Here is a 57,671-nt window from a genome sequence, read left to right on the forward strand (position 1 = left end):
AGGAAAGGAGGAACGAGCCATGCCAGGAAAAAAGGGATTCATATTGTGCGTCTGTCAGGGAACCTGCCCCAGCTTTGGCAAGATGGACATCTTCGGTGTTTTGTCAGATGTGCGCCGGGAGAAAATCTTTGATTATGTCTGTTTACACCCGCAGCTCTGCGTTGCCGACGGCGAGGAGTTTCTGAAGGTGCTCCTCTCCGGCGGCGAAACGGAGAAAATCTATATCGCGGCCTGTGACCCACAGATGCAGTGCAAGATGTACCGCGATGCCTTTGAGGCGATTGGATTTGACAAGGCAAACCACGTCGCGCTAGACATCCGCAACAAGACAACCGAGGAAGCCGTGGCCGCCATCAAGGAAATGGTCACCAACACACTCTGACAGGAGGCCCATCATGAGCGAATGGCGGGGTATCCCACGAGAGGAAATTCCCTGGTTTCCAACGGTTGATGCTGAGAAGTGCATCGGCTGTCGGGAGTGTATCACCATCTGTAAAAACGGCGTACTTGCATTCGATGAAGAAACTCAAAAATCGATGGTAGTGAATCCTTATAACTGCGTGGTTGAATGCCGGACCTGCGCTAAGCTTTGTCCGGCTGAGGCCATCAGCTTCCCGGATGTGGCCGCCTTCAGTGCCTTTATCAAGGAGAAATTGGCTGCGAAGGAACCTCGTTAGTTGAAAATACCCTTGAAGGAGGGGACCGATGAAAATCGAAGTGCTGGGAACCGGCTGTGCAAAATGCAAGACCCTTTACGAGAACACGAAGAAGGCCCTGGAGGAAAGCGGCACGGTTGCTGAGGTCATTAAAATTGAGGACATCTCTTCCATTATGAAGTACGGCGTCATGAGTACTCCGGCGCTGGTCATTGACGGCCAGGTCAAGTTTTCTGGGAAGGTAGCTTCAATCGGAGAAATTATGGGTATGTTGCCGTGAGGGGGCTTATAGTCGCAGTTATTCTGCTGATAACCGCCGCTGCCCAGGCGGAACTTCCCTCCGCCACAGACTCCGCAGTACGCAATGCCCTCCGTTCAGGCAAACCTACTGTCATCGACCTGGGTGCCCGGACCTGTATTCCCTGCAAAAAGATGGCCCCCATCCTTGAAGGGGTGGCATCTGAATGTCGCGGCAAGGCATCGGTTCTTTTTATTGACGTGCATGAGGACAATGCTGCTGCCGAGCGATTCAAAGTCCAGATGATTCCGACCCAGATTTTTTTTGACGCGAAGGGCCGCGAGGTGAAGAGGCATGTGGGGGCGATGGAGAAAACGGATATCGTCAAGGAACTGAAGGCGGCGGGCCTTCGGTGACATTCCTCGATAATACAGAGCATATTATTGCGGCCTACCCTGTAATTGCATTCGGGGCGGTGTTCTTGGCAGGAGTTTTGTCCTCTGCCTCTCCTTGCGTTCTGGCAACTATTCCGTTGGTTGTAGGATTTGTCGGTGGCTATGCCGATGGAGACCGCCGTTGGGCCTTTAGGTACTCTTTGGCTTTCGTGCTGGGACTGTCACTGACGTTCACGGCCTTTGGCGCGGCGGCAGGGTTGTTCGGCACCATGTTCGGCACATTGGGAGGGCGATGGTACATAGCAGCCGGGATAGTCGCCCTGGTCATGGGTGGGCAGCTGATGGGTTTATATGCATTGCGGCTCCCAATACATTTAGAATACAGGCCAAAGCAGGGAGGAATCATTGGTTCCTTCCTCCTTGGCCTTTTCTTCGGTGTCGTGTCCTCCCCTTGCGCCACGCCGGTTCTGGTAGTCCTGTTGACGGTGGTGGCTACCAAGGGTGAGGTCCTGTACGGAGTGGCGCTGCTATTCACCTATGCCATCGGTCATTGTTTGCTGATGTTGGTGGCTGGAACGTTCACAGGTTTCGTGGAGTCGTTGGCAAGGGCAAGGGGAATTCTTAGCTTCTCTACCTGGACGAAACGGGCCGGAGGGTTGCTTGTCGCCGTTGTAGGATTCTACCTGCTTTTGCAGGCATTCTGAAATGTACTCAAATATGGATGACCAACGCATCATTGCACTTATCAATGATGGCGATACCCGCCACTTCCAGAATCTGTTCAACAGATATCAAGACAGAATCTACAACCTGTGCCGGTATATGCTGGAAAACCCGCAGGATGCCGAGGATGCCGCTCAGGATACCTTCATAAAGGCGTTCCAAGGGCTTAAAAGCTATACTCCAACCTCGAATTTTTATACCTGGCTCTACCGAATCGCCGTCAACACCTGCCTCGACTACAAACGAAAGTTCTCTATTTATTCTCTTTTCTTTTCAACCGATAACGAAGACCTGATACATAATTTCCCCTCGCCGAGCCCCTCTCCTGAAACCTCCTATGCCACCAGGCAGTCGATGCAAACCCTACAGTCAGCGCTTAACCTCCTTTCCAAAAAATTGCGGGTGATAATCATCCTGAAAGAACTGGAAAGACTGTCTTATGAAGAAATTGCAGAGGTACTTGACGTATCTGTGGGCACCGTGAAATCAAGGATTTCCAGGGCACGGGAAGAGCTGCAGAAAAAAATGAAAAAAATTACGGAACAAAAATGAGCGTGGACCGTTTAAGTCATAGGAGACCAGATATGAAATGCTCCGAAGCTGTAAAATACCTGTCGCCTTATGTTGATGGGGAACTGCAGGCGAAAGACCGGGCACGGATGGAAAACCATTTGGCCCAATGCCCTCATTGTACGGCAGAGTTTGCACAAATAAGAGCGTTGAGCCGCATGTTTGCCCAGGCCGAGCGATTTGGGGCTCCAGTTGCCTTAAACGCAAAGGTCATGGAGAAAATCGAGAGTAGAACGTCAGTCGGCTTTGCATTCTGGCCGGTGCTCACTCGTTTTGCGGGAGTTGCCGTGATACTGCTGGCAATCACCGGTGGCGTAATCTCTGGCGGCGTTCTGTTTAACCCCGTGTCAGCACACCGAAAGGGTGTCACTGTTGCATCAGCTCTTTCTCTGGAAAGCCTCGATGTCCTGCCGCCCGACTCGTTGGGACGAGCATATTTGACTGTCGCGGAGGAGAGGCGATGAAAATCAGCTTTCTGAAGATTGCGTTGGTTGTATCGCTGATATTTAACCTTTCTGTCCTCGGTACCGCAGGTTATTTCTACTACAAGAAAGACAGCTATTGGGTATCTCCTCTCGGAATCAGGATGCAAAAAGGCAAATTCTTGTTCGAGGAGCTATCCTTGCGTCCCGAACAGATAAAGAGCATGCGAGAGGAAGCCATTCCTTGCCGTGCCGAAATTGACAAAAGAAGGCAGGAAGTAGCGGCCAAAAGGGACCATCTCTTCAGCTTGATGCGTGCCGAAACACCTGACGGCGATGCCATTAAAAAAACCGTAGCTGAAATCACCGGAATCCAGGGTGAAGTGGAAAGCATGGTGGCGATGCATATTCTGAAAATTAAAGCGACACTGAATAAAGAGCAACAGAAGAAATTCCTCGATTTGATTGAGAATGCCATGTTGAAAGGAAGGCAACCCGGATGTCCGCCGATAATGCAGAATCAGTAGAACTGCACCAGCAATCCCGAACGATTGGATACCGGGTACTTGCGAGTAAGGTCGCAGTAATAGCGGTTTTTTTGGTGTCAAGCAGGGGCTATGCCTCTGAACTGCTCACCCTTGATGAGGCTGTGACGACCTCATTAAAGAATCACCCTCAAGTGGTCGAAGCCAAGGCAAACCTTCAAGGTGCCGAAGCAAGAACCGGCCAAGCGCTCGCCAGCTATTATCCCCAAATCAATATCTCTTCAGACTGGAGCAAAGGTCGTTCCTTTTTCACAGTGAAAGAAAGCGTCATGAATGCCGACGTGACGACCGACGCCTTGTACCTGAAGCAGACCATCTACGATTTCGGCAGGACCGCCGGTGCCGTGGAAGCAGCACGGTGGAATCGCTCAGCTGCTGCCGATTCCCTTGCCATAACCCGGCAGGATATCGCCTTCAGGGTAAGGAACGACTTTTATCTGCTGCTGGCCGCTGAGAAAGAGGTTCTTGCCGTCAAGGAGACGGTACAGGCCAGGGAAGCGGTATTTCGTCAGGCCCAAGAGTTTTTTAAGGAGGGAATCAGGGCAAAGGTAGATGTGGCTAGGGCTGAATCTAACCTCTACGCCGCCAGGACAGCTCTGATTCGAGCAGAAAATAACAGGGACATCGCAAGGGTGGAACTTGCCAATGCCTTGGGTATCCCTTCTTTGGGGGACCGTACTCTTGCGGAACCATCTTCCCCGTCTGTAACGCTACCAGAACGACTTCAGGTACAGAAAGATGCCATTGCCAACAGGGCAGAACTGAAACGTCTCGCTGCCTTGGAAAGCTCTGCTGCCGCTTCCCTGAAAACCGCCAAAAGCGGGTATCTTCCCATTCTGTCAGGCACAGCGAGTGTTGGCTATGCGGACAAAGACTTTCCTCCTGGAAGCAACGTGTGGGCAGTGGGTTTGAATCTGACGGTACCGCTGTTCTCAGGCTTTTCTACTGTTGAGCAGGTAAAGGAGGCCGTTGCACTCCAGAGTGTCGTTGAGGCACAGCAAAACAATCAGCGACTGCAAATCGTCAAAGAAGTGGAGTCGGCTTGGTTGGGAGTCGGGGAGGCAAGCGCCCGCATGTTATCGACAGAAAAGGAAGTTGTCGCCGCCGATGAGAACAGGACTTTGGCTGAGGGGCGCTATCATGAGGGTGTAGGCAGCATCATTGAAGTAACGGATGCTCAGTCCCAGTCCCTCGACGCCAAGACGGCTCACATTCAGGCAGTCTATGATTACCGTACCGCTTTGGCGCGGTTGGATAGAGCTGTAGGTAAAGATTAAGAGGTATTCCGGAAGGAGTGATACATGGAGCTGTTTAAATCCCTGGCTAGAAAGAAAAAATACGGCATTTGGCTCTTAGTCCTTGTGGCCGCTGTCGCATTGGTAAAGCTGACTCTTCTAGCGCCGCAGAAAGTGAAGGCCGTGACACTGGAAAAGCGTGACTTGACCGCACAGGTCTATGGCAACGGCACGGTTGAGGCTAAGGTGGTCGTGGGGGTGTCCAGCAAGATAACCGGCAAGATAGTCGAGCTTTATGCCGACCAAGGGGACCATGTTAAACGTGGGCAACTCCTCGCCAAACTGGAAAACGACGACTTTATCCAGCAGCAGCACCAGTCAGAGGCAGGTGTGAAAAGGTCGATAGCAAGCTTTGATGTGGAACAGGCCAACCTGCAGAAGGCCAAAGCGAACTTTGTACTGGCCGAGCGGAATGCTCAGCGGTATAGGACGCTTGCAGACAAGAATCTGGTATCAAAGCTGGAGGCCGAACAGTACGAGAATACGTACCAGGTTGCCAAGGAGGAGGTTGCCCGAAGCAACGCCGCCCTAGAATCTATCCGGATGGAACAGTCAGCAAACCGGGCCGGACTTGGCTTCGCCAAGAGCAAGGTTGCCGACACCCTCATTTACGCTCCGCAAGATGGTGTCATCATCACGAGGGATTTGGAGAAAGGAGCCACGGTAACGCCGGGCATGTCAATCTTCACTATGGCTGACCCTCGTATTGTCTGGGTGAAAGCCAATGTTGATGAATCCCTGTTGAAAGGGGTCGCGGTAGGCAAGAAAGCTCTTATCACTCTCCGTTCCACGGCTAATGAGCAGTACCCCGGCCAAGTGGCCCGCCTTGGCCGCGAAAGCGACCGTGTAACCGAAGAACTTGAAGTGGATGTGGCTTTTAACGAGCCGCTGAAAAACTTCCGTCTGGGAGAACAGTCCGATGTGTATATCATCACCGGGACGAAAAAGGATTCTCCATCGCTACCCTCAGCAGCCATCGTATCCAAGGATAAAAAGCGTGGCGTATGGGTTGTGGTAAATGGAAGACTCACATTCAAGCCGGTTACTGTCGGTATCGAGGACCGTAAAGGTTTCACTGAAATCACGACCGGCCTTGACGGTGGGGAGCGGATTGCTATAGCACCGCCACCTGACATGGCAAAATTCAGCAACGGCATGAAGGTGGCGGTGCAATGAATCTTGCTATCCGGGATATACGCTATCATCGGGGGCGTTTCATTCTCACCTCAATTGGTCTCGGTCTCCTTCTTGGGGTGGTCATGAGCATGGGGGGGATCTATCGTGGATTGTTTGCCGATGCCCTGGCAGTGCTCAACTCCACAAAAGCCGATATCTGGGTAGTGCAACAGGATACCAACGGCCCTTTCGCCGAAAACTCCCGTATACCTGAAGACATCAAGTACCGTATCAAGGCCGTCCCTGGAGTGGCCGATGCTTCGCCGCTTTCATTCCAGACAATTCAAATTGAGCGCCAAGGGAAACCATTCCGATTCTTTCTGATTGGATACGATTTAAATGGTTTCGGCGGCCCACCTGCCATCCTTGCAGGGCGGAATATCCGCCAGAAACACTATGAAATGGTGGTCGCCAAGGCCATGAAGATGGACGTTGGAGAAAAAATTCATCTGGGGCTTCATGACTATACGGTCGTCGGAATCACCGGAAAAGTCGTCTCGTCAAGTGGCGACCCGGCTGCATATGTGAGCCTTGCAGACGCTCAGGATATTCAGTTCAAGAAAGACAATGATGCCATCAGGAACGACCGGGAAAGAGTAGGGGCGAATATAGGCAAAATTCAAACTCTCTCGCAAACACAGGCAAAGTTTTTGACGAAGAATATCGCAGATATCACGGAATCTACCCATATCGTGAATACGGTTGTGGCTAAACTAGCTCCTGGCGCAAGTTTGCATGAGGTGCAGGAACGGATTAAGCGCTGGAATCACTTCCTCGCCATCTCCGGTGAAGAACAGACAAAAATCCTGACCAAGGGGATGATAGAAAAGGCTCGGATGCAGTTGGGGCTGTTTCGCATCATCCTGTTGGTCATTTCTGCGGTCATCATCTCCCTTATCATCTACACATCAACGCTTGACAAGATTAAAGTTATTGCCACCTTAAAGCTGATTGGGTCACAGAATCGGGTTATCGTCGGCATGATTCTTCAGCAGTCGCTCCTCATGGGGGTTATTGCCTATGCAATTGGGTACATCCTGATTTTATTAACTTATGAAAAATTCCCCCGTCGAATCGTCCTGGAGCCTTTTGACCTACAAGCGCTTTTTGCCATTGTCATGGCAATCTGCATGATTTCCAGCTTTGTGGGGATTCGGAAGGCTCTCAAGGTCGAACCTGCGGAAGCGTTGGGTGGGTAAGCATGTACGCTATTGAAGTTGATAATCTCACTAAAATTTATGGCAGAGGTGAAACGGCGGTTACGGCAATCTCGGACGCCACATTCCAGGTTAAGCCGGGAGAACTTGTCGCTATCCTCGGGCCATCTGGGTCCGGGAAGACTACTCTTCTTACCGCAATTGGTCTGATTAACGAACCGACACATGGTAAGGTAATCATCGATGGTGCGACGGTAGCAGATGAAGGATGGGTGCCTGGCCTCGACCTGAAAAGGCTGCGGCGTGAAAAGCTGGGATTCATCTTCCAGGCGCACAACCTTATTCCATTCCTGACGGCGCTCGAAAATGTTATGGTTGCGCTGGAGATTAACAATCTCACTAGTAGCGAGGCCAGAATCAGGGCCACAGAACTACTGAAATCGCTTAATCTAGGGCATCGACTGAATAACTACCCAACGGCACTTTCGGGAGGCGAGGCACAGAGAGTTGCGATTGCCAGGGCCTTAGCCAACAAGCCGAAGGTTATCCTTGCCGATGAACCAACAGCTGCGCTTGATACCGAGAACGGAAAAAATGTCATGTCCCTGCTGAAGTCTCTCGCCGTTGAAAACCACTCTGCCATCCTGGTGGTCACTCATGACCATCGCATGGTGGAAGGATTTGACCGAATTTTTGATGTTCGTGACGGCAAGATTGTTGGTGAACATAGTAATGGCAAGTAAAGGCTCAAATTCAATCCTAAACAAGGGCTGTCCACATCCACTTCTGCGCTTATAGTAAAGGCAAGTGCCGCTATTCTTCCAACCCGATAAACTTAAGCAACCGCGGGTAGTCGGCGTTGATCACCTGCTCCTCCCTGATCCCCGCCGACTGCGCCAGCGCCAGCGCGTCGTCGAAGATCCCGACCGCCTGGGCGATATGGGCGTCGCTCCCGATCATGATGGGGGCTCCGATGGCGGCGCAGAGCCTGGCGATCTCGAGGCAGTTCTCGCAGCTCCCCTTCCGGCTGAGGCCGAGCGAGGAGTTGTTGATCTCCAGCGCGGTCCCGGTTTCCAGGGCCGCCTTGGCGATGACCTCGTAATGGAGGGGATAGACGGGATTACCCGGGTGGGAAATGCAGCGTACACGCGGGTTGGCCATGACCTTCAGGAGCGTTCCCGTGTTACGGTCCCGGTCCTTGCCGCAGTAGCCGCAGTTTTCGTGCAGCCCGGCCAGCACGAAATCGAGCTCCTCCAGGACCGGCTGTTCCAGGTCGAGGGTTCCCTGGTCGTCGAGCACGTTGGCCTCGATGCCGCGGAGGATCCTGACCCCGGCGATGGTGCGGGGGATGAAGCGCAGGGCGCTGAAGTGGTAGCGGTGGGGGCCGCCCGGCATGGAGGGGCCGTGGTCGGTGATGGCGAGCGCCTGGAGGCCTGCCTGGCTGGCGGCGGTGGCGAGTTCGTTGACGGTCGAGTAGGCGTGCCCGGAGGCGATGGTGTGGGTGTGCAGGTCGGCGATAATTTTCATGGCCGGACTATTTCATATGGTCTACAAAATGTCAACAGAGGGACAAAGTCAAAAGCCTCGAACGCGGATGACGCGGATTTAACGGATCTACGCGGATAAGTCCTAAGGCCAAACCAAACTCTTCTGGGTAAACCAAAAGCAATGCTGCAAATGGATGCCGATCCTTGTTTCACGTCATTTGCTTTGGTCATTACACCGGCTTTTGTTTTGTGTGATCCGCCTTTATCCGTTTAATCCGCGTCATCCGCGTTCATAGATTGAGGTTTCGAAATAAAAAAGGGGCGCACCTTTCGGTACGCCCCTTCGGGTTCAGCATGGGGTAAAGCTTACTTCACAGCGGCGCCAACAGCTTTGGCCAGGGACAGAGCGGTGTCCTTGTAGGGGTTGGCGAAGAGGATGATGAGGCAGACGACCAGGGCGTAGATGGCGAGGGACTCGATCATGGCCAGACCGATCATCATGGTGGTCAGGATTTTGCCGGAAGCGCCCGGGTTACGGGAAACGCCTTCGACGGCGGATTTAACCGCGAGACCCTGGCCGATACCGGTACCGAGGGTACCAAGGGCCATACCGATGCCAGCTGCCAGAACGCACATAGTAAAGAATTCCATTTGCTTCTCCTTCTAGGGTTTATTTTCCTAAACAGTATAGGAATGAAAAAAGCGAGTTCTAAGTTCTAGGTTCCAGGTTGTAAGTCCTATCGGTTCACAACGTAGAACCTAGAACATAGAACCTAGAACATGTTTGCCTTGTTAGTGCGCGTGCTCCAGCGACCCCTGGATGTAGATCATCGCGAGCAGCATGAACACGAAGGCCTGGATGAAGGAAACCAGCACGCCCATGAGCATCATCGGGAGCGGCACCAGGAAGGGGGCCAGCCCGAAGAAGATGATGAGCACCAGCTCGTGGCCGTTCATGTTACCGAAGAGACGAAGGGTCAGGGAGATCACGCGGCTGAAGTGACCGATCAGCTCGATGAAGAGCATCATCGGGGCCAGCCAGGCGATGGGTCCCAGGAAGTGCTTGATGTAGCCGGCGCCGTGCTCCTTGAGGCCGACGATGTGGGTGGTCACGAAGACCACCACTGCGCAGGCCGCGGTGGTGTTGATGTTGGCGGTCGGCGGGAAGAAGCCCGGGATCAGGCCGATCAGGTTGGAGACCAGGATGAAGATGGCCAGGGTGGCGATCAGCGGGAAGAACGGCTTGCCGTGCTCGCCCATGGTCTCCACCAGCATGTTCTCCACGCCGCCCACGATGACTTCCATGAAATTCTGCATCCCGGAGGGAACGGCCTTCATCCCCTTGGTAGCGGCCAGGGAGAGCAGTACCAGCAGGGCCATGATCAGCCAGGTGTAGATGATTGCGTCCGCGCCACCCTCACCGATGCCGAGGGGTTTTACCATCTCGCGGAAAAACTGCAGGAACAAATACGGATGAACCATGCTGCTAGCCTCCTTTACGGACCGACAGATATATTGAAAAGGCGATAATGTTGATCACCACGACCGAGAGCCCGATCACCAGGCCGAAGATGCTGGCCTTGAGCTTCACGATCAAAACGTACAGAAGGAGCGCCATGATGGCGAGCCTGAGGATAAATCGAAACAGCGCGAAGCGCGAGGCGTTGGCCGGGAGCTGGGCCAGGGCCGCCTGCAACCCCCTCCTGATCCAGAGAAAGTTGGCGGTCGCCAGCACCCCTCCGGTGAAGAGGGAGATCCCGAAGCCCGCCGAGACCAGGAGCGCGGTCGCCGCTCCGGCAACCGCCGCCAGGGCGAGGCTGCCGATGACCAGCCGGGGGAAGATGTTATCCTCGTTTATCGTTGTCCGGCCCGCCATTGCGCATTTCTTTCCCGGCGATCACCCACAGGTTCCTGAAACCCGCCACGATGCCGAAGAAAAGAAAGATGAAAAAGAACCACGGTTTGGTGCCGAGCCAGGCGTCGACCTTGAGGCCGATGAAGACCCCGATGGCGATGGCGACCGCGAAGGCGATCCCCATGGTGGAAACCATGCCGAGGGTCTTGAGCAGGCTCTTCTTATCCTCGTCCATGTCGGCTGACCTCACTCTCCGCGGCCTGCGCGGACGAAAACTTAGGCTAAATAGCACGGCTGTCTACAAAATGTCAATTAATTTTGGCGCCAGAGGGCAATTAATTAACGACTTATCCCGCGGAGCCGTCTCCCTTCGCTCCCCTCCCGGCGCGTGCTCCGCCGCTGGGAGGGGTCGGTGGGGGGGAGTAACTTCGGGCGTTGCGTGCCCCGGCGGCGTGGTTAAACTGATAGAGAATTTTAACGCGAGCCGTCGAGGGGCGCGGCCGGCGGTGACCGCGCCGGATCCCTCCCGCGGAGGTGACCATGTCAGCGATGCTAGGCGAGATGCTGCTGAAGGTAGGGGCGCTGAAACCGGAACAGCTGGATCAGGCCCTCCAGGCCCAGGCCATCTATGGCGGCAGGCTGGGCACCAACCTGGTGGAGATGGGATTTCTGAGCGAGGAAGAGCTGGCCCGGGCGCTCCACGAGAAGCTCGGGGTCCCTTGGGTGGAGCCCGCCCAACTAAACGACCTTCCCCCCGACCTGCTCGCCCTGATCCCGGCCGAGCTGGTGGCGCGCTACCGGGTGGTCCCGGTGGCGGTCTCGGGGAGGCGGCTCACCCTGGCCATGGCGGACCCCTCCGACTTCCGCGCCATCGAAGAGATCGGTTTCGTCACCGGGATGGTGGTCCAGCCGCGGGTCTGTTCGGAGCTGCGGCTCTCCCTGGCCCTTGAGCGCCACTACGGGATCAAGAGGGCCGTCCGCTACATTCCGGTGGAAGGCGGCTTCCGTTCGAGGTTCACCGCCCCGTCCTCGCCGCGGGGTGCCAAGGAGCGCGGCGGCGAACTGATGGCCGACGCGCACTGGGAGGAGGGAGAAGAGCCGCTGGATGCGAGACTCCTGGCCGAGCGCTTCTCGTCTGCCACCAGCGCCGCCGAAGTCCTCTCCATCCTCATGCGTTACCTCGCCTCCGAATTCGACGTCGGTGCCTTTCTCAAACTGAAGGGTGGGGTGGTGAGCGGGGTGCGCGCCCTCGGCGCGGGGGTCGATCCCGAGCGGGCCGCGGCCTTCGCCTCCCCCATCGACGAGATCCCCCTGCTGGCGTCGGTGGTCAAGGAGCGGAGCTTTGTCGTGGGGGAGGTCGCCACCGGAGACGGCAACGAAAAACTCTTCACCGCCCTCGGGGTCGCCCCGCCGGCGGTGGCGGCCATGCACCCCCTTTCCCTGGACGGCCGGGTCGCCGCCATCGTCTGCGTCTGCGACCGGCAGGGGCGCCTTTCGGGAGGGGCCTTCGACCTGCAGCGGGTGACCTCGATGGCCGAGCTTGCCTTCGCCATGACCTGCCTCCGCAAACAGATCCACAGCTGCTGAAAGCCTCGGCACCGGTCGAGGCCGGCCTGCCGCCGTAAGTCGCGGCAGCAGGCCCCGCCCCCCCTTAACTCCCGCCGTCGTCCACCCGAAAAAAACGGCGCGATTTCTGCAGAGACCTTCCGGTCTCCGGCCGCCCCCCACCCCCGTCTTACTCCCTGGATCCGTCTTCGCCGTGACAAAACGTGCCTCTCCTGTTGGTCATCGAGGCGCCGTCAACTACACTATATTCAGCTGTTGCAATTCACATAGGGCTGCTGATAGTATCACTCACCGCTCAAAGCACGACCCCATCCGGGGTAATGCCGCAGCCCCGTTCGGAGAGGTAAGACCCATGTATTTCCTTGTAGTAGAAGATGAGGCACGGGCCGCGGCCCAGGTTCAGAAAGGTCTGGCCGAGATGAGTGTCATGTCGGATCTGACCAATAACGGCCTCGAAGCCGTGACTATGGCCCAGAAAAAAGAATACGACCTGATCATCCTCGACCTGATGCTCCCCGGGATCAACGGGCTGGAGGCCTTGAAGAGGATCCGCGGGCTCGGCATCTCCACCCCGGTCATCATCCTGACCGCCCGCGACTCGGTCCACGACCGCGTCACCGGGCTGCAAAGCGGGGCCGACGACTACCTCGTGAAGCCGTTCTCCTTCTCCGAGCTCATGGCCCGCATCCAGGCACTGCTTCGCCGCGGCGCGGTGGTGCAGCAGGACGAGATCCGGGTGGCCGACCTGGTGGTGAACTTCTTCGCCCACCGGGCCTCCCGCGGCGGCAAGAGGCTCGACCTGACCCCCAAGGAGTTCGCCCTCCTTTCCCTCTTGATCAGGCGTAACGGCGAGGTGCTTCCCCGCTCCCGCATCGCGGAAAGGATCTGGAATCTCGGTTTCGACTCCAACCTGAAGATCGTCGACGTCAAGATGGGGAACCTCAGGGCCAAGGTGGACGAGCCGTTCGACAAAAAACTCATCCATACCGTGCGCGGCGTAGGGTACGTGCTCGAGGACCGGGATGCCCCGCAGGAATAGAGTCCCCGAAAAGCCGGGCCGCAACTGGTCGATCGCGCGGCGGCTCGCCATCCTGCACATCGCCGCGGTCTGCATAAGCTACATCCTCTTCGGCCTGGTCTTCTACGGCGCCCGTGCCAACCAGCTCAGAAACGCCGACCACAAGATCTTCCGGCAGGAGCTCTCCGGCATCACCCACATGCTGCGGGAGCCCAACGCCGTGGAGCTGGTGGGGGAGGAGCTCAGGTCGCAGCTGTACGAGCCCGACGACGTCCATCCCCTGCTCCGCTTCCTCGACCGGGAGGGGCGCGTGATCCGGGAAAGTCCCTCCATGGCGACCCGGCTCCCCGGTTCCGCCTTCGCTTCGCTGCCGCGCGACAACAGCATCACCCTCTGGAAGAACCGCGACGGCGACTACTTCCAGCTGGCGGTGATACCTCTCGAGGACAACCCGCTGACCGGGAAGGGAGGGGTGTTGCAGGTCGGGGTGTCGGCCCGCGAACAGCGGACCATGGGGGTTACCCTCCGCTACTCCATGATCGCCTTCATCGGGTGGGGGCTCCTCTTCGCCTTCATCTGCTCCCATTTCATCGTCTGGCTCGGCCTGAAGCCGCTGGAAGACATCTCCCAGACCGCCCTGAGCATCACCAAGCGCGAGCTCCATACCAGGATCGATCACTCCACGCTCCCGGTGGAGCTGGTCTCGCTGGCCGAGTCCTTCAACAGCATGCTGGCCCGCCTGGAGGAGTCCTTCGCCCGTCTCTCCCACTACTCCGGGAACCTGGCCCACGAGCTCAGAACCCCCATCAACACCCTCATGATGGCCGCCGACATCGCCCTTTCCCGCGAGCGAAGCGCCGAGGAGTACCGTGCGGCGCTGGCCGCGAGCCTGGAGGAGTTCGGCCGGCTCTCCTCCATCATCGACCGCATGCTCTTCCTGGCCCGGGCCGACATCGAGAAGCAGGACCTCTTTTTGCAGCGCCTCGAGGTCGCCAGCGAGATCGAGAACCTCTTCGACTACTACCTGGACGCCGCCGAGGAGGCGGGGATCGAGCTTACCACCACCGGCAACGCGACCATCCTCGCCGACCAGACCCTGATCCGCCGGGCCATCAGCAACCTGATCCGCAACTCCCTGGCCCATACCCCCGAGGGGGGCAACGTCTCGGTCTCCGTCCGGCAGGGGGCGCAACTGACCACCGAGATCACCGTGGCCGACACCGGCTGCGGCATCGATCCGGTCCACCTCCCCCACATCTTCGACCGCTTCTACCGTGTGCAAAACGACCACGAGAAGGTGCGGGAAGGGACCGGCCTCGGGCTTGCCATCGTGAAGGCGATCATGCAGATGCACCTGGGAAGCGTCGAGATCGAAAGCGAACCGGGGGTGGGGACCCGGGTGACCCTCTCCTTTCCCCCCGCCGAAAACGGAAAATGACGATTTCTTAATCTGCCCCTTGCTGTTTCGTTAACGCGTTATTGCCTCCCCGTTGCGCAATAAAGGGCGATTTAGCGGAGGGTTACCGCAGCAACGCGGAATAGCCGCGTCGGCGACCCCGCTTCGGTAAACGGAGGAGCGCGACAAGCTTTTTTTTCTCACCTTTCTTCATCCCTTCTCTTACCGCTTCTCCCCCGCGTGCCACGTAAAGCCCGCTATCGAGAGCATCAGGCCCCCGCTTCCTCCCGCCCCGCACCCCCCTCGTCGGCGGTTTCCGCCAAATGGCTGGCGTATCTCTTGCAAATTACGGCCGATCTTTCCCGTTCTTGGAACGCTGCAATGGCTAGCAATATCAGCATGAGGTTAGGTAAAGGGGTGGGTATTATGCTCAAGAAAAGTTTAGTCGCTCTGCTGTGTCTGATCGGTATGTCGGCCCTCTACGCCTGGGCGTACTCGACATACTACGTCAGGACCAAAACCATCAACGCCGGAGGGACGGTCACCGTCCGTAACGGCATCCCGCTCTCGGGGTACGGCTCCATCAGGTACACCAACTTCACCACCATGGGGGCGGTGAGCGTGGTGGTGGCGCCCGATGCCGCCCACAAGATCATGGCGGTGACCAAGAACGGGGCGGCGGTCGCCATCCCCGACGCGACCCTCCCGATGGTGGTCGACTTCTACAAGAACAGCCCGAGCTCTACCGAGACCCAGTCGCTCGAGGCGACCTTCACCACCCGCAGCCTCTCGGGCGCGTCGGCCAAGACCTGGCAGCTGCAGACCGAGAACGCCAACGTGGGGGGGAACATCACCACCACCCGCGGGAGCGAGGCGCCGGTCGTCGTGAGCACCGCCGGCAAGGTGGTGATGAAGAACTACACCGACACCACCCCGGTGACCGTGAAGGTGGCGGCGGTGAGCGGCTACTCCATCAAGACGGTCACCCTCAACGGGGTCCCGGTAACCCTGGACGGCAACTCGAGCTTCACCGTCGACCCCGCCTCCGCCAGCGGCAAGGTCTTCCTGGTGGTGGCGACCTACAGCAGGAACCTGATGTCCATCCAGGCCGCCAGCGTGACCGGCGGCCTCATCACCCCCTCCCCGATCAACGTGGCCTACGGCGGGAAGGCCGGCATGACCGTCATCCCGACCGGGACCAACAACCTGGTCACCAAGGTCACCGTGAGCGGCGCCAACCCGACCACCCAGGTAACCATGCAGGACGGCAGCGGCAACCAGGCGGCCCCCTTCCGCGGCCCGGTCAAGATCCTCATCTCCAACGATACGAGCAGCCTGATCACGGTATCGGCCGAGTTCGGCAGGGACTCCACCAACGAGGTGTTGAGCGCCTGCGCCCTGACCTGCCACCTCACCGCCAGTCAGACCGTCCAAAAAGTCCCCTCGCTCTGGCTCGCCTCCCTGCACCGGCAGAACCAGATCGACTGCGTAGTCTGCCACACCACCATGCCCGGCCCGATCGTCCGCGAGTCGGTGAGCGCCACCACCTTCAAGGTCACCGCCGCCAAGGCGGGTGCCGTCGGCGATTACTACTGCGTCCGCTGCCACCAGCCGAGCATCGGGCCCGACTTCGAGGGCTCGCCCCACAAGGCCAACGGCTTCGTCTGCACGACCTGCCACAAGCAGGGGGCCCACAATCCCGATCTCTCCCCCACCCTCTGCGCCGACTGCCACGCCACCACCGGTATCGTGGTGAACCATCCCTTCCCGGTGGGAAGCTCCCCCTGCCTCGCCTGCCACAACCCGCACTCCACGGTGGGGAGCGTCGCCGGGGCCACCTCGGCGCACTTCTACAACTCCACCACCGCCCAGGCCTCCTACGTGACCGCCAGGGCGACCTGCATGGACTGCCACGTGGACGTCCCGGGTAACGCCACCGTGCGCAGCCAGTGGGCCGGCAGCGGCCATGCCGCCACCGCCGACGCACCGTTCGTCGATTACGACTTCAAGATGAAGGACGGCTGCGTGAAGTGCCACACCACCACCGGCTTCGTGGCCTTCTCCTCGGGCAAGGTCACCAAGGCGTGGGGGCAGGCGGGCGATCCGACCAAGGAAGTCATCACCTGCAGGGCCTGCCACCGCGACGTCGGCAACGGCATCGTCCGGGTCCGCAAGCCGGTGGCCCCCTTCGACGCGGATCCCTCGGTCAACCACGACATGGCCACCTCCAACCTCTGCGTAAGCTGCCACAGCGGCCGCAACAACGGGGCGAGCATCCAGGCCAAGGTCGGGAGCGCCGATTTCACCAACCTCCCGGTCATCACCCCGCACTACCTGGCGGCGGGCGCCACCGTGCAGGGTAGGGGGGGCTACCACTTCCCCGGGGGGAGCTACAGTTTCTACTCCTCCAACTCGCACCGGCTGGCCGGCATGGACGACCTGAAAGGGAGCGGCACCAGCGGCCCCTGTGTCGCCTGCCACATGACCTCTTCCGCGAAGCACAGCTACCAGGCGGCCACCCTGGACGCCAACGGCAACGTGAACGGCCTCACCGCCGGGGTCTGCGCATCCTGCCACGGCGGCACGCTGACCGTGGTCTCCCTGGCCGCCGACCAGTCCGCCCTCAACAACGGCCTCAACGTGCTGAAGGCGATGCTCCAGTACAGGGGCTTCACCTACTCGCCGAACTACCCGTACTTCTCGGCCACCAACTGGGGCTCCGGCCAGGCCGGCGCCAACGCGATGGGGGCGGCGTTCAACTACAAGTACCTGGTCGCCGACCCGGGGGCCTTCGCCCATAACCAGGCCTACGCCAAGAAGCTCGTGATCGACTCCATCGACGTCCTCTACAACGGCCAGCTGACCGGCTCGATCGACTCCGCCCTGGCCGCCCTGGTCGACCAGGGGCTGATCCAGCAGACCGACGCCAACGCCCTCACCGCGTTCCAGAAAAAGAGCGCCTGTGCGAGCTGCCACACCAACACCACCGGCAGCCACACGCCCCACCTGAACACGACCATGCGCGCCATCACCTGCGCCGACTGCCACAGCGCCACCGCGGTATCCGCCACCGCGCTCGTGGCCGGCGGGGGGCTCCACCTCAACGGCCGCACCGACCTGGTGCTCGCCAACGGCGGGACCTACTACGCCCCGAACTGCTCGGGGGTCTACTGCCACTCCAACGGTAAGGGAAGCTACCAGAGCCCGGTATGGAACACCGCCAACAGCTCGGGCTGCGACTTCTGCCACCCGCTCGCCTCCCTCTCCGGCTCCCATGCCGCCCACATCGGGATCGCGGCCCCCACCGTCTACGGCTCGACCGCCAACAACTCCACCACCAGCGAGTACCGGTTCGGCTGCGGCCTGTGCCACCCGACCGACGTGGCGAGCCACCTGGACGGCAGGGTCACCGTCTCGCTGATCCCGACCAGCGACGGGTCGCTCAAGAGCAAGAACAACCCCGCCGTGGTGGTTTCCGGGGTGGGGAACACCGGCTCCGGCATCGCCGGCACCCCCGGGGTGAGCGTCACCTGCTCGGCCGCCTACTGCCACTCCAACGGCGGCGCCGGCGGCTCGCTCTTCTACACCGCTTCGCCCGACTGGTACCATCCGGAGCTCTACACCGGCGACCGCTGCGCGATGTGCCACGGCAACTCGCCGGCCACCGGCGCCCACCAGGCCCACGTGGTAGGGGTCCACTACAAGCAGATCTTCGACGGCACCGGTGCCCTCCTCCCGGCGGCCGGCCAGGCCGGCACCGCGGCAGGCCACGGCGACCCGAACCAGTCGACCACCATCAACTGCGACCTCTGCCACAGCGCCTCGGTCACCAACAACGGCAACGACAACCACCCGGCCTGCACCTCGTGCCACACCGGCGTCGGCTCCCCGGCCAAGGGTACCCCGATCCTCGACAAGGGGATGCACCTCAACGGGACGGTGGACGTCGCCCTCAAGGCGGTGACCCTGGTGTCCAAGGCGCAGGTACGGCCTTCCGCCTTCAGCAGCTACTCGACCATCTGGACCAGGAACAACGGCAGCTACAAGAGCGGGGCCACCTCCTACGACGTGGGCAAGCTTCCGCTCAACGCCGGGATCTTCAACAGCGGCGACAAGAGCTGCTCGAACATCGCCTGCCATAACGGCAGCACCCCGAAATGGAATGGCGGCGCGCTCTCCTGCGTCGACTGCCACTCCGCTCTCTAGTCCAGGAAAAAGGCGGGGGGCTCTGACGGAGCTCCCCGCCGGCCGGGAACGAAACGCTTACTTGAGAATCAATTCGGAATAAAGAGGAAAGCCATGGCAAAGGTATTAGCAAGACAGATCAGAGGGATGAGCTGGAGTGCCAAGGTCGGCATGATCACGATCTTCACCCTGCTTCTGAGCATTTTCGTTTACGAGGGGCTGTTCAAACCGAACTTCGCCGGTGCGGCGACCACCACCTACAACTTCACCCTGGACAGCACCGCCGTCAACCTGGGCGCCGACGGGGCGACCAATACCTCGTCGAGCTCGACCGGCGCCGGCAAGTTCTCGATGATCACCACCACGCCATCCACGAGGACGAGTAACATCGGCTCCAACACGCTCGCCTCCGGCTCCGCCGAGACCACCATCGGCACGGTCTACGGTCCGGCCTATGCCACCCCCCAGAACCTCACCTCTCCGGTCCTCCAGCTGGCGGTCTCCCGCAACTCGAGCCAGAGCACGGAGACCTGGAAGGCGTACGTGTACGACTATGACCCCAATGGCGTGGCCGGAAACAAGACGCTTCTCTGGACCTCCGGTACCACCACCCAGAACAGCTCGACGGCGAGCAACGTCGCCCTGAGCTTTGCCGGTGCCACCCAGAAAACCATCGCCGCCGGCCACCGCGTCAAGATCGTCGTGGTCGCCTACGGCACCTCCGGCAACACGGCCAACCTTTATGCGCGTTACAGCTCGAGCGTCTACTCCTACTTCCAGGTGACCGAGGCGAGCGCCGGGCCGTCGGTGACCTCCGCCTCCCCCGCCAGCGGCAACCCGGGCCAGACCCTCGATGTCACCATTACCGGCAACGGCTTCGTGAGCGGCGCGACCTCCGACTTCGGTGCGGGGATCACGGTAAATTCGACCACCTACAATTCCGCCACCTTGCTGACCGCCAACGTCACCATCGATGCTGCCGCGGCACTGGGCGCCCGCACCGTCACGGTGACCAACCCGGACACCACCAACGGCAGCGCCAGCATCTTCGCCGTGTTGAGCGCCAATGCGCCGACCGTCAGCACGGTATCCCCCAGCACCCTCGGCCAGGGGGCGACCAGCGTCAACGTCACCCTGACCGGCACCAACTTCGTCAACGGCGGCACCCCCGCCACCAGCACCGCGGTCGGCGTCAGCGGCAGCGGGGTCACCGTCAACTCGGTCACGGTAAACAGCGCCACCTCGCTGACCGCCAACCTCTCCATCTCCAGTTCGGCCACCACCGGGGCCCGGGACCTGACGGTCACCAACCCCGATGCCAGCAACTCCACCAAGGTGGGCGGGCTCACCATCAGCGCCAAACCGACGGTGACCTCGGTGTCCCCGGTCAACGCCGCCCTCGGGGCGACCAACGTCACCCTCACCATCACCGGCACCGGCTTCGTAAGCGGAAGCGGGATCGCCCCGACCGGCCTCATCTTCGGCGGCACCGGCATCACGGTCAACTCGGTCAGCTACTCGAGCGCCACCACCATGACCGCCAACGTTTCTATCGCCGCCAACGCCTCCACCGGCGGCCGCACCGTCACGGTGACCAACGGCGACTACGGGATGGGGACCAGCGCCTCCAACGTCTTCAGCGTGTACGATCCGGCCCTGGCACCGACCGTCACCGGGATCGCCCAGAACACCAGCGGTGTCGCCGCCATCGGTCAGGGGGCCACCGCCATCACCTACACCATCACCGGCACCAACTTCGTGTCCGGCGCCACGGTGGCCGTGAGCGGCAGCAACGTCACCACCGGCACCGTTACCGTGGTGAATTCGACTACCATCACCGTCCCGCTGACCTGCTCCACCTCGGCAACCACCGGCCTGCGCAGCGTCACCGTGACCAACCCCGATACCCAGACCGCCACCTTGACCAACGGCCTGACCGTCAACAGCCGTCCGGGGAGCACCATGACGGCAGCGCCGTCCAACGGCTACACCGGCCAGACCAACCTCAGCGTCGTCCTCACCGGAACCGGCTTCCAGAGCGGGGCGGTGGCGACCTTCGCCAACACCGGCATCACGGTGAACGGCACCACCTATCAGAGCGCGACCCAGGTTGCCGCCAACATCAACATCACGTCCAACGCCACCGCCGGCGCCGGCTCGGTGACCATCACCAACCCGGACGGCGGCACCCGCAGCGTCAGCTCGGTGTTCACCGTCACCCCGGTCGGGGTCTTCTCGGTGACTCCGTACGTGGCACAGGGAGGGACCACCACCGTCGGCATCACCGGCCAGGGCTTCGCGTCCGGCGCCGTCGTGGCGGTGGGGGGAAGCGGGGTGACCGTAAGCAACGTCACCGTGGTCGACGCGGGCCACCTCACCGCCAGTCTGACCGTCGACCCGGCCGCGGCAGTAGGCACCCGTGACGTCACCGTTACCGTCGGGGGCAACAGCGGCACCGGCACCGGCGTCCTCACCGTGGCCGCCGGGCCGAGCATCACCACGCTCTCCCCGTCCACCGTCCACCAGGGCGACCAGAACGTGGACGTCACCATCAACGGCGCCAACTTCCAAAACGGTGCGGCGGTGCAGTTGAACGGCACCGGGGTCACCCTCAACTCGGTCACCTACGTGAGCGCCACCCAGCTCACCGCCAACGTGAGCGTCGATCTCAAAGCGGCGGTCGGGAGCCAGACGGTGACCGTCACCAACCCCGACGGCGGCAAGATCACCGGCGGTTCGCTGACGACCGCTCTCAACGCGAGGACGGTTTCCGGCGCCGTCTCCTTCACCCAGATCACCACCAACTCCATCGCGATGGTGATCTCCTACACCGGCGACGGGGACAACGACGGCTCCTGCACCATCGCCTACGGCGCCACCCCGAGCCTGGAGCTCGGGACCGTCACCGCCGTCAAAGGGAGCGGCTTCTACTCCGCCACCCTGAGCAACCTGGCCGGCGGCGCCAACGGCACCGGCAAGCTCTACTACATCCAGATCACCTACAGCGATCCCGACGGCGTGACGGGGACCAACCCGATCTCGGTGACCCAGCCGACCCGGGCCAACAAGCTGATCCACAACAGCCAGAACACCTTCTCCACCAAGTGGGCCCAGGGGTGGGGGATCGAGGGGGGCAAGTACGGCCCCTTCACCTGCGTCACCTGCCACAACAAGAACACGGGCAACATCAAGATGGTCGCCGAGACCATCACCTCCCCGTCCCTGGAGAACTGGAGCTCCTCCGGCAATAACGCGCTGGTGGTCAACTACCTCAATCCCTCCACCGACCTCGGTAACGACAGCGCCCACGCGACCTCCACCAACGTTTGCGAGGCCTGCCACTCGAGGACCGGCCACCACCGCTACAACAACGCATCCGCCGACCACAACGGCACCACCGACTGCACCGTCTGCCACAGCCACGACGAGGGCTTCATCCCCTCCTGCAAGACCTGCCACAGCACTTCCCAGGGGGCAAACGGCTACCGCCGCCAGGTGGTCGGCAACGGCGGCGACTTCTTCACCAACATGTCCGGCCACGGCAGCCTGGTCGACCTGAGCTCCAAGACCTGCACCGCCTGCCATGACGCCACCCGGCACCAGACCTTCTCCGACGGGGTGAGCGTGGCGCTGAAGAACGTGGACACCGGCGCCTCGGTGGTCTACGACGGCACCAGCGCCACCGCCGCCGCCACCGCGGGGGCCTGCCTCTCCTGCCACGACGCCGACGGCGCCACCGGCATGGGTGTCCTTGCCCTCGCTCCCTTCACCGCCTCGGGCGACTACAAGGCGCCGACCAACATCAACCAGTACTGGCCGGCAGCAGGCGGCGCCCACGCCACCAAGATGCAGTGCTTCAACTGCCACGGCAACTCCAAGGGGACCGACGGGAGCACCACCAATCCGCGGTACAACGGCCACGCGTCCGGACAGAACCACATCCTCCAGGACAAGGCGTTCGACGTGGTGAACCCGAACAACTACTGCTTCACCTGCCACAAGTCGACCTCGACCGACCCGAACAAGTCGTTCAAGAACATCTCCGGCGAGTTCCGCCTGGCCTACAAGCACGTCACCCCCAGGTGCTTCGACTGCCACGGCGACGAGAACAACGCCACCGACAGCCTGCACTCCCTGAGGGCCGGCTCCCATGCCGCCGGCTCCCCCGCGGTGGCCAACAACATCTCCAACGCCACCGGCATCGACATGTCCTGGTCGATCACCTCCTGGGGCGGCGCCTCCGGCACGACCGCGCTAGCCTCCAACCAGGTGACCGCCGAGTACCAGGTCTGCTTCAAGTGCCACGGCGCGACCGGCACCGGCACGAGCCCGGCCGTGAACAACGCGAGCTACACCGGCTCCGGCTCGCTGACCAACCTGGCCCTGGAGTTCAACCCGAACAACGCCTCCCGCCACCCGGTCGGGACCCCGCTGGCCGCCGCCAACCAGCTCCTCTCCAGCAGGCTGCAGGGGGGATGGACCCCGGGGATGGTGATGACCTGCTCCGACTGCCACGCCACCGACTCCGCCGCCTCCAAGGGGCCGCACGGCTCCTCGGTCAAGTGGATGCTGGCCGGCACCAACAAGGCGTGGCCGTACACCTCGGCGGCCAGCAACGGCGCTTCCACCGGCACCTACTTCAGGCTGGCGACCTACAACACCGGCGCCGGGACGAAGGACGGTCTCTTCTGCCTCAACTGCCACCAGGTGACCGGCACCAACCCGTTCCACACCGCGTCGGGCCTTACGAGCAACACGCATTCGGGTAACGCCAACATCCCGGCCTGCGTCAACTGCCACCTCCGCGTTCCGCACGGCGGGAAGATCCCGCGTCTGCTGAAGACCGCCAACGCGCCGGCCCGGTACAAGGCCTCCGGTGCCGCCGACTCCGTCACTTTGACCACCATCACCGGCAAAGGCGCCTCCAGCCCGGGCGGCAACTTCAAGTGCTCCAGCACCACCGAGCACTCCGGCGGTACCGACGCCTGGTAGCAGGCGGCGGCAACCTCGAGCGAAAAACGGCCGGGGGGGACATCCTCCCCGGCCTTGCTCTTTGACGGCAAAGCGGCCGGTGGATAACAAAACAGCCTTGCTCTTCGACGTCAGAGCGGTCGGACGACAGCAACCCGGCCCCCGGAAGCGGATGAACGACCACGAACAAAAGCTCCCCCTCGCCCTGACCGCCATCGTCCTTGGGACCCTGCTTCTCTACCTCCCCGCCCTGGGCAACGGCTTCGTCAACCTGGACGACTACTTCTACGTGGTCGGTAACCCGGGGATCGCCCAAGGGGGGAGGGGGCTTTTCCGGTTCGCCTTCCTCTCCTTCCACGCCGAGCTCTGGATACCCCTGACCTGGCTCTCGCTGGCCCTCGACCACGCCGTCTGGGGGCTCAACCCGTTCGGCTACCACCTCACCAACGTCCTTTTCCACGCCGCCAACTCGGCCCTGGCGGCCCTGCTGGCGCTGCGCCTCGTTCAGGCCGCCCGGGTCCGCGGGGAGGGGGAGGAGCTCTCGCCGCTCACGGTGGGGGTAGTGGCCGGGGCCTGGTTCGCGGTGGCCCCGCTCCACGTCGAGTCGGTGGCCTGGGTGACCGAGCGCAAGGACGTCCTGAACGGTTTTTTCGCCCTGGCCTCGCTCCTTAGCTACCTCAAGTACGCCGGGGGGGACGGCACGGGGCGCCGCTGGTTCGGCGACCGCCGGTACTGGATGAGCTTCATCCTCTTCACCCTGTCGCTCATGGCCAAGTCGATGACGGTCACCCTTCCCCTGGTGCTGCTCCTTTTGGACCGGTACCCGCTCAACCGGCTCGGAAAGGGAAAGGGGCTCGGCGCGCTCCCCGAGAAGCTCCCCTTCTTCCTGGCGAGCCTCCTGGTGGGGGCGCTGACCATGGCCGCCCAGGCGGGCACCATGCAGTCGTGGGAGTTCGCCTCACCGCTGACCCGGGTATTGGTGGCGGGGAGGGGGGTCGCCTACTACCTCGGGAAGATCGCCTGGCCCTCCCGGCTGATCCCCTTCCACGTACACCCGGGGAACACGATTTCCGCGGCGGACCCCGCCTACCTCCTCCCGCTTTTGCTGGTGGCCGCCGTCACCGCGACGGCCTTTTGGGGGTGGGCAACGGGACGGGCGAGGCTTTTACCGGTTGCCTGGTGTTTCTTCCTGGTGACCCTTTTCCCGGTGCTCGGCTTCTCCCAGTCGGGGCCCCAGGCCATGGCCGACCGCTTCACCTACCTGCCGCTCCTCGGGCCGGTGGTCGCCTGCTCGGCGGGGATCAGCCGGGGAGCGGCACTTTGCGAGGGGAGGGGGCTTCGCAGGCTCCTTAGCGGGCTGGTCGCGCTGGCCCTCCTGGCCCAGGGAGCGGTCACCTGGCGGCAGATCGGCTTCTGGCGTTCCACGGAGACCCTCTGGAGCCGGGTCATCGACGTCGCTCCCAACGAGTCGGGGCGGGCCTATTTCGAGCGGGGGCAGCAGTACGTGAACGAAGGGGCCTACGCCAAGGCGCTCCCCGACCTCACCACCTCCTTGGAGATCGCCCGCGCCAAGGGGTTCAGGAACATCCACCGGATCTACGGCCTGAGGGGGCACGCCTACCTGCAGCTCGGGCGCTTTCCCGAGGCGGCCTCCGACTACACGAGGGCCATCGAGCTCGCCCCCCGGCCGGAGCGGGAATACTTCGACGGCCGCGCCGCCGCCCTGCGGGGTATCCCGCCAAAACAGAACTAGTTTTGCAGGAGTCACTTGTGGTAAAGAATATTGAGATGAAAAGAACAGTTACAGCTATTCTTGTTATACTAACTGTCGCTCTAGCCACTCTCTCAGGGTGCAAGGGATCTGACACCGGGAAACAGCCGGCACCGGCACCACGCCCCGCTCAGAGTGCGGCCGACCCTGCCACTGTGGTCCACAACCAGATCGTCCGGTACAACCAACTCCTCAGCGAGGGATACAAGAAGGGAGACGTGACCCGTCTCCAGGAAGTGGCCGATCCCGACCAGGCCCAGAAGGTCTACTACCACATGGCGGCCCTCGGGGAGGGGAAGACCCGGATGGTCTCCGAGCTGAAGAAGATCACCTTCGTCGAGACCGATCTCTCCACCCCCTCCAAGGCCAGGGTGGCCACCCGTGAGGTCTGGGATTTCGCCTTCGTCGACTTCCAGAGCGGCAAGATGAAAAACGCGGTGAAGGACTACCTCTACCAGGTCCGGTACCAGTTGGAGAACCGGGACGGCAACTGGATCATCACCGCCATCAGCGCCACCGGGGAGGACCGCAAGGAGGTCCCTTCCTGGAACCAGATCCTCAACAAGCGGTGACCGGGAGGGTGGGGAGCCCTCCCGCCTCCCCGCCGGCAAGGAAACGATGTCCCTTTCGAGCAGATCCAGCCTGATCACCAGCGTCATCCTTCTCCTTTTCGCCGTGTCAGCCCTCTTCGCCCTTGACCGCTACGGAAAGTCGCGCCGCAGCTCGGGAGCCTACGGACCGCTCGGCTCTCCGCAGGCCGTCCAGCGGCTGGTGGGCCGCCCCGAAGAGGCGGTCGCCATCTGGAAGGAGGCGGGGTGCCGGGGGCGCCTGGTCCTCTACGTGTCCGGACGCTGGCCGAGCTTCGTCCCGGGTGAGCGTCTCTCCGAGGAGCTGTACCGGGATTACCCGCTGAGGCTCTACAACACCGCCCGGCGCTTCGAGGCCGAGGCGCTCGACTCCACCACCTTCCTCTACGTCTCCGCGCTGGACGGCATCGCCCGCGGCATCGTGGCGGTCCTCCCCGATGAGGAGCTGGCCCGCCAGCGGGAAGCCGCCCGCAGCTCCAAGGATGGGCGGGTGAACAGCCGCGGGGTCTACCTGCCGCGCGAGGGGTATCCCCGCTGGTTCACCACCGCCTCGCTCCTCTCTCCCCCTTCCGAGCCGGTCCTGCTCTACGTGGGGGCCTCCTACTTCGTCAAGGGAGACCCGGACACCCTCTACCGCCAGTTGTCGGCGGCCGGCGTCCGCAGCGATCTCGTCGTCTTTTGCCGGGAAGAGGGGGGGACGGCTACCGGGCGCGAGGTCGAGCGCCTGGAGAGGTTCGCCCGGCTGACCGGTTTTCAGGGGATATTGGGGGCGAAAACCGTGGGAGGAACGCCATGAGACGCTACGGCACCCTCCCGCTGGCCTTCGGGCTCTGTCTCCTGACCCTGCTGTCGCTTCTCCTCAACACCGTGCAGCTCGGGAGCCAGCCGGTCTCCGGCGACGATTTCAGCGTCGCCATCTCGGCGATCAACTACATGGAGTCCGGGCAGCTCGGCCCCACCATGTGGAACCACCCCTGCCTGCGGAACATCCTCGTCTACTGGGCCCTGCGCCTCTTCGGGACGGGAGTGGTGGGGGCCAAGGGGGTGAGCGTCCTCATGGGGACCCTCTCCACACCGCTCGTGGGGCTGGTCGCCTTCCGCCTGTCGCGGGAGCGGACCGTTGCCCTTTTGGCCGCCTTTCTCTGGGCGATCGACGCCCTGGTGGTGGATTTCTCCCGGCAGGGGATCAACGACATCTACCTCGCCTTCTTCCCGCTGGCGGGGATCTACCTTTCCCTCAAGTTCCGCGAGTCGGGAAACCACCTCTGGCTGGTGGGGGCCGGCGCCCTGTTCGGGCTGGGTCTTGCCTCGAAGTGGAGCGTCGCCTTCCCGCTCTTCGCCACCCTGGTCTACCTGGCCGTCGCCCACCTGAGGGAGCGGCGGCGGGAGGGGGGCTCGCCCTTGGGGGGATACTTCCGGCTGTCGGTGCTTCTCGTGGTGCTCCCCGCCCTCGTGTATCTCCTGACCTTTCTCCCGTGGTTCGGGCGGGGGTACTCGCTCTCCGAGTGGGGGGAGCTGCAGCGGAGCATGTTCCTGGAGACCTCGCAGCACACGGGATACCGTCCCAAGCCGTGGGACGACCGGGACCACCGCGCCTACCGCTGGTTCGTGGCGCCGTCGGTCTTCGTCGATCCCTTCATCAACATGGACCTCCTGGAACGCCCCGGCGCCCCCGCCGACCCGGAGGAGGCCGCCATCACGGTCGTTTTGGGGTACGCCAACCCCCTGGTCTGGTTCCTGGTGCTCCCCGCCGTGGCGAGCCTTATCCTAAGGGGGAGGCGCACCCGCGACGAGGGGACCCTCTACCTCGCCGGCCTCTTCCTGGTCTCCTATCTCCCCCTGGCGGCGTCCACCCGTCCGATCTGGATGAACACCTCCCTGTCGGTCCTCCCGTACGCGCTGATCGCCGTAGCCTGGTGGCTCTTTTCGCTCACCGCAGCCAGGGCCAGGGGGAAGGTCCTTTTGGCAGGGTACCTGGCCCTGGTGGTACTGGTGGCGGCCCCCCTCTACCTGCTGGCGGTCGGGAAGGGGAAACGGATTCCGGTCTTGAGGAAATACACGGTGGACAGCTACATCACCCAGCTCAAGGAGCGGGGTTCCGGTGTAGAGGCCCCTGCCGGCGCCCGCCACGGCGCGCGATAGCCGTTATCGAGGCAAAGGTAAGGAAGATGAACCGATTAGCCAAAAAACTCACCTCCCGCTCGACAGTGATCGCCCTTTTGTCGGTGATCACCGCTGCGCTCCTGGTGGCCCTGCTGGTCCCCCAGCGAGGCACCAGCGGCGGAAAGATCCCCGGCTGGGTGGCCGCCCTCCCCGAGCATCTGCGGACCGTGGTGGAGTGGCTCGGGATCGACAACGTGGTGGGGAGCAGCTGGTTCCTGGTGGTGGTCGCCCTCTTCGCCCTTTCGCTGATGGTTTCGACCTGGAACCAGCTCTCGGCGGTGCGGGGTGCCGCCCGGCGTCCTCCCCGTGCCGATGCCGTTCCCGACGGCCCGGCGGTCGAGGCCCCGCTTTCGGCGGTCACCGCCGTCTTGGATAAGGGGGGATACCGGCTGGCGGCCAGCAGCGGCCACGTCCACCGCTTCGTGAAGTATTCGCTCGGGTACTGGGGGAACTTCCTCCTCCACTTAGGGCTCGTGATCGTGGTGCTCTTCTCCCTGGTCTACGTGGTGACCCAGCACCGTGTCTTCATCCGCCTGGTCAGCGACGAGAGTACCTCCTTCACGCCGGAAACGGCCAGCGAGGTGCTGGGCGCCCTGCAGTTCAAGCGTGAGCTCCCGGCGGCGGTGACCCTGGCCCGGCTGGAGCCCGTTTTCTGGCCCAACGACCGGCTGGCGACCCTCGCCTCCGGGCTTGCCTTCAGCCGGCGCCCCTCCGATCCCCCCGAGACGGTGGCGGTGGCTACCAGCGACAAGGCCCACTACGGCCCCTTCCTCGTCTACCAGGGGACCGTGTTCGGGAGGGCCTTCGATCTCGAGATCATCTCCCCGCAGGGTGGCCTGTCGCTGGAACGGCTCTTTCTCCCCTATCCCCCGGCGCGCAACCGGGCGGCCTACGGCGAGGCCGCGCTGAAGGAGGGGCTCGTACTGAAGGCCAAGTACCTCGCCGACGCCTCGCAAAGGAGCGTCAATCTGGTCGATCCCCTCCTTACCGTCCGGGTCTACCGGGGGAGCGAGCTCCTCGGGGAGACCACCCTGCGCCGGGGAGAGATGGGGAGCGTCGGTCCCCTCATGGTCCGCTGGGCGCGGGACGCCTGGTGGACCGACATCCTGCTGGACGGCAGCCGCGGGCTGACCGGGATCTTCGCCGGGTTCGCCGTCATCCTGGCCGGGGTCCTCTGCGCCTACTGTTTCGTCCCCCGGGAGGTCCTCGTGCGGGAGGAAGGGGGACGGGTCCTGATGCAGCAGGTGGTCCGCCGCTTCGGCGAGCTCTACCGCGACGAATTCGACGGGCTGGTGGCCCTCCTCGGCCCCTCCCTGCCGCCGGGCGAGGAGGGGGGGTGAGGCTACTGTCGGTGGTGATACCGGTCTACAACGAGCGGGAGACCGTCCTGAGGCTCATCGAGCAGGTGCGGGCGGTGGAGATCCCCAAGGAAATCGTGGTGGTCGACGACGGCTCGACCGACGGCACCAGGGAGCTTCTGGAAGGGGTCACGGGGGACGATCTCCGGGTCGCCTTTCACCCCCGCAACCTCGGCAAGGGGGCGGCGCTCAGGACCGGTTTCGCCCTGGTCAAGGGGGACGTGGTCCTGGTCCAGGATGCCGACCTCGAGTACGACCCGCGCCAGTACCACAAGCTGCTGCTGCCTATCCTGGAGGGGAAGGCCGACGTGGTCTTCGGCTCCCGCTTCGTCACCGGCGACTACCGGCGGGTGCTCTATTTCTGGCACATGGTCGGCAACACGATCCTGACCCTCATCTCCAACCTCTTCACCAACCTCAACCTGACCGACATGGAGACCTGCTACAAGGCCTTCCGCCGGGAGATCCTCGACCGGATCACTCTCAAGGAAAACCGCTTCGGCTTCGAGCCGGAGTTCACCGCCAAGGTGGCGAGGCTCAAGCTCAGAATCTACGAGGTGGGGATCTCATATTCGGGCAGGACCTACTGCGAGGGGAAGAAGATCAACTGGAAGGACGGAGTTTCAGCGCTCCGTTGCATTGTGAAGTATAATGTCTTCAGCTGAATGGTAGATGCTTCAGTGCCGGCCGGATCTGTCCCCATGACAGTGGTTGGCCAAGCGATGCCTTCCCAAGGGCATCTGCCTGCCTGAACGACGCCGCTCAGATACTGTCTCTTCTTCAGGAGAATTATGAAAGGTTCATTTGCACTGGTTACGGGAATCCATTGGGGTGCCGTCATCATCTATGTAGTGGCTTCCATCCTCTTCATCTACGGCCAGTTCTTCGACCGGCCCGCCTCGGTAAAGAGGGGGCTTTGGGCGCTTCTCCCGGGGCTGGTGCTCCACGGGATAGGGTTGGTGATCTGGTGGCGCATGGTGGGGCATGGTCCCTACATCGACCGCTTCGAGGTCCTCTCCTCCAACGCCTGGGTGCTGCTGGTGGCCTACCTGCTCTTCATCATCCCCTATCCGCGGCTGAAGGCCGCCGGGGTGGTGGTGATCCCCGCCGCGTTCATCCTGGTGGCGCTCGGCCTCTTCTTCAACCCGGAGATGAAAAGCCTCCCCCCCACCTTCCGCAGCGTCTGGCTGGTGCTCCACATCCTTTTCTACAAGATCGCCTTTTCGGCCATCATCATCGCCTTCGCCTTCTCGATCTTCTTCCTGATGATCCGGAGGGGGCGCCTGGCGGGGCTTTCCCGCAAGCTCCCCGATCTGCCCGGCATCGACATCTACGCCTACCGCTTCGCCGGGTTCGGCTTCACCTTCTGGGCCATCGGGATGCTCGCCGGCTCCATCTGGGCCTACCAGTCCTGGGGGATCTTCTGGAACTGGGACCCGGTGCAGACCTGGTCGCTGGTCACCTGGGCGGTGTTCGGCATCTACCTTCACCTGCGGCGTTTCTTCGCCTGGCAGGGGGAGCGGGCCGCCTGGCTGTTCGTGGTCTGCTTCGTCCTGACCCTGGTTTCGCTGTTCTTCACCCCGTTATTCGAGTCTTCGATCCATGCCGAATACTTCAAGTAGCAGACAGGCAACCGTCCGGGGAAGGGGAGGCCGGGGGATGAGCTCCTTGTCGGCGCTTATAGCCGTAGGGGCCGCTCTCTCCCTGCTGCTCTTTACCGGCTGCCGTGAGAAAGAGTCTCCTCCCGCCCCCTCTCCCTCCGCCCCGGCAGCGGCCCGGGCCCCCGCGAAGGACCCGGCGTTGATCCGGCAGGTGGTGGAGCGCTACAACCAGCTTTTGAGCGACGGGTACCGGAACCTCAACATGAATCCGGTGCAGGAGGCCGCGACGGTCCAGTTGGCCGAGAAGGCCTACACGCACATGGCCGCCATCGGGGAGGGGAAGGCACGCATGGACTCCCACCTGAAAAGGATCGACTACCGGAGCATCGACTTTCCCGCGCCGAACCGCTGCCTGGTGAAGACCGACGAGACCTGGGATTTCGCCTACCTGGACATCAAGAGCGGGGCGAAGACCGGCGAGGTCAAGGATTTCGTCTACCACGTCGCCTACACCCTCGAGGTGAAGGATGGGCGCTGGCTGGTGACCGATGCGGCGGCGACCTTCGACCAGCCGCGTGGCCGCTGACCGGTGGCGGGAAGAGCCGAGGAGAGGCGGGGATGAGCCTTCCTTATCCCCTCGCCCTCCGGGAGAGGGGCAGAAACTCCATATCCCCTCGCCCTCCGGGAGAGGGGCAGGGGTGAGGGAGTTTCCTGGGAGAGCGATTTGGCGGAAAGAGCAGAGGCAGTGGGAATGAGGGGAGCGGCATCGCGGTTGCGCAGTTGGGGGCCTGCGGCCCTGATACTCGCCCTGGGGACCCTCGCCCCGCTCGTCTGGGTCTGGGCCGGGGGAATGACCCTCGTGCAGCGCGACAGCGCGGGGGTGTACGCCCCGTTACGCTCGCTGGCGGGCCAGGCCCTCCGCTCCTGGTCGCTCCCCTTGTGGAACCCGTTCTGTGCCACCGGCATGCCCTTTTGGGGCGAAACCATCCATGGCGTGCTGCACCCGGTTTCCGTGGCGGCCGCCTTCCTCTTCCCCGGTGACGGCCTCGACCCGCTCATGGGAGGGTACGTACTCTGCGCAGGCCTCGGGGCGGGCTGGCTGGCCGCGGTCTTCGGCGCTTCCCCCGTCTCCTCCGTTTTGGCGGGCTTCGCCTACGGACTGGCCGGCTACCCCCTCTCCATGACCGGTAACCTCGTCTTCCTGGCGGGTGCCGCGACCGTCCCCTGGGTGCTCGCCGCCCTTCGCCTCTGCGGGACCCGCCCGGGGGGGTGGAGCTTCGCCCTGGCGTCCTGCGCGGTGGCCTCGGCGGCCTTTTCAGGGGACATCCAGATGCTTGCGGTAGCCACCGTCGCGGGCCTCGCGCTGGCCGCCGAGGGGGGCGGACGTCGCGGCCTGGCGATGGCCATCGGGGGAGCCTTGGTGGGAGCCCTGCTGGCGGGGGTGCAACTCGCCCCCTCCTGGAGCTTTCTGCAGTTGACCAACCGGGCGCTCCCGCTCCCCGACTACGACGTGAACCAGTGGGACCTCGCCCCTTGGCGGCTGGTGGAGCTCGTCTCGCCCGGCTTTTTCTGGTGGCCCCAGGACGGCCCGCAGACCGCGCCGGTCTACATGAGCCTCGGTAATCCCACCTGGTTCAACGTCCCCTTCACGGAGAGCGTCTTCGTGGGGGCGGCGACGCTCCTTTTGGCCGTGGCCGGGATCCGCGGCTCCAGAAGCGGACGGGTGGCGGCGATACTGGCGGCGGTGGCCCTCTGGCTTGCCATGGGGCGCTACCTCGGCGCCCGGGCCATTCAGGACCTCGTGCCGGTCTTCAAGGGGTTTCGCTACGGGGAGAAGTACCTCCCGGTGGGGCTCGCCTTCCTGGCCCTCCTCGCCGCCCTGGGTGCGGACCGGGTGGCCGGGGACCGCAAGGTGGCCAGACGCCTTGCCATTGCCGCCGCGGTGGCCGCTTTGCTCACCCTGGCCGCCTGGCTCGCGGTGGCGGCGCTTTCGGGGAGGCTTAACCCCGCGGTCGCCTCGCACCTCTCCCGCGGCGTCCCCCACGCCCTCATGGCCGCGCTGGCCGTGGCCGCCTGCTCGATGGCCGCCCTGAGGGGAAGAAGCACCGCCTGCCGCATCGGCCTCGCTGCCACCGTCTGGGTGGCCTGCTTAGCGGCGTCGGGTTACGCGCTGAGGCCGGGACGCCCCGAGGCGAGGGTGAACGCCACCCCTCCCGCCATCGAGGCGCCGTCCTCGGGGCTGCGGATCTTCAATGCCGGTCCTGTTCCGCCACATGCCCCGCGGCAGGGGTGGGATGCCATCGACGAGCTCGATTACGGGGTCCTCACCAGCATGGCCGCCAACGCCAACGCCAGGTACCGTATCGACAACTTCTCGGTCGACACCGGGCTCTTCCCGATCCGCTGGTTCCGTCTCAACGATGCCCTGGGGCCGGAGCTCGCCATGGCGGCACCGCGTTTTGCGGTCACTCACCTGGTACTGCCGCCGGGAGGTGCCGACCAGAGCCTCTGGCGCCCCATGACCGCGACCGGGACCCTGCAAAAGACCGATCCGCGTAACGGCATGGAGATCTGGTCGATCCTGCACCGCCCCTGGGCCGGTTTCGCCAAGGCGGTGATCCCGGTGGCCAATGATGAACAGGCCCGGCTGGCGTTGGTGGACGAGACCCGGCGCGGCGGACGGGAAGCCATCGTGGAGACCGGGGCGATGCTCCCGGTCGCTGCCGGCTCGGTCCTCTCGGTGTCGCGGCAGGCGGAGCGCATCGAGGTGACCGGAGAGGCCTCCGCCGACGCCACCATGGTGGTGAACGACGCCTTCTGGCCCGGTTGGCGCGCGGCCATCGACGGCAGGGACGTTCCGATCCTCGCCGCCGACTCGTTGGTGAGGGCGGTCGTCTGGCCCGCCGGAAGGCACACCCTGGTCATGGAGTACCGCCCGGACGAGCTTCGGGTAGGGAAACTCCTCTCTTTGACGGGGTGCGTGCTGCTCGTGGCGGGGATTTTCCTGCTCGGCCGGCTCTCGGCACCACCCCCCTTACGGGATGAGGCGCCACCGTCCGGATTACATTAGCTAACACTCTTGGTATTGTTGAATAAACATTACCAACTGCCTGGAATCTATATCTTTTTTTGCTGACAACACCACCCCCGAAAGGGTAAATTGGCAGGAAGTTTTCCCTGCATATTTTCTGCTGCATGTTGGTGACCCAGTCCTGGAGCTGTCATGAATATCAAGCGAGTAGCACTCATCACTCCCCCCTACCACTCAGGCGTCGTCGAATCGGCCGGCACCTGGCTCAACGTAGGGTTCGTCTACATCGCCGGCGCGCTCCGCGTGGCCGGCTGCGAGGTCGATTACTACGACGCCATGTCGCTTTGGCACAAGTGGCCCGACATCGAGGCCCGCATCCGCGCCTTCAAGCCGGACCTGGTCGCCACCACCTCCTTCACCGCCTCGATCGCCCACGCCCTGCAACTGACCGCCCTCGCCAAGGAGATCAATCCCGACGTCGTCACCGTGCACGGCAACGTACACGCCACCTTCTGCTATCAGGAGATCCTCGAGGAGGAACACGACACCGTCGACTTCATCGTGCGGGGCGAGGGGGAGGCAACCCTCCCGGCGCTCATCGACTGCCTGAATTCCGGCGGCGACCCGGCGGACGTGAAGGGGCTCGCCTTCTGGCGCGACGGCAAGGTGGTGGTCACCCCCAAGGCCCCCTACATCCAGGACCTCGACGCGCTCCCCACCGCGTGGGACCTGGTGGAGTGGCCGATCTACTCCTACCGCGCCAAGCACAATGCGCGGCTGGCCATCGTCTCCTCCTCCCGCGGCTGCATGGAGAAGTGCTCCTTCTGCTCCCAGCAGCTCTTCTGGGCCCAGTCCTGGCGGGCGAGGAGCCCGGAGAACTTCGTGGCCGAACTGGAGACGCTCCGCGACCGCTTCGGCGTCGAGGTCGCCATGCTCTCCGACGAGATCCCGACCCTGGACCGCGACCGCTGGGTGAGGATCCTCGACCTGATGATCGAGCGGAAGGTCGGGGTGAAGCTCCTGATGGAGACCCGGGTGGACGACATCCTGCGGGACGAGGACATCATGCACCGCTACCGCGAGGCGGGGGTGGAGCACATCTACGTCGGGGTGGAGGCGGGGGACCAGGCCACCCTGGACCTCTTCAACAAGAACACCAAGGTCGCCCAGTCCAAGAAGGCCATCGACATCATCAACGCCGCCGACATCGTCTCCGAGACCTCCTTCGTGCTCGGGATGCCGGACGACACCCCGGAGTCCATCGCCGCCACCGTCGAGCTCGCCAAGCAGTACAACCCGGACATGGGATTCTTCCTCGCCATCGCCCCCTGGCCCTACGCGGAGCTCTACAGCGAGCTGGAGCCGTACGTGGCCACCAAGGACTACCGCAAGTACAACCTGGTCGAGCCGGTGGTGAAGCCGAAGAACATGACCCTCGAGGAGCTCGAGAAGGAGCTCGGCAGGGCGTCGCAGAAGTTCTTCATGCACAAGTTCCAGCACCTCCACGAGCTCTCCCCCTGGAAGCAGGAATTCATGCTCTCGGTGCTCGATCTCCTCATCAACCACTCCTACCTGGCGGGCCAGATGAAGAGCGCCATGAAGGAAGGGGGTGCGCGGATGCCCGAGGAGGTGGTGCAGCTCATGCGGGCGGTCAACGGACGCCACGCGGCCCGCAGGGCCCCGGCCAACGTCGACCACCACGCCGTCGTCGCCCCCATCCCCTAGCCGGGGGATTGCTACGTGACCGTCTCCTTCCCCGTAAAGACCGGCGCCGCGGCGGCATCTCCATCCTGTTCCCCGGGCCGCTCCGGCGGCGCGGCAGGGAAGGGGGGGCGTCCGTGAGGCTCCCTCTCCCCATCGCCGCGCTCAGGGTGGCCTGGCGGATGCGGCGGCAAAAGCCCACCTTCCTGAGCTTCAACGTCTCCAACCGCTGCAACGAGGCCTGCCCGATGTGCTCGGTCTGGTGTACCCCGGCCGAGGAGCTCCCCTTCTCCGAGATCGAGCGGATCCTGGCGGATCTCAACTCCTTCGGCTTCCTGGTGGTCGAGGTCTCCGGCGGCGAGCCGTTTCTGCGCCCCGACCTCTTCGAGATCTTCCACCTCCTCGACCGCCTCGGCTTTCTCTATACCACCACGACCAACGGGACCGTCTTCAACGCCTCCCACCTGGCCGGTTTCGGCGCGCTCCGCGGGCTCTTGCAGCTGGCGGTGAGCCTCGACACCCTCGACCGGAAGCTTTACCGGCAGTTGCGCGGACGCGACCTCCTCCCCGAGGCGCTGGCGGCCCTCGACCTGTTGGCCACCTCGCCCCCCCCCCAGCCGGTCAAGCTCAACATGACCCTCTCCCGCCTGAACTACCGCGAGACCTTGACCCTGCTCGACTTCGCGAGTGAGCGCGGCTTCTACCTCTCGGTCTTCCCGGTCGCCCAGGGGGGAGGATTTTCCCATCGCGGCGACCACCCGCAGTTCGCGGCCAGCGACGAGGAGCGCCGGGAGATGGCGGAGCTCTTCCGGGAGCTTGCCCGCCTGCGCCGGGAAGGGGCGCCCCTTTGGGAGTACAGCGGCTTTTACGATAAGGCCGCCGACTACCTGACGGGAGGGCGCATGGGGGAATGCGGCGCCGGCCGTCTCTTCGCCGATCTCCATACCGACGGGCGGCTCGCCCCCTGCGTCGATCTCCCGCCGGTCGCCGACCTGCGCCGGGAAGGTATCCGCGAGGGGTGGGCGAGGGTCGCCGGCTGCCAGGAGCGCATCCGGCACTGTGCCGAATTCTCCCCATGCTGCTACACCTGCAGCTACAACCTGTCGCTGACCGCCGAGCACCCGTTGGACTTCCTGCGGGAGTCGTTGCGGGTTCGCCGCCCCGGCTGGAGGAGCCGTTCATGACCACCGGGGAGAGGCCCTACAGAGACGGAGTCGTGCTGGTGGCGGGGGGAGGGCCGGCCGGGCTGACCGCCGCCTACGAGCTGGCCCGCCACGGGGTCAAGGTGGTGGTGGCCGAAAAGGAATCCTTCCCGGGGGGGATCGCGCGCACGGTGACCCACCGGGGGTACCGCTTCGATATCGGCGGGCACCGCTTCTTCACCAAGCATCCCCTGGTCGAGGAGCTCTGGCACGAGCTTTTGGGGGAGGATTTCCTGCTGCGTCCCCGCTCATCGCGCATCTTCTGCCGCAAGACCTTCTTCGACTATCCGCTCAAGCCCGCCAACGTGCTGGCGGGGCTGGGGATCGGGGAGAGCCTCGCCATCCTGGCGAGCTACCTAAGGCGCAAGGTCGCCCCGATCCGTCCCGAGGAGACCCTGGCCGACTGGGTCACCAACCGTTTCGGCGACCGCCTCTTCGAGCTCTTCTTCCGCAGTTACACCGAGAAGGTCTGGGGGGTATCCTGCCGCGAGATCGGCGCCCAGTGGGCCGCCCAGCGGATCCAGGGGCTGTCGCTTCGGACGGCGGTCGCCAACATGCTCCGCCGCCCCGGGACCATCGAGGACGGTGAGCCGGTCCGCACCCTGATCGGCGCCTTCCACTACCCGAGGCTCGGGCCGGGAATGATGTGGGAGGCCCTCTGCCGCGAGATCGTCCGCCACGGGGGGGAGGTCCGCTTCAACACCCGGGTCGCAAGGATCCACCTGGAAGATGGGAGGGTGGCCGGCGTCGAGCTGGAGGGGCGTGACGGGAAGGAGTTTCTCCCGGTGGGGCACCTGGTCTCCACCATCCCCCTCAGCCTGCTGGTGAGAGAGCTGGATCCCCCACCCGGCGGCGAAGTCGCCGAGGCGGCCTCCTCCCTGCGCTACCGGGATTTCCTGACCGTGGCGCTCATCGTGGAGCGCGAGAACCTCTTTCCCGACACCTGGATCTACATTCACGAGGAATCGCTCAAGGTGGGGAGGATCCAGAACTTCGGTAACTGGAGCCCCGAGCTGGTCCCCGAGCGGGGAACGAGCTGTCTCGGCATGGAATACTTCTGTTTCGAGGGAGACGCGCTCTGGAGCGCATCCGACGGCGAGCTGGTGGCGCTGGCCACCCGCGAGCTGGAGGCGACCGGCCTGGTGCCTCCCGGGCTCGTGCGCGAGGGGGTGGTGGTAAGGGTACCGAAGGCCTACCCGATGTACGATGACGGATACCTCGCCCGCGTGGCGGCGATCCGCGGCTACCTGGCCGGCCTGGGCAACCTGCAGGTGATCGGGAGAAACGGGATGCACCGTTACAACAACATGGATCACTCCATGCTGACCGGCCTGCTGGCCGCCCGCAACATCATGGGAGAGAACCACGACCTATGGGAGGTAAACGCCGACGACGACTACCACGAAGAAGGCGCCCGCCCCTAGCAGCTATCCCCCTATATCCCCTGCCCTCCGGCCACCCTCTCCCCCAGTGGGGGCGAGAGTATCAATATACAAGAGGCAGTGGTGAGGGCGCATCGGAGCCGTCTTCCCGAAAACGAATATTGCCACCGCGAAGAATGCGGCCTCTCCGCGTCCTCGAGAATAAACCGCGACCACAATGGCAGCTACCACTAGCGCTCCATTCGCTCGCCGAACCCCGGCGCCGTGAGCCCATACAGTGTAAGGAGGAACCACCCCGGTGGAAACCATCAAGAAAGTACTGATCGTACTCAACGGCTTCATCCATGACTTTGCCACCGGCTACTGGCTCTCCGCCCTGATCGCCATCTATCTATTACACGGCTACCGCATCCAGGCCAAAGCCGGAGCCGGATTCCTGGCCGACATCGAGCGCTTCTTCTTCTGGAACGCCGTCGGCGCCGCCGTCTGCATCTTCGCCACCGGAGGGATGCGGAGCTTCACCTACGTGAACAACTTCTACGGCCCCGAAGCCGAGGCGACCCGGAGAAAGATGCTGATCGCCAAGCACGTGATCCTCTTCGTCATCGTCGGTGGCGGCACCTGGTGGGGCTACTGCACAGCCTTCCGGTGAGGCTTAACACCATCAGAACGCGGATATTGCGGATAGAACGGATTTACGCGGATCAACCTCCTAAAGGAAAACCCAAGGCCTAATCCTTTTTTGGGGTACCCCAAAAGCCATATCCGCGTGAATCCGTTCAATCCGCGTCATCCCCGTTCCAATGCTTGTATAGATCAATCAAAAAAAGGCCCCTCCCGCCGAAGCGAGAGGGGCCTTCTTATTTGTACTACTTATGGTTTATCCGCGTTCCATGGGTTTTAAAGCGCCTTGAACGACTTGGCCGCGGCGGCGATGGTGTCCTCGAGATCCTTCTGGCTGTGGGCGATGGAGACGAAGGCGGTCTCGAACTGCGAGCAGGCGAGGTAGACCCCGTTCTCCAGCATGGAGCGGAAGTACTTGGCGAAGAGCTTGGTGTCGCAGGCCGAGGCCGAGTCCCAGTCCACCACCGGCTTGCCGGAGAAGAAGGCGCAGAACATGGAGCCGACGCGGGTGGAGTAGATGGGGACCCCGGCGTCCTTGGCGGCCTTGGCGATCCCTTCCGCCACGAACTTGGCCTTCTCCTCGAGGCTTGCATAGAAGCCAGGCTGCTTCAGGAGCTTCAGGGTCTCGATCCCGGCGGTCATGGCGAGCGGGTTACCCGAGAGGGTGCCGGCCTGGTAGATGCCGCCCGCGGGGGAGAGCTGGCTCATGATCTCTTTCTTGCCGCCGAAGGCCCCGACCGGGAGACCGCCGCCGATGATCTTGCCGAGGGTGGTCATGTCCGGGGTGACCCCGTAGACTTCCTGCGCGCCGCCGTAGGCGACCCGGAAGCCGGACATCACCTCGTCGAAGATCAGCACGATCCCTTCCTGGGTGCAGATCTCACGGAGCCCCTCCAGGAATCCGGGGTTGGGGGGAACGGTCCCCATGTTCCCCGCCACCGGCTCGACGATGATGCAGGCGATCGAGTCCGGGTTGGCGGCCACCAGCGCCTTGACGGAAGCGAGGTCGTTGTAGGTGGCGGTCAGGGTGTGGCGGGCCAGGTCGGCGGGAACGCCCGGGGAGTCCGGCACCCCGAAGGTGGCGGCACCCGAGCCGGCCTTCACCAGCAGGGAGTCGGAGTGGCCGTGGTAGCAGCCGGAGAATTTAAGTATATTGTCGCGCCCGGTGTAGCCGCGGGCGAGCCGGATCGCGCTCATGGTCGCCTCGGTCCCGGAGGAGACCATGCGCACCATCTCGATGGAGGGGACCGCCTCGATCACCATCTCGGCCAGGGTCACCTCCAGTTCGGTGGGGGCGCCGAAGGAGGCGCCGTTGTCCACCGCGGCCTTGACGGCGGCCACCACCGGGGCCGGGCAGTGCCCGAGGATCATCGGACCCCAGGAACCGACGTAGTCGATGAAAGAGTTGCCGTCCTCGTCGAAGATGCGGGAGCCGGCGGCCTTCTTGATAAATAAGGGGTCAGAACCGACCGAGCGGAAAGCGCGGACCGGGCTGTTCACCCCACCCGGAATCGACTTGATGGCCTCTTGGAACAGTGCTGCGGAACGGCTGGTTTCCATAAGCGGATTCTCCTAACTGACTGTTAATCATTGCATTATGCCGTGTTTGGTAGCACAGCGGCGGCGGATCTGTCAAGGAATAAAACCCGTACCTCTTCGCACACTTAGGACTAGATCGGTCCGTTTTGCTGGTGTGTCGAAAATGTTACTGAAACTGGAAGATTAGAATTATTTTCTGCTTGACAAAGTAGCGGGAATGAAATAATTTCGGGGCCGGTGTTGTATACAGTATACCTTTGTACCTCCTGATCTCTCATCGACTCTTAATGCCGGAGGAACCGGGAAGGGAAAGAAGCGTGCAGTATACGGCATTTCCGCGTGCGTGCAACAAAAAACATACCTTTGGAAGTACGGGAGGATAGGGATGCTTGGTGCTTATCTGCCAATCTTGGTGCTGGTGATCATAGCGGTCTGCTTCGGTCTGGGGTCGGTGGTCTTTTCTTCGCTGATCGGACAGAAGAAACCGTCGAAGGTGAAGCTCGCACCTTACGAGTGCGGCTGCGAGCCGGTCGGTACCGCTCGCGAGCGCTTCTCGGTCAAGTTCTACCTGATCGCGATGCTCTTCATCCTGTTCGACATCGAGGCCGTCTTCCTCTATCCCTGGGCGGTGCTGTTCAAGAGGCTCGGCATGTTCGGCCTCATCGAGATGGGTGTCTTCATCGTGATCCTCTTCGTGGGTTACGTTTACGTTTGGAAAAAAGGAGCACTGGAATGGGAGTAAATCAGCCGTTGGGCGACAACATCATCACGACTTCCCTGGACAGCCTGGTTAACTGGGCCCGGAAGTCTTCCATCTGGCCGATGACCTTCGGGCTTGCCTGCTGCGCGATCGAGATGATGGCCACCGGCGCCGCCAAGCACGACCTTGACCGCTTCGGCATCATCTTCCGCGCTAGCCCGCGCCAGTCCGACTGCATCATCATCGCCGGCACCGTGACCAAGAAGATGCTCCCGGTCATCCAGACCGTGTACGAGCAGATGCCGGAACCGAAGTGGGTGGTCGCCATGGGCGCCTGCGCCTGCTCGGGCGGCATCTTCGACACCTACTCCGTCGTGCAGGGCATCGACGAGGCGCTCCCGGTCGATGTCTACATCCCGGGGTGCCCGCCGCGCCCGGAGGCGCTTCTCTACGGCCTCATGAAGCTGCAGGACAAGATCGCCAAAGAGAAGAACACCTTCGGTTCCTCCATTGGCCTGGGCGACCGCCTCGAGCCCGCCGCGTAATCTACAACGACCAAAGGGAAAGGTAAGGCTGACATGGCAGAAAATAATCGCGCTGTAGTGAAGCTGAAGGAGCGTTTCGCGGATGCCCTCCTCGAGACCAAGGAGTTCCGCGGCGAGGTGACCGTCACCGTCAAGAAGGAGAAGATCCTCGAGGTTTTGAAGTGCCTCAAGGAGGATCTCAAGTACAACTTCCTGGTCGACGTCACCGCGGTCGACTACCTGGGGCAGGATCCCCGTTTCATGGTGGTCTACCAGCTGACCTCCATCCCCAACAAGGACAAGATCAGGGTCAAGGCCCCGGTGACCGAGGAGGATTGCTCCATCGACTCCGCGACCGCCCTCTGGAACTCCGCCGACTGGCTCGAGCGCGAGGTCTACGACCTCATGGGGGTCAAGTTCGCGAACCACCCGAACCTGGTCCGCATCCTGATGACCGACGACTGGGTCGGGCATCCCCTCCGGAAGGACTACCCGGTACAGGGACCGGACCGCGAGCCGTACAAAGGGCGTCTGTCGTAGTCTAAACCAGGACCATTCCATTCCAAGCATCAGATAGAGGGATCAATGAGCACCGAGATAATGACATTGAATATGGGGCCCCAGCACCCCAGTACCCACGGCGTTTTGCGGCTCGTTGTCGAGCTGGACGGCGAGGTGATTCAGAAGATCACCCCCCACATCGGCTACCTGCACCGGGGGGTCGAGAAGCTCTCCGAGCACCGGACCTACCACCAGACCATCCCGCTCACCGACCGTCTGGACTACCTGGCCCCGATGAGCAACAACCTGGGCTACGTGCTGGCCGTCGAGAAGCTCCTCGGGATCGAGGTCCCGGAGCGCGCCAAGACCGTGCGCATCATCATGAGCGAGCTCACCCGCTTGAAGAGCCACCTGGTCTGGATCGCCTGCCACGCCCTCGACATCGGTGCCATGACCGTGTTCCTCTACGCCTTCCGTGAGCGCGAGAAGGTCATGGAGATCTACGAGAAGATCTCCGGCGCCAGGATGACCTCCAACTACTACCGCGTAGGCGGCCTCTCCCGCGAGCTCTACGACGGCTTCGAGAAGGACGTCAAGGAGATCATCGACACCTTCCCGGGGCACTTCGACACCTACGAGGGGCTCCTCACCAAGAACACCATCTGGCTGCAGAGGACGGTGGGTAACGGCGTGATCAGCGCCGAGGACGCCATCAACTACGGCATCTCCGGCCCGGCCCTGCGTGGCTCCGGGGTCGACTTCGACCTCCGGCGCGACATCCCCTACTCCGGCTACGAAGAGTACGACTTCAAGGTGCCGGTCGGCGAGAACTGCGACACCTTCGACCGTTACAAGTGCCGTCTGGTCGAGATGCGCGAGGCGGTCAAGATCATCGACCAGGCCCTGAAGAAGCTCAAGCCCGGACCGATCCTGGCCGACGCCCCGCAGGTCTGCTACCCGCCGAAGGAGAGCGTGTACAACTCCATCGAGGGGCTGATCCACCACTTCAAGATCGCTTCCGAGGGGTTCCCGGTTCCCGAGGGCGAGGTCTACCAGGGGGTCGAGGCTCCCAAGGGGGAGCTCGGCTACTACGTGGTGTCCGACGGCAGCAACCGTCCCTACCGGATGAGGATCCGTCCGCCTTCATTCGTGAACCTGTCCGCCATCGAGAAGATGGCCAAGGGCTCCATGCTGGCCGACCTGGTCGCCGTCATCGGGACGCTCGACATCGTTCTGGGCGAAATCGACCGCTAACTCAAACGAAACGATAAGGAGAAGGGGTACATGTCTAACGCTCCTGCCGAGGCTGTCAAGGCCGACGAAACGCCGGAAGAAGTAATCGACCTTACCGAAGCCAACAATATCATCGACAAGTACCTTACGCTGCCGGGCAACCTGATGCCGGTACTGCAGGGTATCCAGGACTGGTACGGCTACGTGCCGCGTCCCACCATCGACCTGGTGGCCGAGCGCCTCAACGTGTACCCGAGCCAGATCTACGGCGTGCTCACCTTCTACGCCCAGTTCCACCTGAAGCCGCGCGGCCGCTACATCATCAGGGTCTGCGTCGGTACCGCCTGCCACGTCCAGGGCGCCGAGCGTATCGTGGAGACCTTCTTCGGGCGCCTGGGGATCGGCCACGCCGAGACCACCCCGGACCTCCGCTACACCTTCGAGAAGGTGGCCTGCCTGGGTGCCTGCGGTATGGCCCCCTTGGCGATGGTCAACGACGACACCTTCGGCAAGATGACGGTCCAGAAGGTCGACGAGATCGTGGAGCGGTACAACCAGGCACCGATGAAACCCGAGCAAAAGTAATCTTCCAGGGGACCATTTGTCATGAGCGAAAACGCTGAAGCAGTAAAGATACTTATCTGTCAGGGGACCGGCGGCATCTCGGCCGGCGCCAAGCAGGTCGAGCACGAGTTCGCCAGGCTGATCGCCGAGAAGGGGCTCGTGGCCCAGATCGGCAAGCGCTGCGACGTGGTCAAGACCGGCTGCCGCGGTCTGTGCGCCAACGACGTCCTCGTTGATATCATCACCCCTGAGCTCGGGCGGATCACCTACGATTTCGTCCAGCCCGAGGACGTGGCCGCCATCATCGACGAGCACATCATCAAGCAGGAGGTCATCGCCAAGAAGAAGGCGAAGGACTACTACAACACCTTCGTCGACCAGCAGATGCGCGTGGTCATGACCGGCTGCGGCCAGATCGACCCGGAAAGGCTCGATGCCTACCTCGAGGAAGACGGCTTCAAGGCCATCGAGAAGTGCGTCACCACCATGAAGCCCGCCGAGGTCGTCGACGAGGTGAAGAAGTCCGGACTCCGTGGCCGTGGGGGCGGGGGCTTCCCGACCGGCATGAAATGGTCCTTCTGCGCGGCATCGCCGGGCAACAAGAAATACCTCATCTGCAACGCCGACGAGGGCGACCCGGGCGCCTTCATGGACCGCTCCATCCTCGAAGGTGACCCGTACTGCGTCATCGAGGGTATGATGATCGCGGCCTACGCCATCGGCTGCTACGCCGGTTACGTTTACGTCCGCGCCGAGTACCCGCTGGCCATCGACCGTCTCCAGAAGGCGCTCGACACCTGCTACGAGAAAGGGTACCTCGGCAAGAACATCCAGGGTTGGGGCTTCGACTTCGACCTGAGGATCAAGAAGGGCGCCGGTGCGTTCGTCTGCGGCGAGGAGACCGCCCTCATGGCCTCCATCGAAGGCGAGCGCGGCATGCCCCGTCCCCGTCCGCCGTTCCCGGCGGTCAAGGGCCTCTGGGGCAAGCCGACCAACATCAACAACGTCGAGACCTTCGCCAACGTCCGCCACATCATCAACAAGGGCTCCGACTGGTACGCGTCTTTGGGCACCGAGACCACCAAGGGTACCAAGATCTTCGCGGTCACCGGCAAGGTCAAGCACACCGGTCTGGTCGAGGTTCCGGCCGGTATGACCGTGCGCGACGTTATCTACAAGGTCTGCGGCGGCATCGCCAACAACCGCAAGTTCAAGGCGGTCCAGGCCGGTGGCCCTTCCGGCGGCTGCATCCCGGCCGAGGTGCTCGACACCCCGGTCGATTACGATTCCTTGATCAAGGCGGGCGCCATGATGGGCTCCGGCGGTCTGGTCGTCATGGACGAGACCACCTGCATGGTCGACGTGGCCCGCTTCTTCCTCACCTTCACCAAGATGGAGTCCTGCGGCAAGTGCGTTCCCTGCCGTATCGGCCTGAAAGCCATGCTCGACATCCTGGAGAAGATCACCGAGGGGCGCGGCGAGCCCGAGGACATCGACACCCTCCTGGAGATGGGCGCCACCATCAAGAAGGCGTCCTTGTGCGGTCTCGGTCAGACCGCTCCCAACCCGATCCTTTCCACCGTCAAATACTTCCGCAACGAGTACGAGGCGCACATCAACGACAAGCGTTGCCCCTCCAACTCCTGCAAGGAGCTGCTCCTTTGGCAGGTGGTCCCCGAGAAGTGCGTGAAGTGCGGCGCCTGCCTCCGTGCCTGCCCGTCCAACGCGATCCGTTGGGAGAAGGGCCAGGTGGCCGAGCTGGTCAAGGAGAACTGCACCAAGTGCAAATCCTGCTACGACGCCTGCCGCTTCATGGCGATTGAATAACAAAACATGTTCTAAGTTCTACGTTCTAGGTTCTGGGTTAAAGCCTGTAACTTAGAACGTAGAACGTAGAACCTAGAACTGATTTTTGTGAGGATGAGATGGTAAATCTTACAATCGACGAGAAACAGGTTTCGGTAGGAAAAGACGCTACCATTTATGATGCGGCCAAGGCGGCCGGCATAAAGATACCGATCCTTTGCCATGACAAGAAGCTGCATCCGTTCGGCGGCTGCCGTATGTGCCTGGTAGAGGTTGAGCAGATGAAGGGGAGGCTGATCCCCGCCTGCACCACCCCGGTCACCGAAGGGATGATCGTGCGGACCCTGACCGACGAGATCGTGAAGGCGAGGAAGCTCGTGCTCGAGCTCCTGCTCCTCAAGCACCCGATCGACTGCCCGGTCTGCGACGCCGCCGGCGACTGCGACCTCCAGAACCTCACCTACGAGTACAAGGTCAACACCAACCGCTTCGTGGACGAGAAGTTCAACCACGCCATCGATTACGACAACCCGCTGATCGAGCGCGACATGAACCGCTGCATCCACTGCGGCAAGTGCGCGAGGATCTGCGACGAGATCGTCTCCTACGGCGCCTACACCTTCATCAACCGCGGTATCGAAGCCAAGATGGGTACCGAGTTCGACGGGCCGCTCAACTGCGAGTTCTGCGGCTCCTGCGTATCGGTCTGCCCGGTCGGCGCGCTCAACTCCCGTCCCTTCAAGTTCAAGGCCCGCTGGTGGGCGCTCAACAAGGTCAAGTCGGTCTGCTCCTACTGCGGCACCGGCTGCCAGCTGACCCTGGGGGTCAAGGACAACAAGGTCCTCACCACCGTCTACGACGAGAACCAGGGGTTCCACAACGGCCAGCTCTGCACCCGCGGCCGCTTCGGCTACCAGTTCGTCAACTCCGACCGCCGCCTCACCACCCCGCTCGTCAAGAAGAACGGCCAGCTCGTTGAGGCCACCTGGGAAGAGGCGCTGAAGCTCGTCACCGACAAGCTCGCCGCCGCCAAGTCCGCCCCGGCCTCGGTCGCCGCCCTGACCACCGCGCGTCTCACCAACGAGGAGCTCTTCGTCTTCGGCAAGCTCTTCAAGGAGACCCTCGGCACCGACAACGTCGACCACTCCGCCGGTTACGCCCACGAGGCGCTGACCAAGGGCGCCAAGGCAAGCTTCGGCATCACCGCCTCCCCCTCCGAGATCGCCGACATCCAGAAGGCCGAGCAGCTCCTGGTGGTTAAGTCCGACGCCTACGAGACCCACCCGGTCATCGGCTTCGAGATCAACCTCGGGGTCAAGCGCAAGGGGGTCAAGCTCCAGATCGTCTCCGACAAGAAGGGCAAGCTCGGGAAGCTTCCCGGCGCCAAGACCGCCGTCCATGCCCCCGGCGCCGAAGTGGCCCTCTTCAACGCCCTCTGCGCCTCGGTGATCGAGCAGGGTCTCGCGGTCGACGCCCCCGGCCTGGCCGAGCTCAAGGGCTCCCTCTCCGCCGCCGACCTCCAGGCCACCGGCCTTAGCGCCGAGGAGATCGCGGCCATCGCCAAGGAGTTCGCCACCGCCGAGAAGGCGCTGATCATCCTCCCGATCGGCCAGGGTTACCCGGGCCACGACGCGAACCTTGCCCAGGCGGCCGCCAACCTGGCCATCCTGACCGGCAAGATCGGCAAGGAAGGCGCCGGCCTCCTCATCATGGGCGAGAAGAACAACAGCCAGGGCGCTGCCGACCTCGGGCTCTACCCGCAGAAAGGCGGCCTCACCGCCCAGCAGATCATCGACGGCGCCGCGGCCGGCTCCATCAAGACTCTCTACATCGCCGGCGAGAACCCGGTGGTCAGCTACCCGAACCGCGCCAAGGTCGAGAAGGCGCTCGACGCCGTCGACTTCCTGGTGGTGGCCGACCTCTTCCTGACCGAGACCGCCGCCAAGGCGGACGTGGTGCTGCCGGTGGTCTCCTTCGCCGAGAAGTCCGGCACCTTCACGAGCCTCGGCCGCCGGGTCCAGAACGTACGCCAGGCCATCAAGCCGCTTGGCCTCGCCAAGAGCGACTTCGAGGTGCTCTCCACCCTGAACTCCTCGCTGGGTGGCGCCCGCTACGCCAAGCAGGGGGACGTCTTCGCAGAGATCGCCTCCTCGGTCGCCGGCTACGCCGGGCTCACCCAGGCGAAGCTCACCGACGAAGGGGTGGTGGTTCCGGTCACCGTCTCCGCCAAGCTGACCGCCGTCGCCGCCAAGACCCCGGCCGCCCAGGCAGGGAAGTTCGCCCTGGTCACCGGCTCGGCACTCTACCACAACGGCACCATGAGCCGCTTCGGCGAAGGTCCGATGTACGTCTGCCCGGACGGCTACGCCGAGCTCTCCACCGACGACGCCGCGGCCCTGAAAGTGGCCGAGGGGGACACCGTGAAGCTTACCTCCGCCACCGGCAGCGTGAGCCTCAAGGCCAAGGTCGGCAAAAGGGTGCCCAAGGGTGTGGTCTTCGCCCCCTACCACTTCGGTGAGGCCTCGATCAACAGCATCACCGACGGCGCCGCGGTAACCTACGTAACTGTCGCGAAATAAGTTCCGGCAGGTCCGACCGGTCCGCATAGCCCGACCGGTCCGACCGTCCGACAGAGAACAAGAGCGGATACCCGCTTAGCCTTATACGACTCGTCAATTTCACACAAGAGGGGAAGACTATCAGATGGATACGCTAATCTTAGGACTGCCGGTCGCGTACTACATAGCCATGGTTGCCAAGGTGCTCGTAGCCTTTGTCTTTGTGCTCCTGACCGTAGCATACGCAACCTACGCGGAGAGAAAGATCATCGGTCACATGCAGGTGCGCCTGGGTCCCATGAGGACCGGCTGGCACGGCCTGCTGCAGCCGATCGCCGACGGCGTGAAGCTGTTCTTCAAGGAAGAGATCGTTCCGAGCCAGGCATCCAAGTTCGCCTTCCTGATCGCTCCGCTGGTGGCCCTCATCCCGGCCTTCATCTCCTTCGCGGTCATCCCCTTCGGTGACACGGTTTCCATCGGCGGCTACAAAGTGCCGCTGCAGATCGCCGCTTACTACGACCAGGCCGGTTCCCAGGTCTTCGACATCAACGTCGGCGTCCTCTACATCCTGGCCATGGCGAGCTTGGGCGTCTACGGGATCGTCCTGGCGGGTTGGTCCTCCAACTCGAAGTACTCGCTCCTCGGCGGGCTCCGCTCCGCGGCCCAGATGGTCTCCTACGAGCTGGCCGCCGGCCTCTCCATCATCTCGGTCTTCATGCTCTCCGAGAGCCTGTCGCTGCAGAAGATCGTGGCCGACCAGGCGGGCGGCGGCTGGTACGCCTTCAAGCAGCCCCTGGCCTTCGTGATCTTCTTCATCTGCTCGCTGGCCGAGATCAACAGGACCCCGTTCGACCTTCCCGAGGCCGAGACCGAGCTGGTCTCCGGTTTCTGCACCGAGTACTCCTCCATGAAGTACGCGATGTTCTTCATGGCTGAATACGCCAACATGGTCACCGTCTGCGCCGTCACCGTCACCCTCTTCCTGGGCGGCTGGCACGGCCCGGTGCTGCCGGGGTGGCTCTGGTTCATCATCAAGGTGTACTTCCTGATCTTCGTCTGCATGTGGATCAGGGCGACCTACCCGCGCTACCGTTACGACCAGCTGATGCGTCTGGGCTGGAAAGTCTTCCTGCCGCTCACCCTGGTGAACGTGGTCGTGACCGGCATCGTGGTCATGGCTCTGGGCAAGTAGTTCCGATCTAGCAACGAATTCTTAGGCGAGGTGCCGAAAATGATAATGCCGCTGATTAACGGTCTGAAGATCACTCTGAAACACATGTTTTCCAAGCCGGTTACCCTTCAGTACCCGACTGAGCGTCCCGACGTCGCTCCCGGCTTCCGCGGTCTGCACGCCCTGAACGTCTCCCACGATCGGGCCAAGTGCGTGGCCTGCTACCTCTGCCCCACTGTCTGCCCGGCCAAGTGCATCACGGTCGAGGCTGGTGAAGACGCGAACCACGACAAGTACGCCGCCGTCTACGAAATCGACATGCTCCGCTGCATCTTCTGCGGCTACTGCGTGGAGGCCTGCCCGGTCGATGCCATCCGCATGACCCAGACCTTCGAGCTCGCCAACTACAAGCGTGCCGACTTCACCTTCAACAAAGAGCGACTCTTAGAAAAGAAATAAAGGAGCAGCAATGGAATCGATCTTCTTTATCGTGGTGGCCGCGGTGGCCGTGATCTCCAGCCTGCTGGTGATCACCTGCAAAAACCCGATCAACAGCGCCCTGTCGCTGGTGATGACCTTCTTCTGCCTGGCGACCTTCTACGTAATGCTGGACGCCCCTTTCATGGCTGTCACCCAGGTGATCGTGTACGCGGGCGCCATCATGGTTCTCATCATCTTCGTGATCATGCTGCTGAACATCAGGACCGAGACCGCCAAGAGGAGCTCCCACGCGGTGTTCGCCGGCTCGGCCCTGGGGATCTTCGTCCTCTTCCAGACCTGCCTGTTCCTGATGCGGGGCGGGATGACCGGTGCTCCGGGGGGGCTTGACCACGCCGCCATCGTGAAGGCCGGCCACGTGGAGCTGATCGGTAAGGCTCTCTTCACCGACTTCCTGCTCCCGTTCGAGATCACCTCGATCCTGCTGCTGGCCGCCATCGTCGGCGCGGTGATCCTGGCCAAGAAGAAAATCTAACGCTTTAGCGAGCGATACAGGGGTGATGAAATGCTAGCTCTGAACAACTACCTTATAGTTTCGGCCATCCTCTTCTCCATCGGCTGCATCGGTGTCCTGACCAAGAGGAACGCCATCGTGATCTTCATGTGCGTCGAGATGATGCTGAACGCGGTCAACCTCTCCTTCATCGCGTTCTCCCGCTACCTCGGGAACCTCGACGGCCAGATCTTCGTCTTCTTCGTCATGACCGTGGCCGCCGCCGAGGCAGCCGTCGGCCTGGCGCTGATGATCGCCTTCTACAAGAACCGCGAGTCCATCGACGTCGAGGACATCAACGTGATGAAGCTGTAGAAAGGCAAACAAGTTCTACGATCTATGTTCTAGGTTCTATGTTGAAAACCAAGAACAGACGTAGAGCGCCCGCCAGCGGGAGGAGTACGAGTCCGCAGGCATCACAACCTAGAACCTAGAACTTAGAACATAGAACTAAGCTTTTAAAGGAGTCCGGAATGTTTGAATACGTATGGTTGATTCCACTTTTCCCACTCATCGGGGTGGTCATCAACGGCCTATTCGGCAAGAAGATTAAGAATGAAGCCGTCATCGGTGGGATCGCGACCCTGGCTGTCGCCGGCTCCTTCGTGGTCGCCTGCGGGATTCTGTTCCAGCTCCTGAGCCTTCCGGGCGAGGAGAGGCACTTCGTGAAGCAGGTCTTCACCTGGATCCAGTGCGGCCCCTTCAAGGCCGACGTGGCCTTCCTCATCGACCCGCTCTCCGCTCTCATGCTGATGGTGGTCACCGGGGTAGGCTCCCTGATCCACCTCTACTCCATCGGCTACATGCACGGCGAGGAAGGGTTCTACCGGTACTTCACCTACCTGAACCTCTTCACCTTCTCCATGCTGCTCCTGGTCTCCGGCGCCAACCTGCTCCTCATGTTCGTCGGGTGGGAAGGGGTGGGCCTCTGCTCCTACCTCCTCATCGGCTACTACTTCCACAAGAAGTCGGCCGGCGACGCCGGTAAGAAGGCCTTCGTGATGAACAGGGTCGGCGACTTCGGGTTCCTGCTCGGTCTCTTCCTCCTCTTCTACTACATGGGCGCCACCCACAACGTCTGGACCGTCGACTTCACCGAGCTTGCCAAGCACGCTGACCTGATCCCGGTCGGCGGGGTGACCACCGCGATCTGCCTCTGCTTCTTCCTGGGCGCCACCGGTAAGTCCGCCCAGATCCCGCTCTACACCTGGCTCCCGGACGCGATGGAAGGCCCGACCCCGGTTTCCGCCCTCATCCACGCGGCCACCATGGTCACCGCGGGCGTCTACATGATCACCCGCATGAACTTCGTCTACATCAAGAGCCCGACCGCCCTGCTGGTGGTGGCCTGCGTCGGTGCCGCTACCGCCCTCTTCGCCGCCACCATCGGCACCGCCCAGAACGACATCAAGCGCGTCCTCGCCTACTCCACCGTCTCCCAGTTGGGCTACATGTTCCTGGCCCTGGGCGTCGGGGCCTTCGGCGCCGGCGTGTTCCACCTGATGACCCACGCCTTCTTCAAAGCCTGCCTGTTCCTCGGTTCCGGCTCCGTCATCCACGCGATGCACCACGCTCTCCACGCCGAGCACAGCCACGCCGACCCGCAGGACATGAGGAACATGGGCGGCCTCAGAAAGAAGATGCCGATCACCTTCGCCACCTTCCTGATCGCCACCATCGCCATCGCCGGTGTCCCGGGCTTCGCGGGCTTCTTCTCCAAGGACGAGATCCTCTGGCAGGCCTACGCCAACCCCTTCCACGGACCGCTTAACATCGTCCTCTGGGGTGTGGGCGCCTGCGCCGCCGGCCTGACCGCCTTCTACATGTTCCGCCTGGTCTTCATGACCTTCTTCGGCGAGACCCGTCTCTCCGAGAAAGCCTGGCATCACCTGCACGAGTCCCCGATCACCATCACCCTGCCGCTGATGGTGCTGGCCGCCCTTTCCTTCCTCGGCGGTTACATCGGGATTCCCAAGGTCATCGGCGAGCTGTTCGGCGGGCTCCCCAACGTGTACGAGCACTACATGGAGCCGGTGCTGGCCTACTCCACCGAATACATGCATCAGCAGGGGCTGCACGGCCTGCACAGCGAGGCCGCCGAGTGGGGCCTGATGGGTCTCTCGGTGCTGATCGCCTTCTGCGGCATCGGTGTGGCTGCCGGCCTCTATATCATCCGCCCGAGCATCCCGGCCGCCTTCACCAACGCCTTCCCGGCCCTCCACCGTGCGGTGTACAACAAGTGGTACGTGGACGAGATCTACGACTTCCTCTTCGTCAACCCCTGCAAAGCGCTCGGCCAGTTCCTCTGGAAAGGGTTCGACGTGGTGGTGGTCGACGGTATCGTCAACGGTGTGGCAGCCGTGGTCCGCGGCTTCAGCGGCATCCTGCGCCACGTGCAGACCGGCTTCGTCCACAACTACGCCTACTCCATGGTGCTCGGCGTGGTGGTGATCGTCGCCTGCTACCTCTTCCGCTAAAGACTCATACCCGCCGAGGCCGATCTGGCGGAGGCGGGTATTAGAACCATTTTGACCTTTCGTTAAAGGAGCAGAGTAAATGAGCCAGCTACCGTTACTGAGCATACTAACCTTCTTACCGCTGATCGGGGCGATCCTTCTCCTCTTCATGCCCAAGAACTCCCACGGCGCTATCCGTGGCCTGGCCCTGGCGGTCTCGGCGGTAACGTTCGTCGCTTCGATCCCGCTCATCACCGGGTTCAATCCGACGGGCGGCTTCCAGTTCGTCGAGAACGTGCCCTGGATCGCGGCTGGCCCCTTCCAGATGAGCTACCACCTCGGGATGGACGGCATCAGCCTCTGGCTCATCATTCTGACCACCTTCATCATGCCGATCGCCATCCTCTCCACCTGGACCGCGGTCGAAGAGAAGGTCAAAGAGTACATGATCTGCCTGCTGCTCCTCGAGGTCGGCATGATCGGCTCCTTCGTGGCCCTGGACCTCTTCCTCTTCTACATCTACTGGGAGGTCATGCTGATCCCGATGTACTTCATCATCGGTATCTGGGGCGGCAAGAACAGGATCTACGCGGCAGTCAAGTTCTTCATCTACACCATGGTCGGTTCGCTCCTCATGCTGGTCGCTTTGATCGCCCTCTACTTCAAGGCCGGGGCCGGCGACTTCAACATCATGCGCTTCTACGAGCTGAACCTTGATCCGGTCACCCAGACCTGGATGTTCCTGGCCTTCGCACTGGCCTTCGCCATCAAGGTCCCGATGTTCCCGCTGCACACCTGGTTGCCGGATGCCCATACCGAGGCGCCGACCGCCGGTTCCGTCATCCTGGCCGCCGTCCTCCTGAAGATGGGTACCTACGGTTACGTCCGTTTCGCCATGCCGCTCTTCCCGGATGCCCAGGCCAAGTTCATGCCGCTCATCGCCACCCTCTCCGTGATCGGCATCATCTACGCCTCGCTGGTCGCCATGGTTCAGCAGGACGTCAAGAAACTGGTCGCCTACTCCTCGGTGGCCCACTTAGGCTTCGTCATGCTCGGCATCTTCGCCCTCAACCAGCAGGGTGTGGCCGGCGGCATGCTGCAGATGCTCAACCACGGTGTCTCCACCGGCGCACTGTTCCTTATCGTCGGGTTCATTTACGAGCGCCGTCACACTCGTATGATCTCCGACTTCGGCGGCCTCGCCAAGCAGATGCCGGTTTTCGCCACCATCTTCATGATCGTGACCTTCTCCTCCATTGGTCTTCCGGGCACCAACGGCTTCGTCGGCGAGTTCCTGGTCATGCTGGGCGCCTTCGAAAGCGCCATGCGCCCCTGGGCCATTGTCGCCTCCACCGGCGTGATCCTCTCCGCCGTCTACATGCTCTGGATGTTCCAGCGGGTCATGTTCGGCGAGCTCAGCAATCCGAAGAACCAGACCCTGAAAGACTTGAACGCCCGCGAAGTCGCCATCATGATTCCGCTGGTGGTCCTGATCTTCGTGATGGGTGTGTACCCGCGTCCCTTCCTCGACACCATGGCTCCTTCCATCGACAAGATGATCGCCCAGTCGAAGAAGCACCAGGCGGTGGCCATGAACGTCCCCGCCGGCATGATCAACCCGCACGCCGGCATCCCGGGGGCTCCGCCGATCGCCATGCCGGCCCCGGCTGGCGAAGCCGCTCCGGCCGCCCCGGCTGCTCCTACCGCAGCCAACCCGCATGCCGGCATCCCGGGAGCACCGCCGATCGAAGCTCCGGCCGCTGCCCCCGAACACAAATAGGATACAGACCGCTGAGAAACAGCTGACGGAGGATTATAGATGGAAACAATTGCAATGCCAGCCATTAACCTAGCAGCGATCATGCCTGAGGTCATCCTCTCGGTAGTCGCCATGGTGCTGCTGCTCGTCAACGTCTTCGTTCCGAGCGAAAACAAGGGGTACCTCGCGTACCTGAGCATCATCGGCCTCGCGATCACCGCTGCCAGCACCGTGAGCGGCTGGGGCGCACCGCAGATAGGTTTCGGCGGCGCCGTCATGGAAGACAACTTCGCGATCTTCTTCAAGGTGGTTCTGCTCTTCTCGGCGGGTCTGGCAATCCTGATCTCCGACCGGTACATGAGCCAGGAAGGGTGCAACTCCGGCGAGTTCTATCCCCTGGTCCTCTTCGCCACCGTCGGCATGATGTTCATGGCCTCCGGGACCGACATGATGGTCATCTTCCTGGGGCTCGAGCTGCTCTCCATCTGCCTGTACGTCCTGGCCGGTTACAACCGTGACAGCGTCAAGTCCAACGAGGCGGGTCTCAAGTACTTCCTCCTGGGTGCCTTCTCCACCGGCTTCCTGCTCTACGGGATGTGCCTGACCTACGGCGCCACCGGGACCACCAAGCTGGCCGGGATCGCCACCTACGCCATCCAGAACCAGGCCGTGACCAGCAACCCGCTCTTCGTCGTCGGCATGCTGCTGATCGCCGTCGGTTTCAGCTTCAAGGTTGCCGCCGCACCGTTCCACATGTGGACCCCGGACGTCTACCAGGGCGCACCGACCCCGGTTACCGCCTTCATGTCGGCAGGCCCCAAGGCCGCCGCCTTCGCCGCCTTCCTGAGGACCATGATCTTCGCCTTCCCGATGCTGAAAGGGAACTGGACCGAGCTCCTCTGGGTGCTGGCCGTACTGACCATGACCGTCGGTAACGTGATCGCCCTCTCCCAGGACAACGTCAAAAGGATGCTGGCTTACTCCTCCATCGCCCACGCCGGGTACGCCCTGGTGGGCTTCACCGCCTGCAACGCCGAAGGCGCCGCCGGCATCCTCTTCTACATGCTCTCCTACGCCTTCATGAACATCGGCGCCTTCGCAGTGGTGGTGCTGATCGGCAAGAAAGGCGAGAAGAACGGCAACGTCCAGGATCTGGCCGGGCTTGGCTTCAAGCGTCCGCTGCTGGCCGTTCTCTTGAGCGTCTTCCTCTTCAGCCTCGCCGGCATTCCGCCGACGGCCGGCTTCATCGGGAAGTTCTACCTCTTCTCCGCCGCCATCAAGAGCGGTTACGTCGGGCTCGCCATCATCGGCGTGCTGAACTCCGCCGCCTCCGTGTACTACTACCTCCGCGTGATGGTGTACATGTACTTCAAAGAGCCGCAGGAAGACTACGAGTGGGCCGGCATGACCCCCGCCGTGGCCCTCTGCCTGGTGATCACCGTCGTCAGCACCCTGGTGCTCGGCGTGGTCCCCGGCACCGTCCTCGAGCTCGCCCAGAAAGCCGTCCAGTTCTAAGGCCGGCGACATAAACGCAAAAAGAGCCCACCGGCCTCCGTCGGTGGGCTCTTTTATTTCCAGGCCCAATCCCTCTCCCTCCGAGAGCAGACCATCTCGTTCCGAGATCCATCTCCCTCCGACCATAATCCATCCCCCCCTCAAGGGGGAAAAACGAAATACCCTCGCCCCTTCAGGGGAGAGGGTGCCCGAAGGGCGGGTGAGGGCGCTTTTCGAAGCCAATCAGCCCCCCACCCGGACCATCCTGCACCATTCCGACACCAATTCGTAGGGTGGGCAGCCCCCTGCCCACCATTGCCCCGGTAGGCCCTCGACTGGAGGCAGCAACGATCGTGACGATCGCCGCTATCACCAATGTGAATTGAATATACCCTCGCCCCTTCAGGGGAGAGGGTGCCCGAAGGGCGGGTGAGGGCGCTTTTCGAAGCCAATCGGCCCCCCATCCAGACCATCCTGCACCGTATTCGTATGGCGGGCAGCCCTTCCACCAATACCCCAGAAGGCCCTCGCCAGGAGGCCCCTACGATCGAGATGATGGCAGCTATCATCAAAGCCATGGCAGCTACGATCGTAACGATTGTAGCCATAGTCCCGCCCCCCGTAGCTATCATCACGCCTCCCGTAGCTGTCATCGCGACCGCCGTAGCTGTCATCGTAAACCCCGTAGCTATCATCGCGACCGACGGAGCTAAAATCGCGCCCGACGGAGCTGTCATCGCCTCGGTTGCAGCTGCCTTCAAATACGGATGCAGCTGCGATACAACCCAATTCACCTACGGGCGTAAAGAATTGCAGCTGCTTTAGTGCCCGACGAAGCTATCATCAGGAAAACTGGAGCTAGGAAATTGATAAATACAGTTAGGACTTTGAATTACTGCGGCCGTGGTTGAAACGAAGGTCGCTTTTATCGAAAAAAATGCAGCTACGATAGTGGCCATTCGTAGCTACCACCAAAACGATTGCAGCACCGATTTTTTTGGACATAGCTACCACCGAAACGAATGCAGCTACCATTTTTATGAACGGAGCTACCACCGAAACGATTGCAGCTACAAGTTTTATGAACGTAGCTACCACCAAAAGGATTGCAGCTATCAATTTTGATGAACGTAGCTATCACCGAAACGACTGCAGCTACCCATATCGATGAACGTAGCTATCCTCGATACGTTTGCAGCGAAGACCGTGACAAAGGTAGCGATCATCAAGACCACCGCAGCGACGATCATGACGAAGGTGGCTATCATCGAGATGATTGCGGTGACGGTCATGACGAGCG

Annotated in this window: 53 protein-coding genes (2 of these 53 only partly in view); 47 read left to right on the plus strand and 6 right to left on the minus strand. The window is 62.4% G+C overall.

From position 1 onward, the window contains the following. The 13 genes in view from ACYVL5_RS02935 to ACYVL5_RS02995 are tightly spaced (at most 32 nt apart) and all read left to right on the plus strand, a layout consistent with a single transcriptional unit that may run on beyond the window. On the plus strand, position 1 holds a 1-nt sliver of the coding sequence (locus ACYVL5_RS02935) for a permease (protein WP_460594112.1). It extends 482 nt beyond the left edge of the window; just 1 of its 483 coding nucleotides falls inside the window; its start codon lies off the left edge, out of view; the stop codon is cut by the window's left edge — 1 of its three bases falls inside, at position 1. Between the two features lie 18 nt (positions 2–19). Further along, complete coding sequence (locus ACYVL5_RS02940; protein ID WP_460594056.1) at positions 20–382, plus strand: heterodisulfide reductase subunit A-like protein; 363 nt, start codon at positions 20–22, stop codon at positions 380–382. A 13-nt stretch (positions 383–395) separates the two neighbouring features. Next, positions 396–677 (plus strand): 4Fe-4S dicluster domain-containing protein, encoded by a 282-nt coding sequence (locus tag ACYVL5_RS02945; protein WP_460594057.1) that lies wholly within the window; start codon positions 396–398, stop codon positions 675–677. A gap of 28 nt (positions 678–705) precedes the next feature. Then, positions 706–936 (plus strand): thioredoxin family protein, encoded by a 231-nt coding sequence (locus tag ACYVL5_RS02950; protein ID WP_460594058.1) that lies wholly within the window; start codon positions 706–708, stop codon positions 934–936. Next, entirely contained in the window at positions 933–1,310 is a 378-nt protein-coding gene (locus ACYVL5_RS02955; protein ID WP_460594059.1) for a thioredoxin family protein, read from the plus strand. The genes ACYVL5_RS02950 and ACYVL5_RS02955 overlap by 4 nt, the downstream gene beginning before the upstream one ends. Next, positions 1,307–1,993, plus strand: coding sequence for a cytochrome c biogenesis CcdA family protein (locus ACYVL5_RS02960; protein WP_460594060.1), 687 nt, complete (start codon positions 1,307–1,309; stop codon positions 1,991–1,993). Before ACYVL5_RS02955 ends, ACYVL5_RS02960 begins: the two co-directional genes overlap by 4 nt. 13 nt (positions 1,994–2,006) lie before the next feature. Continuing rightward, entirely contained in the window at positions 2,007–2,564 is a 558-nt protein-coding gene (locus ACYVL5_RS02965; protein WP_460594061.1) for an RNA polymerase sigma factor, read from the plus strand. 32 nt (positions 2,565–2,596) lie between these two features. Continuing rightward, complete coding sequence (locus tag ACYVL5_RS02970; protein ID WP_460594062.1) at positions 2,597–3,046, plus strand: anti-sigma factor family protein; 450 nt, start codon at positions 2,597–2,599, stop codon at positions 3,044–3,046. Continuing rightward, entirely contained in the window at positions 3,043–3,531 is a 489-nt protein-coding gene (locus ACYVL5_RS02975; RefSeq protein ID WP_460594063.1) for a Spy/CpxP family protein refolding chaperone, read from the plus strand. Before ACYVL5_RS02970 ends, ACYVL5_RS02975 begins: the two co-directional genes overlap by 4 nt. After that, positions 3,504–4,826 carry a TolC family protein gene (locus tag ACYVL5_RS02980; protein WP_460594064.1) on the plus strand — a complete coding sequence of 441 codons (1,323 nt, stop codon included), beginning with the start codon at positions 3,504–3,506 and terminating at the stop codon, positions 4,824–4,826. Before ACYVL5_RS02975 ends, ACYVL5_RS02980 begins: the two co-directional genes overlap by 28 nt. 24 nt (positions 4,827–4,850) lie before the next feature. Beyond that, complete coding sequence (locus tag ACYVL5_RS02985) at positions 4,851–6,020, plus strand: efflux RND transporter periplasmic adaptor subunit (protein WP_460594065.1); 1,170 nt, start codon at positions 4,851–4,853, stop codon at positions 6,018–6,020. Beyond that, complete coding sequence (locus ACYVL5_RS02990) at positions 6,017–7,219, plus strand: ABC transporter permease (RefSeq protein WP_460594066.1); 1,203 nt, start codon at positions 6,017–6,019, stop codon at positions 7,217–7,219. Before ACYVL5_RS02985 ends, ACYVL5_RS02990 begins: the two co-directional genes overlap by 4 nt. Positions 7,220–7,221: 2 nt before the next feature. Further along, positions 7,222–7,920, plus strand: coding sequence for an ABC transporter ATP-binding protein (locus tag ACYVL5_RS02995; protein WP_460594067.1), 699 nt, complete (start codon positions 7,222–7,224; stop codon positions 7,918–7,920). A gap of 70 nt (positions 7,921–7,990) precedes the next feature. Here ACYVL5_RS02995 and ACYVL5_RS03000 read toward each other — a convergent pair whose 3' ends face one another. From ACYVL5_RS03000 to ACYVL5_RS03020, 5 genes are all read right to left on the minus strand, one after another. Continuing rightward, positions 7,991–8,704, minus strand: coding sequence for a phosphatase (locus tag ACYVL5_RS03000; protein WP_460594068.1), 714 nt, complete (start codon positions 8,702–8,704; stop codon positions 7,991–7,993). A gap of 326 nt (positions 8,705–9,030) precedes the next feature. Continuing rightward, positions 9,031–9,315: an ATP synthase F0 subunit C gene (gene atpE, locus ACYVL5_RS03005; protein WP_460594069.1), complete on the minus strand. Its 285-nt coding sequence runs from the start codon at positions 9,313–9,315 to the stop codon at positions 9,031–9,033. Between the two features lie 141 nt (positions 9,316–9,456). Next, the gene (gene atpB, locus ACYVL5_RS03010) at positions 9,457–10,146 is read right to left on the minus strand and encodes a F0F1 ATP synthase subunit A (RefSeq protein ID WP_460594070.1); all 690 of its coding nucleotides are present in this window, start codon (positions 10,144–10,146) and stop codon (positions 9,457–9,459) included. Positions 10,147–10,150: 4 nt separating this feature from the next. Then, positions 10,151–10,540: an ATP synthase subunit I gene (locus ACYVL5_RS03015; RefSeq protein WP_460594071.1), complete on the minus strand. Its 390-nt coding sequence runs from the start codon at positions 10,538–10,540 to the stop codon at positions 10,151–10,153. Continuing rightward, positions 10,509–10,754 carry an AtpZ/AtpI family protein gene (locus ACYVL5_RS03020; RefSeq protein WP_460594072.1) on the minus strand — a complete coding sequence of 82 codons (246 nt, stop codon included), beginning with the start codon at positions 10,752–10,754 and terminating at the stop codon, positions 10,509–10,511. The genes ACYVL5_RS03015 and ACYVL5_RS03020 overlap by 32 nt, the downstream gene beginning before the upstream one ends. 305 nt (positions 10,755–11,059) lie before the next feature. On the opposite strand from ACYVL5_RS03020, the gene ACYVL5_RS03025 reads away from it, so the two are divergent. The 18 genes from ACYVL5_RS03025 (at position 11,060) to ACYVL5_RS03110 (ending at position 39,103) form a co-directional block, all read left to right on the plus strand. Further along, entirely contained in the window at positions 11,060–12,106 is a 1,047-nt protein-coding gene (locus tag ACYVL5_RS03025; protein ID WP_460594073.1) for a GspE/PulE family protein, read from the plus strand. Between the two features lie 331 nt (positions 12,107–12,437). Next, entirely contained in the window at positions 12,438–13,124 is a 687-nt protein-coding gene (locus ACYVL5_RS03030; protein ID WP_460594074.1) for a response regulator transcription factor, read from the plus strand. Then, positions 13,108–14,541, plus strand: coding sequence for a sensor histidine kinase (locus ACYVL5_RS03035; RefSeq protein ID WP_460594075.1), 1,434 nt, complete (start codon positions 13,108–13,110; stop codon positions 14,539–14,541). The genes ACYVL5_RS03030 and ACYVL5_RS03035 overlap by 17 nt, the downstream gene beginning before the upstream one ends. A 384-nt stretch (positions 14,542–14,925) precedes the next feature. After that, a complete protein-coding gene (locus tag ACYVL5_RS03040; protein WP_460594076.1) occupies positions 14,926–18,705 on the plus strand; it encodes a CxxxxCH/CxxCH domain c-type cytochrome in 3,780 nt (1,259 codons plus the stop codon). 93 nt (positions 18,706–18,798) lie between these two features. Continuing rightward, a complete protein-coding gene (locus ACYVL5_RS03045) occupies positions 18,799–23,676 on the plus strand; it encodes an IPT/TIG domain-containing protein (RefSeq protein ID WP_460594077.1) in 4,878 nt (1,625 codons plus the stop codon). A gap of 151 nt (positions 23,677–23,827) precedes the next feature. After that, positions 23,828–25,408 (plus strand): tetratricopeptide repeat protein, encoded by a 1,581-nt coding sequence (locus tag ACYVL5_RS03050; protein ID WP_460594078.1) that lies wholly within the window; start codon positions 23,828–23,830, stop codon positions 25,406–25,408. Between the two features lie 236 nt (positions 25,409–25,644). Continuing rightward, entirely contained in the window at positions 25,645–25,998 is a 354-nt protein-coding gene (locus ACYVL5_RS03055) for a hypothetical protein (protein ID WP_460594079.1), read from the plus strand. A gap of 46 nt (positions 25,999–26,044) precedes the next feature. Then, complete coding sequence (locus ACYVL5_RS03060; RefSeq protein WP_460594080.1) at positions 26,045–26,809, plus strand: hypothetical protein; 765 nt, start codon at positions 26,045–26,047, stop codon at positions 26,807–26,809. Continuing rightward, positions 26,806–28,155, plus strand: coding sequence for a dolichyl-phosphate-mannose--protein mannosyltransferase (locus ACYVL5_RS03065; RefSeq protein WP_460594081.1), 1,350 nt, complete (start codon positions 26,806–26,808; stop codon positions 28,153–28,155). Before ACYVL5_RS03060 ends, ACYVL5_RS03065 begins: the two co-directional genes overlap by 4 nt. A gap of 26 nt (positions 28,156–28,181) precedes the next feature. Beyond that, the gene (locus ACYVL5_RS03070; protein ID WP_460594082.1) at positions 28,182–29,516 is read left to right on the plus strand and encodes a cytochrome c biogenesis protein ResB; all 1,335 of its coding nucleotides are present in this window, start codon (positions 28,182–28,184) and stop codon (positions 29,514–29,516) included. Beyond that, entirely contained in the window at positions 29,513–30,199 is a 687-nt protein-coding gene (locus ACYVL5_RS03075; RefSeq protein ID WP_460594083.1) for a glycosyltransferase family 2 protein, read from the plus strand. Before ACYVL5_RS03070 ends, ACYVL5_RS03075 begins: the two co-directional genes overlap by 4 nt. A 126-nt stretch (positions 30,200–30,325) precedes the next feature. Next, positions 30,326–31,156, plus strand: a complete 831-nt coding sequence (locus tag ACYVL5_RS03080; protein ID WP_460594084.1) for a cytochrome c biogenesis protein — start codon at positions 30,326–30,328, stop codon at positions 31,154–31,156. Positions 31,157–31,193: 37 nt separating this feature from the next. Further along, the gene (locus ACYVL5_RS03085; RefSeq protein ID WP_460594085.1) at positions 31,194–31,721 is read left to right on the plus strand and encodes a hypothetical protein; all 528 of its coding nucleotides are present in this window, start codon (positions 31,194–31,196) and stop codon (positions 31,719–31,721) included. A 138-nt stretch (positions 31,722–31,859) separates the two neighbouring features. Then, positions 31,860–34,205, plus strand: coding sequence for a hypothetical protein (locus tag ACYVL5_RS03090; protein WP_460594086.1), 2,346 nt, complete (start codon positions 31,860–31,862; stop codon positions 34,203–34,205). Positions 34,206–34,358: 153 nt separating this feature from the next. Beyond that, the gene (locus tag ACYVL5_RS03095) at positions 34,359–35,891 is read left to right on the plus strand and encodes a cobalamin-dependent protein (protein WP_460594087.1); all 1,533 of its coding nucleotides are present in this window, start codon (positions 34,359–34,361) and stop codon (positions 35,889–35,891) included. Between the two features lie 8 nt (positions 35,892–35,899). Continuing rightward, positions 35,900–37,051: a radical SAM protein gene (locus ACYVL5_RS03100; RefSeq protein ID WP_460594088.1), complete on the plus strand. Its 1,152-nt coding sequence runs from the start codon at positions 35,900–35,902 to the stop codon at positions 37,049–37,051. Then, the gene (locus tag ACYVL5_RS03105) at positions 37,048–38,493 is read left to right on the plus strand and encodes an NAD(P)/FAD-dependent oxidoreductase (protein ID WP_460594089.1); all 1,446 of its coding nucleotides are present in this window, start codon (positions 37,048–37,050) and stop codon (positions 38,491–38,493) included. The genes ACYVL5_RS03100 and ACYVL5_RS03105 overlap by 4 nt, the downstream gene beginning before the upstream one ends. A 256-nt stretch (positions 38,494–38,749) precedes the next feature. Continuing rightward, positions 38,750–39,103 carry a hypothetical protein gene (locus ACYVL5_RS03110; protein ID WP_460594090.1) on the plus strand — a complete coding sequence of 118 codons (354 nt, stop codon included), beginning with the start codon at positions 38,750–38,752 and terminating at the stop codon, positions 39,101–39,103. A 248-nt stretch (positions 39,104–39,351) separates the two neighbouring features. Here the strand turns inward: ACYVL5_RS03110 and hemL are convergent, their stop codons facing one another. Beyond that, a complete protein-coding gene (hemL, locus tag ACYVL5_RS03115) occupies positions 39,352–40,635 on the minus strand; it encodes a glutamate-1-semialdehyde 2,1-aminomutase (RefSeq protein WP_460594091.1) in 1,284 nt (427 codons plus the stop codon). A 364-nt stretch (positions 40,636–40,999) separates the two neighbouring features. On the opposite strand from hemL, the gene ACYVL5_RS03120 reads away from it, so the two are divergent. From ACYVL5_RS03120 to ACYVL5_RS03195, 16 genes are all read left to right on the plus strand, one after another. Beyond that, complete coding sequence (locus ACYVL5_RS03120) at positions 41,000–41,356, plus strand: NADH-quinone oxidoreductase subunit A (RefSeq protein WP_460594092.1); 357 nt, start codon at positions 41,000–41,002, stop codon at positions 41,354–41,356. Continuing rightward, positions 41,347–41,859 (plus strand): NADH-quinone oxidoreductase subunit B, encoded by a 513-nt coding sequence (locus ACYVL5_RS03125; protein ID WP_460594093.1) that lies wholly within the window; start codon positions 41,347–41,349, stop codon positions 41,857–41,859. The genes ACYVL5_RS03120 and ACYVL5_RS03125 overlap by 10 nt, the downstream gene beginning before the upstream one ends. 33 nt (positions 41,860–41,892) lie before the next feature. After that, the gene (locus tag ACYVL5_RS03130) at positions 41,893–42,378 is read left to right on the plus strand and encodes an NADH-quinone oxidoreductase subunit C (RefSeq protein ID WP_460594094.1); all 486 of its coding nucleotides are present in this window, start codon (positions 41,893–41,895) and stop codon (positions 42,376–42,378) included. A 45-nt stretch (positions 42,379–42,423) separates the two neighbouring features. Then, on the plus strand, positions 42,424–43,593 hold the full coding sequence (nuoD, locus tag ACYVL5_RS03135; protein WP_460594095.1) for an NADH-quinone oxidoreductase subunit D: 1,170 nt from the start codon (positions 42,424–42,426) through the stop codon (positions 43,591–43,593). A 30-nt stretch (positions 43,594–43,623) separates the two neighbouring features. Further along, a complete protein-coding gene (locus ACYVL5_RS03140) occupies positions 43,624–44,157 on the plus strand; it encodes an NADH-quinone oxidoreductase subunit NuoE family protein (RefSeq protein WP_460594096.1) in 534 nt (177 codons plus the stop codon). 21 nt (positions 44,158–44,178) lie between these two features. Beyond that, complete coding sequence (gene nuoF / locus ACYVL5_RS03145; RefSeq protein ID WP_460594097.1) at positions 44,179–45,963, plus strand: NADH-quinone oxidoreductase subunit NuoF; 1,785 nt, start codon at positions 44,179–44,181, stop codon at positions 45,961–45,963. 98 nt (positions 45,964–46,061) lie between these two features. Further along, positions 46,062–48,521, plus strand: coding sequence for a molybdopterin-dependent oxidoreductase (locus ACYVL5_RS03150; RefSeq protein WP_460594098.1), 2,460 nt, complete (start codon positions 46,062–46,064; stop codon positions 48,519–48,521). A 124-nt stretch (positions 48,522–48,645) separates the two neighbouring features. Further along, on the plus strand, positions 48,646–49,692 hold the full coding sequence (gene nuoH, locus ACYVL5_RS03155; RefSeq protein WP_460594099.1) for a complex I subunit 1/NuoH family protein: 1,047 nt from the start codon (positions 48,646–48,648) through the stop codon (positions 49,690–49,692). 39 nt (positions 49,693–49,731) lie between these two features. Next, entirely contained in the window at positions 49,732–50,130 is a 399-nt protein-coding gene (nuoI, locus tag ACYVL5_RS03160) for a NuoI/complex I 23 kDa subunit family protein (protein ID WP_460594100.1), read from the plus strand. Between the two features lie 10 nt (positions 50,131–50,140). Next, positions 50,141–50,644 carry an NADH-quinone oxidoreductase subunit J gene (locus ACYVL5_RS03165; RefSeq protein WP_460594101.1) on the plus strand — a complete coding sequence of 168 codons (504 nt, stop codon included), beginning with the start codon at positions 50,141–50,143 and terminating at the stop codon, positions 50,642–50,644. 30 nt (positions 50,645–50,674) lie between these two features. Further along, on the plus strand, positions 50,675–50,977 hold the full coding sequence (gene nuoK / locus ACYVL5_RS03170) for an NADH-quinone/ubiquinone oxidoreductase subunit 4L family protein (protein WP_460594102.1): 303 nt from the start codon (positions 50,675–50,677) through the stop codon (positions 50,975–50,977). Positions 50,978–51,135: 158 nt separating this feature from the next. Further along, the gene (nuoL, locus tag ACYVL5_RS03175) at positions 51,136–53,139 is read left to right on the plus strand and encodes an NADH-quinone oxidoreductase subunit L (RefSeq protein WP_460594103.1); all 2,004 of its coding nucleotides are present in this window, start codon (positions 51,136–51,138) and stop codon (positions 53,137–53,139) included. 79 nt (positions 53,140–53,218) lie between these two features. Then, on the plus strand, positions 53,219–54,898 hold the full coding sequence (locus ACYVL5_RS03180) for a complex I subunit 4 family protein (protein WP_460594104.1): 1,680 nt from the start codon (positions 53,219–53,221) through the stop codon (positions 54,896–54,898). A 39-nt stretch (positions 54,899–54,937) separates the two neighbouring features. Further along, positions 54,938–56,392 carry an NADH-quinone oxidoreductase subunit N gene (locus ACYVL5_RS03185; protein ID WP_460594105.1) on the plus strand — a complete coding sequence of 485 codons (1,455 nt, stop codon included), beginning with the start codon at positions 54,938–54,940 and terminating at the stop codon, positions 56,390–56,392. 531 nt (positions 56,393–56,923) lie between these two features. After that, entirely contained in the window at positions 56,924–57,196 is a 273-nt protein-coding gene (locus ACYVL5_RS03190) for a hypothetical protein (RefSeq protein WP_460594106.1), read from the plus strand. A 342-nt stretch (positions 57,197–57,538) separates the two neighbouring features. Next, on the plus strand, positions 57,539–57,671 hold the 5' end (the start) of the coding sequence (locus ACYVL5_RS03195; protein WP_460594107.1) for a hypothetical protein. It continues 152 nt past the right edge of the window; the window shows 133 of its 285 coding nt (coding positions 1–133); the start codon lies at positions 57,539–57,541; its stop codon lies off the right edge, out of view.

Source organism: Geomonas sp. Red276 (genome assembly GCF_054784495.1).

What these genes read in the sequence shown, in the direction of transcription:
- ACYVL5_RS02940 (WP_460594056.1), top strand. Translation starts at nt 20, where the DNA reads ATGCCAGGAAAAAAGGGATTCATATTGTGCGTCTGTCAGGGAACCTGC.
- ACYVL5_RS02945 (WP_460594057.1), top strand. Translation starts at nt 396, where the DNA reads ATGAGCGAATGGCGGGGTATCCCACGAGAGGAAATTCCCTGGTTTCCA.
- ACYVL5_RS02950 (WP_460594058.1), top strand. Translation starts at nt 706, where the DNA reads ATGAAAATCGAAGTGCTGGGAACCGGCTGTGCAAAATGCAAGACCCTT.
- ACYVL5_RS02965 (WP_460594061.1), top strand. Translation starts at nt 2,007, where the DNA reads ATGGATGACCAACGCATCATTGCACTTATCAATGATGGCGATACCCGC.
- ACYVL5_RS02970 (WP_460594062.1), top strand. Translation starts at nt 2,597, where the DNA reads ATGAAATGCTCCGAAGCTGTAAAATACCTGTCGCCTTATGTTGATGGG.
- ACYVL5_RS02975 (WP_460594063.1), top strand. Translation starts at nt 3,043, where the DNA reads ATGAAAATCAGCTTTCTGAAGATTGCGTTGGTTGTATCGCTGATATTT.
- ACYVL5_RS02980 (WP_460594064.1), top strand. Translation starts at nt 3,504, where the DNA reads ATGTCCGCCGATAATGCAGAATCAGTAGAACTGCACCAGCAATCCCGA.
- ACYVL5_RS02985 (WP_460594065.1), top strand. Translation starts at nt 4,851, where the DNA reads ATGGAGCTGTTTAAATCCCTGGCTAGAAAGAAAAAATACGGCATTTGG.
- ACYVL5_RS02990 (WP_460594066.1), top strand. Translation starts at nt 6,017, where the DNA reads ATGAATCTTGCTATCCGGGATATACGCTATCATCGGGGGCGTTTCATT.
- ACYVL5_RS02995 (WP_460594067.1), top strand. Translation starts at nt 7,222, where the DNA reads ATGTACGCTATTGAAGTTGATAATCTCACTAAAATTTATGGCAGAGGT.
- ACYVL5_RS03000 (WP_460594068.1), bottom strand. Translation starts at nt 8,704, where the DNA reads ATGAAAATTATCGCCGACCTGCACACCCACACCATCGCCTCCGGGCAC.
- atpE (WP_460594069.1), bottom strand. Translation starts at nt 9,315, where the DNA reads ATGGAATTCTTTACTATGTGCGTTCTGGCAGCTGGCATCGGTATGGCC.
- atpB (WP_460594070.1), bottom strand. Translation starts at nt 10,146, where the DNA reads ATGGTTCATCCGTATTTGTTCCTGCAGTTTTTCCGCGAGATGGTAAAA.
- ACYVL5_RS03015 (WP_460594071.1), bottom strand. Translation starts at nt 10,540, where the DNA reads ATGGCGGGCCGGACAACGATAAACGAGGATAACATCTTCCCCCGGCTG.
- ACYVL5_RS03020 (WP_460594072.1), bottom strand. Translation starts at nt 10,754, where the DNA reads ATGGACGAGGATAAGAAGAGCCTGCTCAAGACCCTCGGCATGGTTTCC.
- ACYVL5_RS03025 (WP_460594073.1), top strand. Translation starts at nt 11,060, where the DNA reads ATGTCAGCGATGCTAGGCGAGATGCTGCTGAAGGTAGGGGCGCTGAAA.
- ACYVL5_RS03030 (WP_460594074.1), top strand. Translation starts at nt 12,438, where the DNA reads ATGTATTTCCTTGTAGTAGAAGATGAGGCACGGGCCGCGGCCCAGGTT.
- ACYVL5_RS03035 (WP_460594075.1), top strand. Translation starts at nt 13,108, where the DNA reads ATGCCCCGCAGGAATAGAGTCCCCGAAAAGCCGGGCCGCAACTGGTCG.
- ACYVL5_RS03040 (WP_460594076.1), top strand. Translation starts at nt 14,926, where the DNA reads ATGCTCAAGAAAAGTTTAGTCGCTCTGCTGTGTCTGATCGGTATGTCG.
- ACYVL5_RS03045 (WP_460594077.1), top strand. Translation starts at nt 18,799, where the DNA reads ATGGCAAAGGTATTAGCAAGACAGATCAGAGGGATGAGCTGGAGTGCC.
- ACYVL5_RS03050 (WP_460594078.1), top strand. Translation starts at nt 23,828, where the DNA reads ATGAACGACCACGAACAAAAGCTCCCCCTCGCCCTGACCGCCATCGTC.
- ACYVL5_RS03060 (WP_460594080.1), top strand. Translation starts at nt 26,045, where the DNA reads ATGTCCCTTTCGAGCAGATCCAGCCTGATCACCAGCGTCATCCTTCTC.
- ACYVL5_RS03065 (WP_460594081.1), top strand. Translation starts at nt 26,806, where the DNA reads ATGAGACGCTACGGCACCCTCCCGCTGGCCTTCGGGCTCTGTCTCCTG.
- ACYVL5_RS03070 (WP_460594082.1), top strand. Translation starts at nt 28,182, where the DNA reads ATGAACCGATTAGCCAAAAAACTCACCTCCCGCTCGACAGTGATCGCC.
- ACYVL5_RS03080 (WP_460594084.1), top strand. Translation starts at nt 30,326, where the DNA reads ATGAAAGGTTCATTTGCACTGGTTACGGGAATCCATTGGGGTGCCGTC.
- ACYVL5_RS03085 (WP_460594085.1), top strand. Translation starts at nt 31,194, where the DNA reads ATGAGCTCCTTGTCGGCGCTTATAGCCGTAGGGGCCGCTCTCTCCCTG.
- ACYVL5_RS03095 (WP_460594087.1), top strand. Translation starts at nt 34,359, where the DNA reads ATGAATATCAAGCGAGTAGCACTCATCACTCCCCCCTACCACTCAGGC.
- ACYVL5_RS03105 (WP_460594089.1), top strand. Translation starts at nt 37,048, where the DNA reads ATGACCACCGGGGAGAGGCCCTACAGAGACGGAGTCGTGCTGGTGGCG.
- hemL (WP_460594091.1), bottom strand. Translation starts at nt 40,635, where the DNA reads ATGGAAACCAGCCGTTCCGCAGCACTGTTCCAAGAGGCCATCAAGTCG.
- ACYVL5_RS03120 (WP_460594092.1), top strand. Translation starts at nt 41,000, where the DNA reads ATGCTTGGTGCTTATCTGCCAATCTTGGTGCTGGTGATCATAGCGGTC.
- ACYVL5_RS03125 (WP_460594093.1), top strand. Translation starts at nt 41,347, where the DNA reads ATGGGAGTAAATCAGCCGTTGGGCGACAACATCATCACGACTTCCCTG.
- ACYVL5_RS03130 (WP_460594094.1), top strand. Translation starts at nt 41,893, where the DNA reads ATGGCAGAAAATAATCGCGCTGTAGTGAAGCTGAAGGAGCGTTTCGCG.
- nuoD (WP_460594095.1), top strand. Translation starts at nt 42,424, where the DNA reads ATGAGCACCGAGATAATGACATTGAATATGGGGCCCCAGCACCCCAGT.
- ACYVL5_RS03140 (WP_460594096.1), top strand. Translation starts at nt 43,624, where the DNA reads ATGTCTAACGCTCCTGCCGAGGCTGTCAAGGCCGACGAAACGCCGGAA.
- nuoF (WP_460594097.1), top strand. Translation starts at nt 44,179, where the DNA reads ATGAGCGAAAACGCTGAAGCAGTAAAGATACTTATCTGTCAGGGGACC.
- ACYVL5_RS03150 (WP_460594098.1), top strand. Translation starts at nt 46,062, where the DNA reads ATGGTAAATCTTACAATCGACGAGAAACAGGTTTCGGTAGGAAAAGAC.
- nuoH (WP_460594099.1), top strand. Translation starts at nt 48,646, where the DNA reads ATGGATACGCTAATCTTAGGACTGCCGGTCGCGTACTACATAGCCATG.
- nuoI (WP_460594100.1), top strand. Translation starts at nt 49,732, where the DNA reads ATGATAATGCCGCTGATTAACGGTCTGAAGATCACTCTGAAACACATG.
- ACYVL5_RS03165 (WP_460594101.1), top strand. Translation starts at nt 50,141, where the DNA reads ATGGAATCGATCTTCTTTATCGTGGTGGCCGCGGTGGCCGTGATCTCC.
- nuoK (WP_460594102.1), top strand. Translation starts at nt 50,675, where the DNA reads ATGCTAGCTCTGAACAACTACCTTATAGTTTCGGCCATCCTCTTCTCC.
- nuoL (WP_460594103.1), top strand. Translation starts at nt 51,136, where the DNA reads ATGTTTGAATACGTATGGTTGATTCCACTTTTCCCACTCATCGGGGTG.
- ACYVL5_RS03180 (WP_460594104.1), top strand. Translation starts at nt 53,219, where the DNA reads ATGAGCCAGCTACCGTTACTGAGCATACTAACCTTCTTACCGCTGATC.
- ACYVL5_RS03185 (WP_460594105.1), top strand. Translation starts at nt 54,938, where the DNA reads ATGGAAACAATTGCAATGCCAGCCATTAACCTAGCAGCGATCATGCCT.
- ACYVL5_RS03190 (WP_460594106.1), top strand. Translation starts at nt 56,924, where the DNA reads ATGATGGCAGCTATCATCAAAGCCATGGCAGCTACGATCGTAACGATT.